The sequence below is a fragment of the Methylibium rhizosphaerae genome (assembly GCF_006386545.1).
GTDB classification, from domain to species: Bacteria; Pseudomonadota; Gammaproteobacteria; order Burkholderiales; family Burkholderiaceae_C; genus Pseudorivibacter; species Pseudorivibacter rhizosphaerae.
This window is the reverse complement of the sequence record NZ_SWAR01000034.1, coordinates 1-55030: the sequence shown is the minus strand read 5'-3', so window position 1 is coordinate 55030 and position 55030 is coordinate 1. Positions and strand designations below refer to the sequence as shown.

The 55030-nt window shown below is 69.2% G+C and carries 54 protein-coding genes (1 of these 54 cut by a window edge); 23 read left to right on the top strand and 31 right to left on the bottom strand.

The genetic code is table 11. From position 1 onward, the window contains the following. Positions 1 to 824, top strand: partial view of a patatin-like phospholipase family protein gene (locus E8D38_RS21125; RefSeq protein WP_140635278.1) — the 3' portion only. 487 nt of this gene lie to the left of the window's left edge; the window shows 824 of its 1311 coding nt (coding positions 488–1311); its start codon lies beyond the left edge, outside the window; the stop codon is at positions 822 to 824. Here E8D38_RS21125 and E8D38_RS21120 read toward each other — a convergent pair. The 3 genes from E8D38_RS21120 to E8D38_RS21110 form a co-directional block, all read right to left on the bottom strand. Further along, positions 725 to 1045 carry a ComEA family DNA-binding protein gene (locus E8D38_RS21120; RefSeq protein WP_140635276.1) on the bottom strand — a complete coding sequence of 107 codons (321 nt, stop codon included), beginning with the start codon at positions 1043 to 1045 and terminating at the stop codon, positions 725 to 727. The two genes, E8D38_RS21125 and E8D38_RS21120, sit on opposite strands and share 100 nt — an antisense overlap. A gap of 10 nt (positions 1046 to 1055) precedes the next feature. Continuing rightward, positions 1056 to 2033: a GMP reductase gene (locus tag E8D38_RS21115; RefSeq protein ID WP_140635274.1), complete on the bottom strand. Its 978-nt coding sequence runs from the start codon at positions 2031 to 2033 to the stop codon at positions 1056 to 1058. Positions 2034 to 2266: 233 nt separating this feature from the next. Next, positions 2267 to 2941 carry a hypothetical protein gene (locus tag E8D38_RS21110; protein ID WP_181179318.1) on the bottom strand — a complete coding sequence of 225 codons (675 nt, stop codon included), beginning with the start codon at positions 2939 to 2941 and terminating at the stop codon, positions 2267 to 2269. Here E8D38_RS21110 and E8D38_RS21105 point away from each other — a divergent pair. Further along, entirely contained in the window at positions 2936 to 5293 is a 2358-nt protein-coding gene (locus E8D38_RS21105; RefSeq protein WP_140635269.1) for a UvrD-helicase domain-containing protein, read from the top strand. The two genes, E8D38_RS21110 and E8D38_RS21105, sit on opposite strands and share 6 nt — an antisense overlap. Positions 5294 to 5412: 119 nt before the next feature. Continuing rightward, entirely contained in the window at positions 5413 to 7257 is a 1845-nt protein-coding gene (locus tag E8D38_RS21100; protein ID WP_140635267.1) for a PhoX family protein, read from the top strand. 112 nt (positions 7258 to 7369) lie between these two features. Here E8D38_RS21100 and E8D38_RS21095 read toward each other — a convergent pair whose 3' ends face one another. From E8D38_RS21095 to E8D38_RS21080, 4 genes are read right to left on the bottom strand one after another with little or no spacing between them, the layout of a single operon-like run. Beyond that, on the bottom strand, positions 7370 to 8119 hold the full coding sequence (locus tag E8D38_RS21095; RefSeq protein ID WP_140635265.1) for a FecR family protein: 750 nt from the start codon (positions 8117 to 8119) through the stop codon (positions 7370 to 7372). Beyond that, positions 8094 to 9017 carry a BPSS1780 family membrane protein gene (locus E8D38_RS21090; RefSeq protein ID WP_140635263.1) on the bottom strand — a complete coding sequence of 308 codons (924 nt, stop codon included), beginning with the start codon at positions 9015 to 9017 and terminating at the stop codon, positions 8094 to 8096. Before E8D38_RS21090 ends, E8D38_RS21095 begins: the two co-directional genes overlap by 26 nt. After that, positions 9014 to 9976: a homoserine kinase gene (locus E8D38_RS21085; protein ID WP_140635261.1), complete on the bottom strand. Its 963-nt coding sequence runs from the start codon at positions 9974 to 9976 to the stop codon at positions 9014 to 9016. The genes E8D38_RS21090 and E8D38_RS21085 overlap by 4 nt, the downstream gene beginning before the upstream one ends. A 12-nt stretch (positions 9977 to 9988) precedes the next feature. Continuing rightward, positions 9989 to 10324, bottom strand: a complete 336-nt coding sequence (locus tag E8D38_RS21080; protein ID WP_140635259.1) for a DUF2782 domain-containing protein — start codon at positions 10322 to 10324, stop codon at positions 9989 to 9991. 51 nt (positions 10325 to 10375) lie between these two features. On the opposite strand from E8D38_RS21080, the gene polA reads away from it, so the two are divergent. The 5 genes from polA to sixA all read left to right on the top strand — a co-directional run bounded on the left by polA (position 10376) and on the right by sixA (position 17796). Further along, positions 10376 to 13171 (top strand): DNA polymerase I, encoded by a 2796-nt coding sequence (polA, locus tag E8D38_RS21075; protein WP_140635257.1) that lies wholly within the window; start codon positions 10376 to 10378, stop codon positions 13169 to 13171. Positions 13172 to 13239: 68 nt separating this feature from the next. After that, complete coding sequence (locus E8D38_RS21070; RefSeq protein ID WP_246099594.1) at positions 13240 to 14193, top strand: UDP-2,3-diacylglucosamine diphosphatase; 954 nt, start codon at positions 13240 to 13242, stop codon at positions 14191 to 14193. Further along, positions 14190 to 15239: a glycosyltransferase family 4 protein gene (locus E8D38_RS21065; protein WP_140635255.1), complete on the top strand. Its 1050-nt coding sequence runs from the start codon at positions 14190 to 14192 to the stop codon at positions 15237 to 15239. Before E8D38_RS21070 ends, E8D38_RS21065 begins: the two co-directional genes overlap by 4 nt. A gap of 21 nt (positions 15240 to 15260) precedes the next feature. Further along, positions 15261 to 17315: a polyphosphate kinase 1 gene (ppk1, locus tag E8D38_RS21060; RefSeq protein WP_425462803.1), complete on the top strand. Its 2055-nt coding sequence runs from the start codon at positions 15261 to 15263 to the stop codon at positions 17313 to 17315. A 19-nt stretch (positions 17316 to 17334) separates the two neighbouring features. After that, positions 17335 to 17796: a phosphohistidine phosphatase SixA gene (gene sixA / locus E8D38_RS21055; protein ID WP_140635251.1), complete on the top strand. Its 462-nt coding sequence runs from the start codon at positions 17335 to 17337 to the stop codon at positions 17794 to 17796. Positions 17797 to 17812: 16 nt separating this feature from the next. Here sixA and E8D38_RS21050 read toward each other — a convergent pair whose 3' ends face one another. After that, positions 17813 to 18376 (bottom strand): hemerythrin domain-containing protein, encoded by a 564-nt coding sequence (locus E8D38_RS21050; protein WP_140635249.1) that lies wholly within the window; start codon positions 18374 to 18376, stop codon positions 17813 to 17815. Positions 18377 to 18498: 122 nt separating this feature from the next. After that, positions 18499 to 19965, bottom strand: coding sequence for a Ppx/GppA phosphatase family protein (locus E8D38_RS21045; protein WP_246099596.1), 1467 nt, complete (start codon positions 19963 to 19965; stop codon positions 18499 to 18501). A 225-nt stretch (positions 19966 to 20190) separates the two neighbouring features. On the opposite strand from E8D38_RS21045, the gene E8D38_RS21040 reads away from it, so the two are divergent. Next, entirely contained in the window at positions 20191 to 20976 is a 786-nt protein-coding gene (locus tag E8D38_RS21040; RefSeq protein ID WP_140635244.1) for a ZIP family metal transporter, read from the top strand. A gap of 24 nt (positions 20977 to 21000) precedes the next feature. On the opposite strand, the gene E8D38_RS21035 is transcribed toward E8D38_RS21040, so the two are convergent. Both E8D38_RS21035 and E8D38_RS21030 read right to left on the bottom strand, forming a co-directional pair. Further along, entirely contained in the window at positions 21001 to 21270 is a 270-nt protein-coding gene (locus E8D38_RS21035) for a hypothetical protein (RefSeq protein WP_140635242.1), read from the bottom strand. Between the two features lie 116 nt (positions 21271 to 21386). Further along, complete coding sequence (locus tag E8D38_RS21030; RefSeq protein WP_140635240.1) at positions 21387 to 22070, bottom strand: TetR/AcrR family transcriptional regulator; 684 nt, start codon at positions 22068 to 22070, stop codon at positions 21387 to 21389. A gap of 72 nt (positions 22071 to 22142) precedes the next feature. Here E8D38_RS21030 and E8D38_RS21025 point away from each other — a divergent pair, with 72 nt between their 5' ends. Then, complete coding sequence (locus E8D38_RS21025) at positions 22143 to 22502, top strand: DUF1304 domain-containing protein (protein ID WP_140635238.1); 360 nt, start codon at positions 22143 to 22145, stop codon at positions 22500 to 22502. Between the two features lie 2 nt (positions 22503 to 22504). Here the strand turns inward: E8D38_RS21025 and E8D38_RS21020 are convergent, their stop codons facing one another. From E8D38_RS21020 to E8D38_RS21010, 3 genes are all read right to left on the bottom strand, one after another. Beyond that, the gene (locus E8D38_RS21020) at positions 22505 to 23659 is read right to left on the bottom strand and encodes an alpha-hydroxy acid oxidase (protein ID WP_140635236.1); all 1155 of its coding nucleotides are present in this window, start codon (positions 23657 to 23659) and stop codon (positions 22505 to 22507) included. A 70-nt stretch (positions 23660 to 23729) separates the two neighbouring features. Next, positions 23730 to 24692 (bottom strand): LysR family transcriptional regulator, encoded by a 963-nt coding sequence (locus E8D38_RS21015; protein WP_140635234.1) that lies wholly within the window; start codon positions 24690 to 24692, stop codon positions 23730 to 23732. A 38-nt stretch (positions 24693 to 24730) separates the two neighbouring features. Beyond that, the gene (locus tag E8D38_RS21010) at positions 24731 to 25627 is read right to left on the bottom strand and encodes a LysR family transcriptional regulator (RefSeq protein ID WP_140635232.1); all 897 of its coding nucleotides are present in this window, start codon (positions 25625 to 25627) and stop codon (positions 24731 to 24733) included. 106 nt (positions 25628 to 25733) lie between these two features. Between E8D38_RS21010 and E8D38_RS21005 the strand changes: the two genes are divergently transcribed. Next, positions 25734 to 25904 carry a DUF1127 domain-containing protein gene (locus E8D38_RS21005; RefSeq protein WP_140635230.1) on the top strand — a complete coding sequence of 57 codons (171 nt, stop codon included), beginning with the start codon at positions 25734 to 25736 and terminating at the stop codon, positions 25902 to 25904. On the opposite strand, the gene E8D38_RS21000 is transcribed toward E8D38_RS21005, so the two are convergent. The 4 genes from E8D38_RS21000 to E8D38_RS20995 form a co-directional block, all read right to left on the bottom strand. After that, positions 25876 to 26514 carry a cupredoxin domain-containing protein gene (locus E8D38_RS21000; protein WP_140635228.1) on the bottom strand — a complete coding sequence of 213 codons (639 nt, stop codon included), beginning with the start codon at positions 26512 to 26514 and terminating at the stop codon, positions 25876 to 25878. The genes E8D38_RS21005 and E8D38_RS21000 overlap by 29 nt on opposite strands. Next, a complete protein-coding gene (locus E8D38_RS28400; protein ID WP_181179317.1) occupies positions 26511 to 26669 on the bottom strand; it encodes a hypothetical protein in 159 nt (52 codons plus the stop codon). Before E8D38_RS28400 ends, E8D38_RS21000 begins: the two co-directional genes overlap by 4 nt. Positions 26670 to 26793: 124 nt before the next feature. Next, positions 26794 to 26922: a hypothetical protein gene (locus E8D38_RS29375; protein ID WP_281286143.1), complete on the bottom strand. Its 129-nt coding sequence runs from the start codon at positions 26920 to 26922 to the stop codon at positions 26794 to 26796. A 120-nt stretch (positions 26923 to 27042) separates the two neighbouring features. Beyond that, positions 27043 to 27669 (bottom strand): TetR/AcrR family transcriptional regulator, encoded by a 627-nt coding sequence (locus E8D38_RS20995; protein ID WP_140635226.1) that lies wholly within the window; start codon positions 27667 to 27669, stop codon positions 27043 to 27045. Between the two features lie 87 nt (positions 27670 to 27756). Here E8D38_RS20995 and E8D38_RS20990 point away from each other — a divergent pair, with 87 nt between their 5' ends. Beyond that, the gene (locus E8D38_RS20990; RefSeq protein ID WP_140635224.1) at positions 27757 to 28113 is read left to right on the top strand and encodes a terminase; all 357 of its coding nucleotides are present in this window, start codon (positions 27757 to 27759) and stop codon (positions 28111 to 28113) included. A 10-nt stretch (positions 28114 to 28123) separates the two neighbouring features. Here the strand turns inward: E8D38_RS20990 and dinB are convergent, their stop codons facing one another. After that, positions 28124 to 29389 carry a DNA polymerase IV gene (dinB, locus tag E8D38_RS20985; RefSeq protein WP_140635222.1) on the bottom strand — a complete coding sequence of 422 codons (1266 nt, stop codon included), beginning with the start codon at positions 29387 to 29389 and terminating at the stop codon, positions 28124 to 28126. A 321-nt stretch (positions 29390 to 29710) separates the two neighbouring features. Here dinB and E8D38_RS20980 point away from each other — a divergent pair, with 321 nt between their 5' ends. The 4 genes from E8D38_RS20980 (at position 29711) to E8D38_RS20965 (ending at position 32450) form a co-directional block, all read left to right on the top strand. Next, entirely contained in the window at positions 29711 to 30085 is a 375-nt protein-coding gene (locus E8D38_RS20980) for a VOC family protein (RefSeq protein ID WP_140635220.1), read from the top strand. A 6-nt stretch (positions 30086 to 30091) separates the two neighbouring features. Beyond that, complete coding sequence (locus E8D38_RS20975) at positions 30092 to 30487, top strand: GFA family protein (protein ID WP_140635218.1); 396 nt, start codon at positions 30092 to 30094, stop codon at positions 30485 to 30487. A 94-nt stretch (positions 30488 to 30581) separates the two neighbouring features. After that, complete coding sequence (gene alaC, locus E8D38_RS20970) at positions 30582 to 31820, top strand: alanine transaminase (protein WP_140635216.1); 1239 nt, start codon at positions 30582 to 30584, stop codon at positions 31818 to 31820. 249 nt (positions 31821 to 32069) lie between these two features. Beyond that, the gene (locus E8D38_RS20965) at positions 32070 to 32450 is read left to right on the top strand and encodes a hypothetical protein (RefSeq protein WP_140635214.1); all 381 of its coding nucleotides are present in this window, start codon (positions 32070 to 32072) and stop codon (positions 32448 to 32450) included. On the opposite strand, the gene E8D38_RS20960 is transcribed toward E8D38_RS20965, so the two are convergent. From E8D38_RS20960 to argH, 3 genes are all read right to left on the bottom strand, one after another. Beyond that, complete coding sequence (locus tag E8D38_RS20960) at positions 32369 to 33406, bottom strand: formylglycine-generating enzyme family protein (protein ID WP_140635212.1); 1038 nt, start codon at positions 33404 to 33406, stop codon at positions 32369 to 32371. The genes E8D38_RS20965 and E8D38_RS20960 overlap by 82 nt on opposite strands. 10 nt (positions 33407 to 33416) lie before the next feature. After that, positions 33417 to 34343 carry an alpha/beta hydrolase gene (locus E8D38_RS20955; RefSeq protein ID WP_140635210.1) on the bottom strand — a complete coding sequence of 309 codons (927 nt, stop codon included), beginning with the start codon at positions 34341 to 34343 and terminating at the stop codon, positions 33417 to 33419. A gap of 127 nt (positions 34344 to 34470) precedes the next feature. Further along, positions 34471 to 35874 (bottom strand): argininosuccinate lyase, encoded by a 1404-nt coding sequence (gene argH / locus E8D38_RS20950; RefSeq protein WP_140635208.1) that lies wholly within the window; start codon positions 35872 to 35874, stop codon positions 34471 to 34473. Positions 35875 to 35979: 105 nt separating this feature from the next. Between argH and E8D38_RS20945 the strand changes: the two genes are divergently transcribed. Both E8D38_RS20945 and E8D38_RS20940 read left to right on the top strand, forming a co-directional pair. Then, positions 35980 to 37074, top strand: coding sequence for a sensor histidine kinase (locus tag E8D38_RS20945; protein WP_140635206.1), 1095 nt, complete (start codon positions 35980 to 35982; stop codon positions 37072 to 37074). Positions 37075 to 37102: 28 nt separating this feature from the next. Further along, entirely contained in the window at positions 37103 to 37867 is a 765-nt protein-coding gene (locus tag E8D38_RS20940) for a LytR/AlgR family response regulator transcription factor (RefSeq protein ID WP_140635204.1), read from the top strand. 44 nt (positions 37868 to 37911) lie between these two features. Here E8D38_RS20940 and E8D38_RS20935 read toward each other — a convergent pair whose 3' ends face one another. From E8D38_RS20935 to E8D38_RS20920, 4 genes are all read right to left on the bottom strand, one after another. Next, a complete protein-coding gene (locus E8D38_RS20935) occupies positions 37912 to 38346 on the bottom strand; it encodes a universal stress protein (protein WP_140635201.1) in 435 nt (144 codons plus the stop codon). 116 nt (positions 38347 to 38462) lie between these two features. Then, a complete protein-coding gene (locus E8D38_RS20930; protein WP_246099593.1) occupies positions 38463 to 39323 on the bottom strand; it encodes a sulfurtransferase in 861 nt (286 codons plus the stop codon). Then, entirely contained in the window at positions 39320 to 40213 is an 894-nt protein-coding gene (locus E8D38_RS20925) for a DMT family transporter (RefSeq protein ID WP_219851818.1), read from the bottom strand. The genes E8D38_RS20930 and E8D38_RS20925 overlap by 4 nt, the downstream gene beginning before the upstream one ends. A 122-nt stretch (positions 40214 to 40335) precedes the next feature. Next, positions 40336 to 41460, bottom strand: a complete 1125-nt coding sequence (locus tag E8D38_RS20920) for an aromatic ring-hydroxylating oxygenase subunit alpha (RefSeq protein ID WP_140635199.1) — start codon at positions 41458 to 41460, stop codon at positions 40336 to 40338. Between the two features lie 240 nt (positions 41461 to 41700). On the opposite strand from E8D38_RS20920, the gene E8D38_RS20915 reads away from it, so the two are divergent. From E8D38_RS20915 to folE2, 4 genes are all read left to right on the top strand, one after another. Next, on the top strand, positions 41701 to 41940 hold the full coding sequence (locus tag E8D38_RS20915; RefSeq protein ID WP_140635197.1) for an exodeoxyribonuclease VII small subunit: 240 nt from the start codon (positions 41701 to 41703) through the stop codon (positions 41938 to 41940). Positions 41941 to 41972: 32 nt separating this feature from the next. Then, positions 41973 to 42863, top strand: coding sequence for a polyprenyl synthetase family protein (locus tag E8D38_RS20910; RefSeq protein ID WP_140635195.1), 891 nt, complete (start codon positions 41973 to 41975; stop codon positions 42861 to 42863). Between the two features lie 5 nt (positions 42864 to 42868). Beyond that, positions 42869 to 44770, top strand: coding sequence for a 1-deoxy-D-xylulose-5-phosphate synthase (gene dxs, locus E8D38_RS20905; protein WP_140635193.1), 1902 nt, complete (start codon positions 42869 to 42871; stop codon positions 44768 to 44770). A 131-nt stretch (positions 44771 to 44901) separates the two neighbouring features. Next, positions 44902 to 45705 carry a GTP cyclohydrolase FolE2 gene (gene folE2 / locus E8D38_RS20900; RefSeq protein WP_181179315.1) on the top strand — a complete coding sequence of 268 codons (804 nt, stop codon included), beginning with the start codon at positions 44902 to 44904 and terminating at the stop codon, positions 45703 to 45705. A gap of 128 nt (positions 45706 to 45833) precedes the next feature. Here the strand turns inward: folE2 and selD are convergent, their stop codons facing one another. Beyond that, a complete protein-coding gene (selD, locus tag E8D38_RS20895) occupies positions 45834 to 46898 on the bottom strand; it encodes a selenide, water dikinase SelD (protein WP_140635191.1) in 1065 nt (354 codons plus the stop codon). Positions 46899 to 46938: 40 nt separating this feature from the next. On the opposite strand from selD, the gene senA reads away from it, so the two are divergent. Continuing rightward, positions 46939 to 48162, top strand: coding sequence for a selenoneine synthase SenA (senA, locus tag E8D38_RS20890; protein WP_140635188.1), 1224 nt, complete (start codon positions 46939 to 46941; stop codon positions 48160 to 48162). On the opposite strand, the gene E8D38_RS20885 is transcribed toward senA, so the two are convergent. The 4 genes from E8D38_RS20885 to E8D38_RS20870 all read right to left on the bottom strand — a co-directional run. Continuing rightward, positions 48143 to 50011: a sigma-54-dependent Fis family transcriptional regulator gene (locus E8D38_RS20885; RefSeq protein ID WP_246099592.1), complete on the bottom strand. Its 1869-nt coding sequence runs from the start codon at positions 50009 to 50011 to the stop codon at positions 48143 to 48145. The two genes, senA and E8D38_RS20885, sit on opposite strands and share 20 nt — an antisense overlap. A 97-nt stretch (positions 50012 to 50108) precedes the next feature. Continuing rightward, on the bottom strand, positions 50109 to 51470 hold the full coding sequence (locus E8D38_RS20880) for a UDP-glucose dehydrogenase family protein (protein ID WP_140635184.1): 1362 nt from the start codon (positions 51468 to 51470) through the stop codon (positions 50109 to 50111). An 82-nt stretch (positions 51471 to 51552) separates the two neighbouring features. Next, complete coding sequence (locus tag E8D38_RS20875) at positions 51553 to 54090, bottom strand: GspE/PulE family protein (RefSeq protein ID WP_140635182.1); 2538 nt, start codon at positions 54088 to 54090, stop codon at positions 51553 to 51555. A gap of 100 nt (positions 54091 to 54190) precedes the next feature. Continuing rightward, positions 54191 to 55030: TRAP transporter large permease (locus E8D38_RS20870; protein WP_140635180.1), on the bottom strand; the 840-nt coding region annotated here is incomplete at its 5' end.

Here is a 55030-nt window from a genome sequence, read left to right as displayed (position 1 = left end):
CGAGCTACACCTCGGGCGAACACGTGACCTTCTACGACGCGGTGCACGACATCGAGCCGTGGACGCGTTCGCAGCGCATCGCCGTGCGCGACACCATCACCACGCCGCACCTGCTGGCCTCGTCGGCCATTCCGTTCGTCTTTCCGGCGGTGGAGCTGCCGCTGCAGGGCAGCTGGGAATACTTCGGCGACGGCTCGATGCGCCAGGCCGCGCCCATCTCTCCGGCGGTGCACCTGGGGGCCGAGCGCATTCTCGTCATTGGTGCCGGTCGCCTGCAGGAGCCACCGGGGCGCCGGCCGGTGCGCAGCGAATACCCCAACGTGGCGCAGATCGCCGGGCACACGCTGTCGAACATCTTTCTCGATGCGCTGGCGGTGGACGTGGAGCGCCTGCAGCGCATCAACAACACGCTGTCGCTGCTGAGCGCCGAGGCGCGCGCCAAGACGGCACTGCGGCCGATCGACGTGCTGGTGATCGCTCCGAGCGAGCGGCTCGACGACATCGCCGCCAGGCACTTGCAGGACCTGCCGCCGGCGATCCGCGGCATGCTGCGCGCGCTGGGTGTGTCGGGCGAAGGCGCGACCGCGCGCGGCGCGGCGCTGGCCAGCTACCTGCTGTTCGAGGCGAGCTACACCCGCGAACTCATCGCGCTGGGCGAGGCCGACACCCTGGCCAGGCGCGCCGACGTCGAGAAGTTCTTCGGCTGGAAGCGGCCCGAGCGCACTCAGCGAGGTGCCGACGCGGGCGCATCGGGCGACAGCATGCCGGCGCCGCTGGACACCATGCCGGCCCCGTTGACGGTGAGCCCGGCATTCGACAACTGAGCCGCCTTCGCGGCGCGCAGCCCTTTCACGCGTGCCGCGAGGTCGGCCCAGTCCCTGAACGGCCCGTGTTGCGTGCGCTCGGCGAGGATCTGCTCCGACAGCCGGGTGCCGATGCCCTTGACCATCTCGAGCTGGGCCTGGCTGGCTTCGTTCACCTCGATGGCGAGGGCCGCACCGCAGGCCAGCAGGCCGCCCAGCACCAGGGACAGGTTTCGCAGCATCGGCGGCCCCTTACATCAGCAGATGCTCGCCGGCGTTTTCGCCGCCGAGGATCACGTAGTTGACCTTGCGCAGGTCGCCCAATGCCTTGCCGCCGGCATACGAGATCGAGCTCTGCATGTCTTCCTGCATCTCGCGCAGCGTGTCGGCCAGCCTGCCCTTCACCGGCTCCAGGATGCGCTTGCCTTCGACGTGCTTGTACTCGCCCTTGTTGAAGTCGGAGGCCGAGCCGTAGTACTCCTTGTAGAGCTTGCCGTCCACCTCGACCGTCTGGCCCGGCGACTCTTCATGGCCTGCGAACAGCGAGCCCACCATCACCATGGCCGCGCCGAAACGCACGCTCTTGGCGATGTCGCCGTGATGGCGGATGCCGCCGTCGGCAATGATGGGCTTGGTGGCCACGCGTGCACACCACTTCAGCGCGCTCAGCTGCCAGCCGCCGGTGCCGAAGCCGGTCTTGAGCCGGGTGATGCACACCTTGCCCGGGCCGATGCCCACCTTGGTGGCGTCGGCGCCCCAGTTCTCGAGGTCGATCACCGCCTCGGGCGTGCCCACGTTGCCGGCGATCACGAAGGTCGAGGGCAGCATCTTCTTGATGTGCTCGATCATCTTGCGCACGCTCTCGGCATGCCCGTGGGCGATGTCGATGGTGATGTAATCGGCGCCCACGCCCTCGGCGGCCAGGCGGTCGATCACGTCGTAGTCGGGCTTCTTGACGCCCGAGCTGATCGACACGAACAGGCCCTTGTCGCGCATGCGCTTCGCATAGGCCACGTTGTCGAGGTCGAAGCGGTGCATCACGTAGAAGTAGCCGTTGGCGGCCAGCCATTCGCTGATCGGCTCGTCGAGCACCGTCTTCATGTTGGCCGGCACCACCGGCAGCTTGAAGCTGCGGCCGCCGAATTGCACCGAGGTGTCGCACTCGCTGCGGCTTTCCACGCGGCACTTGCGCGGCAGCAGCAGGACGTTGTCGTAGTCGAAGATTTCCATGTGAGTTCCAAGGCTCCGGTTGCAGATGGGCGGGCGGCGCGTTGAGGCAGTGCGCGGCCCAATGGCTGCGAGCGCTTGACTTGGAGACCCGGCGGTCCGGCGAGGCCACGAGCGGGCGTGGTGCGGACACAAAAAACCGGGCGCCAAAATTTGGGCCCGGTGGCGCATTCTACGCCGGTCGATCTGCACGGCGGCTCGAAAAGCCCATGCAGGTTCGCACGCTTCGCTGCACCTCAGCGCTTCGGGCAGGCTTCCTGCGCCACCGCCAGCACGCGTCCGTCGGCCGCCTCGACCCAGCCGATGCCTACCAGTCGCTCGGGCTGCGCGCCTTCGCCGACCCGCAGGGCCCGCAGGTGCTGCACCGGTTTGCGCGGCGACAGCCCGTCCAGCGGCAGCGGCCCGGCCACCGAGCGCACCAGCTGCCGGGCGACGGCAGTGCCCTCCTCTCCGGCTGGGATCCGCTCCACCAGCGCCAGCCAGCCGCTGCTGCCGGCCGGCGCCGGCGCGCCGCGCACCGAAAGCTGCAAGCCGAAGTAGCCGTTCCAGGCCGGGCCGCCTTGAACCTGCAGGCGCGGCGCAGGTGCGGGCTTGTCACGCTGCTCGCTCGCCCCGGCACGCTGGGCGCGTTCGACTGCCTCCGGCAATGCGGCCAGCGACAACGGAGCCGCGTCGCCCTGCGGGCTGGGGACGATCCAGTCGAGCGCCCAGGTGCGAGCCGGCAGTGCCGCCTCGCCGGCGGCCTGCCAGCAGGTCTCGCAATCGGCCGGGACGAACCGCTGCAGCAGGAGCGTTGCGGCGGGCGGGCAGGGGGCCGGCTGGGCCTGGGCGCAGGCGGCAGCAATTGGCAGCAGCCACAGCACGTGGCGCAAGGTCGAGAACACCGCGACTCCTAGAATCCGTGGATGCATTCCGAGCATTCTGTCGAAGACGGCCACGCCGTGCCCGCGGGCCTCCTGGCCAACCTCAACCCTGAACAACTCGCCGCGGTGACGCTGCCGCGCGGCAACTCGCTCGTGCTGGCAGGTGCGGGCTCGGGCAAGACTCGGGTGCTGACCACGCGCATCGCCTGGCTGCTGCAGACCGGGCAGGTGTCGCCGGGCGGCGTGCTCGCGGTCACCTTCACCAACAAGGCTGCCAAGGAGATGCTCACCCGCCTGGGTGCGATGCTGCCGGTGAACGTGCGCGGCATGTGGATCGGCACCTTCCACGGTCTGTGCAACCGATTCCTGCGGGCGCACTGGAAGCTCGCCAACCTGCCGCAGGGCTTCCAGATCCTGGACAGCCAGGACCAGCTGTCTGCGGTGAAGCGCGTCATCAAGGCGATGAACCTCGACGAAGAGCGTTTCGTGCCCAAGCAGGTCACCTGGTTCATCGCGGGCAGCAAGGAAGACGGCCTGCGGCCGGGCGACATCGAGGTCACCGACGGCCAGACGCGCACGCTGGTGCAGATCTACCAGGCCTATGAAGACCAGTGCCAGCGCGAAGGCGTGGTCGACTTCGCCGAGCTGATGCTGCGGGTGTACGAGCTGATGCGCGACAACCAGGCGGTGCGGGAGCACTATCAGCGGCGCTTCCGGCACATCCTGGTCGACGAATTCCAGGACACCAACCGCCTGCAGTACGCCTGGCTCAAGATGTTCGCCGGCCCCGAGAGCAGCGTCATGGCGGTGGGCGACGACGACCAGAGCATCTACGCATTCCGCGGCGCGCAGGTGGGCAACATGTCGCTGTTCGAGCGCGAGTTCCGGGTCGAGCAGGTCATCAAGCTGGAGCGCAACTACCGCAGCTTCGGCAACATCCTCGACGCCGCCAACGAACTCATCAGCCGCAACAGCCGCCGCCTGGGCAAGAACCTGCGCACCGAGGCCGGCCCGGGCGAGCCGGTGCGGGTGTATGAATCGACCAGCGACTTCGCCGAGGCGCAGTGGTTCCTCGAAGAAGCGCGCCAGCTCATCCGCGACGGCTCCACGCGCAGCGAGATCGCGGTGCTCTACCGCAGCAATGCGCAGTCGCGGGTCATCGAATCGGCGCTGTTCAACGCCGGCATGCCGTATCGCGTGTACGGCGGCCTGCGCTTCTTCGAGCGGGCCGAGATCAAGCATGCGCTCGCCTACCTGCGCCTGATCGAGAACCCGAACGACGACACCAGCTTCCTGCGGGTGGTGAACTTTCCGGCGCGCGGCATCGGCGCGCGCACGCTCGAGCAGCTGCAGGACGCCGCGCGTGCAAGCGGCCGCAGCCTCCACCAGAGCGTGGGTGCCGTCACCGGCAAGGGCGGCGCCAATCTCGCCGCCTTCAACGCGCTGGTCGATGCGATGCGGCAGGCGACGCACGGCCTCACGCTGCGCGACATCATCGAGCACACGGTGCAGGCCTCCGGGCTCGCCGACTTCTACCGCACCGAAAAGGAAGGCCAGGAGCGGCTGGAGAACCTGGCCGAACTGGTGACCGCCGCCGAAGCCTTCGTCACGCAGGAAGGTTTCGGCAAGGACGCGGTCGCGCTGCCGGTCGACGAGCAAGGCCCCGGCAGCATCGCCATCGGCGAGCCGCCGGCGCCGGCCGCCGCGGCCACCACGCCCGATTCCGAAACGGGCGAGATCATGTCGCCGCTGGCCGCCTTCCTCACCCATGCGGCGCTCGAGGCCGGCGACAACCAGGCCCAGGCCGGGCAGGACGCGATCCAGCTGATGACCATCCACTCCGCCAAGGGGCTGGAGTTCGACAACGTCTTCATCACCGGGCTGGAAGAGGGCCTGTTCCCGCACGAGAACTCGCTGTCCGACGTCGACGGCCTCGAGGAGGAGCGCCGCCTCATGTACGTGGCCATCACGCGCGCGCGCAAGCGCCTGTACATGAGCTTCAGCCAGACGCGCCTGCTGCACGGGCAGACCCGCTACAACATCAAGAGCCGCTTCTTCGACGAGCTGCCCGAAGCGGCGCTCAAGTGGATCACGCCGCGCGTGCAGGGCTTCGGCTCGGGCTTCGCGCGCGACTACCAGCAGGCCTGGACTCGCGGCAGCGGGCTGGGCTCCATCGTCGGAGCCGGTCGCGTGGCGAGCGAGCCGGCCTCGGTGCAGGCCTCGCGCGAAAAGGGCACGGGCTTCCGGGCCGGCCAGAGCGTGTTCCACACCAAGTTCGGCGAAGGCGTCATCGTGACGCTCGAGGGCAGCGGCGAGGATGCCCGCGCGCAGGTGAACTTCGGCCGCCACGGCATGAAGTGGCTGGCGCTCAGCGTGGCCAAGCTGACTCCCGTCGACTGAGGGCTGCGGCTTGCGTGCCGCTTCCCGCGTCGAACTGTCACGGGACCGACACGGGTTCGTAACAGGCGCTTCCTAGCATGCGCGGCGTTCACAACGACACCCCACGCAAGGAGTACCTCATGTCGTATCTCACCGACCGCGCTCGTGCCGAGGCGGCCGCCGCCAAGGGCCGCACCGAAGTCGACCACGTGCCCGGCCAGATGTTCGAGGACGTGCTGCAGCAGGCCAGGATGCAGCGCCGCGGCCTGCTCAAGGGCACCTTCGGCGCCTCGCTCGCCGCCGCCTTCGGCAGCACCGCGCTGACGGCCTGCGGGGGCGGAGACGACGACGCTCCGGCCGCGCCTTCGGTGAGCTACAAGGTCGAGTTCGACGGCGTGGCCGCGGTGACCGGCGACAGCGTCGTGGTCCCCGAGGGCTACACCGCGGAGGTGCTGTTCAGCGCCGGCGACGCAGTGGTGGCAGGCGCCACCGCCTACACCGGCACCTTCCTGGACTCCGCCGGCACCGAGCAGATCGCCGGCGGCAACCACGACGGCATGGAGTTCTACGAACTGCAGGGCGTGGACCCGAACAAGGGCGGCCTGCTCGCCATCAACCACGAACTGCCGGACTACCAGATCCTCTTCACCGGCGGCACCTACAGCGCGGCCACGGCCACGGCCGAGCAGAAGAAGATCGCGTTGTCGGCTGTCGGCGTGTCGGTGATCGAAGTGGCTGCCGGCGCCAACGGCAAGTGGGCGGTGAAGGCCAACTCGACCTTCAACAAGCGCTACAGCGGCAACACCGTCTACAACGTCACCGGCCCGGCTGCCGCCACGGTCGGCGCCACGGTGGTGGGCATGCTCAACAACTGCTCGAGCGGCCGCACGCCCTGGGGTACCTACCTCACCTGCGAGGAAAGCACCGACAACTACATCGACCCCACCCAGGCCGAGATCGGCTACGGCTGGGTGATCGAGATCGACCCGTACGGCACCCTGACGGGCGTGCCGGCCAAGCGCACCGCGCTGGGCCGCTTCGATCATGAGAACACTGCCTACATGCTCGACGCGAACAACAACGTCGGCATCTACATGGGCGACGACGGCACGCCGGGCTGCATCTACAAGTTCGTGCCGAGCAACAAGTACAACCCGGCCGACCGCGCCGCGAATGCCAACCTGCTGGACACCGGCACGCTGTACGCCGCCAAGTTCAACGCCGACGGCACCGGCCAGTGGGTCGCGCTGGTGCAGGGCCAGAACGGCCTGGTGGCCGGCGCACAGGACCCGGGCAACTACACGCAGAGCGTGACGCCGCCCACCCCGGTGACGATCGACTTCAACACCCAGGCCGACGTGCTCATCAACACCAAGGCGGCCGCCCGCGTGGCCGGCGCCACGCTGATGGACCGTCCGGAGTGGATCAGCATCGGGCCGGACAAGCGCATCTACGTGACGCTCACCAACAACGGCGGCCGGCAGGTCACCGACACGGCCAACCCGCGCGTCACCAACTCGCACGGCCACATCATCCGCTGGACGGAAGACGGCAACACGCCCACCGCCACCACCTTCAAGTGGGAGATCTTCCTGCTGGGCGGCGACCCGCGCCTGACCGCCAGCAACCTGCGCGGCAACATCAAGGGCGACACCTTCTCGAGCCCCGACGGCATCCGCGTCGACAGCCAGGGCCGCCTGTGGGTGCAGACCGACGCCAGCGCCGGCACGTCGATCACCAACACCTTCGGCAACAACTCGATGTACTACGTGGACGCCGAGACGCGCCAGTCGACCCGCTTCCTGGTGGGACCGAACGGCTGCGAGATCACCGGCCTCACCTACACGCCGGACCTGAAGACCTTCTTCATCAACATCCAGCATCCCACGGGCACCTGGCCGTCGAATGTGCAGGGCAACACGCTGCCCCCGCGCTCGTCGACCATCGTGGTGCGCCGCACCGACGGCAAGCCGGTGGGAGCCTGAGACAACAACAACCAGAACAACGAGTGGTCAGGCAGGGGTGCAGCCCTGCCTTCTGCGGGCTGGCGGTTTGCCGGCCCTTTTTGCTTTTTGCGGCCGTGGGCTGCGGGGGCGATCAGCGCGCCGCGGGGTGGGCGCCGGCCGGACGCTCGTCCATGTAGCCGCGGCCGTCCTTCACGCCCTTGCGGCCGAGCACTTCCCAGCGCGCGCGTTCGCCAACCAGCCGCGCCAGGAACTCCAGCTCTTCGTCGGTGTGGTTCAAGGCGGCGGCCGGCGTGATGAGCCGGCCGCCCTTGGGCTCGACCTCGGCCCAGAACGACTGGTGGTAGTCGGCCTGCGACAAGACACTTTCGCCGCGCGTTTCGAGCGCCACGGTGCCGTAGCAGTTGCAGAAGTAGCTGCGGCCGTCGGGCCGCACTTCGGTGTAGACGCCGGTGCCGCGGATGCCGGCGGTGAGGGTGGGCGTGCTCACCAGCCGCTGGCCGCCACGACCCCAGGCCGAGACCACGCCGCCGGTCAAGAGGCGCAGCAGCGACACGAAGTTGAGCGAACGGCCGCGCTCGACCCGCAGCCGGGTGTTCTGCCGCAGGTGGAAGGCGGCCGCGCCGATCACGAACACGAGGGTCGAGCCCGGGCCGGTCTCGACCGTGTCGCCGCTCTGGATGCTGTCTTCGCGGCGCAGGCGCTGCCCGTTGCCGAGCACGTCGCCGGTCATCTGCACGATGTTGGACAGGCCCTGGGCCTGCACGGCTGATGCGCCGCCGGCCGCTGCGAAGGCGGCGGCGGCCCGAAGGACGTCTCGCCTGCGCGTCCACAACAGCTCCGAGTCCCGGAGTCCTTCAAGTCGGTGGGCTTGCTGGCTCATCGCGGCTCTCCTCGCCCATATCGGACGGCGGGCTGAAACTGTCGACGAAGGTGAAGTACAGCGAGGCGTAGAAGACGGTCGAGAACATGAGCGCCGCCGGCATGACCGCGAGCGGCACCAATTGCGGCTGGCCGATGAAGACGAACAGCATCGTCGTGACGGCGCCGAAGGTCAGCACCACCACGCTCCAGGCCAGCCCGAAGCCGATGAAGGCGCCCAGGTTGCGCCAGCAGGCCACCGCGCTGAAGAACAGCGACTTCGTCACCGGCACGCCGCCCCAGTGGATGAGCGCCGGTGCGTGCCAGAACACCAGCGACAGCGGCACGATCAGCGCGAGCCGCAGCAGCAGGCTGAATTGCAGCTGCGGGTCTTCGATCAGCGCGCGATCGGCGCTGCGTGGCCGGCTGGCCGCAGGCGACTGGTCGGCCGGGGTGTCGGGCGTCGCCGGCTGGGCATCGGGCGCCGAAGCGGGTGCACCCTGCGGCGTGCCCTGCTGGGCCTCCTCCCAAACAGCCTGCTGCCAGCGTTCGAGCCGGTCACCGTCGATCGCGCTGATGAGCGCCACGACCAGCACGACGGCCAGCGTGTACAGCACGCCCAGCTTGGCAAACTCCACGCGCCTGGCGCGGCCGGTTCGCAGGGGCTCGAAGAACACGTCCGGCAGCGGGGCACGTCCGCGCAAGGCGCGTTCGGTGGCAAGCACGAAACCTGCCGACACGAGCGGCAGCGATGCGAGGAACAGCACCGGTCCCAGCCAGGGCAGCACCAGCAGCAGCAGCTCGCCGAACATGAACATCATGAACAGCCCGGTGAACGCCAGCGGGTAGCGGAAGAACACCCGAAAGCCGCTGCGCACCCACAGCACGCCTTCGCGAAAGCCCGCGTGCTTGAGCTTCATTCGGCGCGCAGGTAATGCCACGGCGTGCCGACGCGCTCGCGCAGCACCCGCTCGAAATGCGTGGGGTCGTGGGGCTTGAGCATCGAGGCCTCCCGCGGCAGGTGGAAATCCCACAGCCGCGAGATCCAGAAGCGCAGCGCGCCGGCGCGCAGCAGCGCCGGCAGCAGGCGCAGTTCGTCGCCGCTCAGTGCGCGTTCGCCGTCATAGGCGGCCACGAAGGCATTCGCGCGCTCCTCGTCGAGCCGGCCGGTGTCGATGTCGATGCACCAGTCGTTCAGGCACACGGCGATGTCGAACAGGAAGGCGTCGCAGCCCGCGAAGTAGAAGTCGAAGAAGCCGGTGAGCTCATGGCCTTCGAACATGACGTTGTCGCGGAACAGGTCGGCATGGATGGGCCCCTTCGGCAGCGCCTTGTAGGCGGCCGTGCCGGCCAGCGCCTGCTGGAATGCGAGCTCCTCTTCGATCAGCGCGCGCTGCGGTGCATCGAGATAGGGGACGACCACCGGCACGGTTTCCTGCCACCACGCCAGCCCGCGCAGGTTGGGCTGCTCGCGCGGATAGTCGCGGCCGGCTTCATGCATGCGCGCCAGCATGGCTCCCACCTGCTCGCAATGCTCCACGGCGGGCGCGAGCTGGTGGCCGCCCCGCAGCTTGTCGACCACCGCTGCCGGCTTGCCCTTGAGCGTGAGCAGGATCTCGCCGGTGCCGTCGGCCTGCGGCTCGGGCACCGGGATGCCGTGCCGGGCCAGGTGCTTCATGAGGTGCAGGTAGAACGGCAGCTGCTCGTGGGTGAGCCGCTCGAACAGCGTGAGCACGTAGGCGCCGCGTTCGGTGGTGGCGAAGTAGTTGGTGTTCTCGATGCCCGAGGTGATGCCCTTGAACTCGAGCAGGCGCCCGAGCTGCAGGCTCGTCATCAGCTTGGCGGCTTCGTCGAAGCCGACTTCGGTAAAGACCGCCATGGTGCCGGCGGCCTAGAACGTGAGGATGTGCCAGACGCGCTGGCCGGCCACGCCGCGGCTGCCGCTCTGGCTCAGGTCGCGCGAGCCTTCCGCCGGCAGCACCTCGTAGGGAACCGTGGTGCCAACCTTGGGCGTGACGGTGATGCGCCGCACCTCGCCGCGGATCCTGACTTCCTCGACCCGCGAACCTTCGTCCTCGATCTTCGTGTGCTGCACGGCGGGCTCGTTGGGCAGCGTCGCCGCGGGGCTGGCCGCGGCCGGCTGCTGGGCCCAGGCGGGCAGCAGCGCCGCAGCCCCGGACAAAGCCAGGCCGCCGACGATCTGGAGGGCGAAAGTGCGTGGGCTCATGGAAAACGATTGTAGGCGCGGGCTTACACCTCGGCGGGCACAATCCGGCGGATGAATACTCCTGCTGAATCGACCCTGCTGCTGGTGGATGGTTCCAGCTACCTGTACCGGGCCTTCCATGCGATGCCTGACCTGCGCAACGCGGCCAACGAGCCCACCGGTGCCATCTACGGGATCATCAACATGCTGCGCAAGCTGCGCGAGCAGTTCCCGGCCCAGCATGCGGCTTGCGTGTTCGATGCCAAGGGCAAGACATTCCGCGACGACTGGTACCCCGAATACAAGGCGAATCGGGCCCCCATGCCGGAGGCGCTCGCGCAGCAGATCGAGCCGATCCACAAGGTGGTGCGCCTGCTCGGCTGGCCGGTGCTCGAGGTGCCGGGCATCGAGGCGGACGACGTCATCGGCACGCTGTCATGCCTGGCCTCGGCGGCCGGCCAGCGGGTCATCATCTCCACCGGCGACAAGGACATGGCGCAGCTGGTGAACGAGCAGGTGGTGCTCATCAACACGATGAGCAACGAGTCGCTCGACATCAACGGCGTGAAGGAGAAGTTCGGCGTGCCGCCGGAGCGCATCGTCGACTACCTCACGCTGGTGGGCGATGCGGTCGACAACGTGCCGGGGGTGGACAAGGTCGGCCCCAAGACGGCGGTGAAGCTGCTCACCGAACACGGCTCGCTCGAAGGCGTGATGGCCGCGGCGGCCGGCGTGAAGGGAGCGGTGGGAGAGAACCTGCGGCGCGCGCTCGACTGGCTGCCCACTACGCGCAGGCTGGTGACCATCAAGTCGGACTGCGACATGGCCGAGCACATTCCCGGTTTCCCCAAGCTCGACGACCTGGGCTGGCGCGAGGCCGACCGCCCGGCGCTGCTGGACTTCTACACGCAGTACGGTTTTCGCACCTGGAAGAAGGAGATGGAGGACGCGCTCGGAGGCGCTTCCTCGCCCGCGCCTGCCGCCGCTGCGCCCGCGCCGAACCGGCCGGCCCAGGAGTCGCTGTTCGACGATGCGCCCACCCATGTGCCGCCGGCGATCGCGAACAAGCACTACGACACGGTGCTCACGCAGGAAGCGTTCGACGCCTGGCTCGAAAAGCTGCAGGCGGCGGAGCTGGTGGCGCTGGACACCGAAACCGATTCGCTCGACCCGATGCGCGCCCGCATCATCGGGCTGTCGTTCAGCACGCAGACCGGTACCGGCTGCTACATCCCGCTCGCGCACACCTACCCGGATGCGCCGGCGCAACTGCCGCTGGACGACGTGCTGGCCCGGCTCAAGCCGTGGCTCGAGGACGCCTCCCGCCACAAGGTGGGCCAGCACATCAAGTACGACGCGCACGTGTTCGCCAACCACGGCATCACCGTGCGCGGCTACAGGCACGACACCATGCTGCAGAGCTACGTGCTCGAGGCCCACCGGCCGCACGGCCTCGAGAGCCTGGCGCAGCGCCATGTGGGCCGCAGCGGCCTGAGCTACGAAGAGGTGTGCGGCAAGGGCGTCAACCAGATCCCGTTCGCGCAGGTCACGGTGGAATGCGCCACGCAGTATTCCGGCGAGGACAGCGACATGACGCTGGACGTGCACCGTGCGCTGTGGCCTCAGCTCGAGGCGCAGGCCGGCCTGCGGTACGTGTACGAGCAGATCGAGATGCCGATCTCGGAACGGCTGCTGCGCATCGAGCGCAATGGCGTGCTGATCGATGCCGCGCTGCTGCAGCGGCAGAGCCAGGAGCTGGCGCAGCGGATGATGGCCCTCGAGCGCGAGGCGCACGAGCTGGCGGGCCAGCCCTTCAACCTGGGCAGCCCCAAGCAGATCGGCGAGATCCTGTTCGGCAAGCTGCAGCTGCCGGTGGTCAAGAAGACGGCCAGCGGCACGCCTTCCACCGACGAAGAGGTGCTCGAGAAGCTGGCGGCGGACTTTCCGCTGCCGGCCAAGATCCTCGAGCACCGCAGCCTGTCGAAGCTGAAGGGCACCTACACCGACAAGCTGCCGCTGATGGTGAACCCCCAGACCGGGCGCGTGCACACCAGCTACGGCCAGGCGGTGGCGGTGACGGGGCGCCTCTCGAGCAACGACCCCAACCTGCAGAACATCCCGATCCGCACGCCGGAGGGCCGGCGCGTGCGTGAAGCCTTCATCGCGCCGCCGGGCCGCGTGATCGCATCGGCCGACTATTCCCAGATCGAGCTGCGCATCATGGCGCACATCTCCGGGGATCCCGGCCTGCTGCGCGCCTTCAGCGAAGGCATGGACGTTCACCGCGCCACCGCGAGCGAAGTGTTCGGCACGCCTCCCGACGAGGTGAGCGCCGAGCAGCGGCGCTATGCGAAGACCATCAACTTCGGCCTGATCTACGGCATGGGCGCCTTCGGGCTGGCCTCGAGCCTGGGCATCGAGACCAAGGCGGCCCGCGACTACATCGAGCGCTACTTCGCGCGCTTCGCCGGCGTGAAGCGCTACATGGACGAGACCCGCGTTGCGGCCAAGGACAAGGGCTATGTCGAGACGCTGTTCGGCCGGCGCATCTACCTGCCCGAGATCAACAGCCCCAACGGCCCGCGCCGCAGCGGCGCCGAGCGGCAGGCGATCAACGCGCCGATGCAGGGCACGGCGGCCGACCTCATCAAGCTCGCGATGATCGCGGTGCAGGAGGCGCTCGACGCCGCGGGCAGGCAGTCGCTGATCGTGATGCAGGTGCACGACGAACTGGTGTTCGAGGTGCCGGAGTCCGAGATCGACTGGATCAGGACCGAGGTGCCCAAGGTGATGGCTTCGGTGGCGCAGCTGAATGTGCCGCTGGTGGCCGAGATCGGGTTCGGTCCGAACTGGGACGAGGCGCACTGAGGGCCTGTCACCAAAGCTTCATCCGCCGGACGCTGCGGCGTCATGCTGCAGCGCAACGATGCGGGTCCATGCGATGGACTCCTTCGATCGTGAAGCGGGCATGGAGCGGCTGGGCCGGCCACGGCGCGGCAGCTCTGCAGGCTCCCGGCGTGGCGTGGCCGGTCACTGACGAGGCGGCGTCCGACGACAGGCCCGAGTCCGGAGGCCAACGCTATCGCAGCGTGTGGATCTCCGACGTGCACCTCGGCACGCCCGGCTGCCAGGCGCATGCGCTGCTCGACTTCCTGAAGCATGTCGAGAGCGAACACCTCTTCCTGGTGGGCGACATCATCGACGGCTGGCAGCTGCGCCGCAGCTGGTACTGGCCGCAGGCCCACAACGACGTGGTGCAGAAGCTGCTGCGCAAGGCCCGCAAGGGCACGCGGGTGGTGTTCATCCCCGGCAACCACGACGAGTTCGCGCGCAAGTACCTCGACCACAACTTCGGCGGCATCGAGGTGGCCGAGGACTGGATCCACGAGACGGCCGACGGCCGCAAGCTGTGGATCACCCACGGCGACCTGTTCGACGGCGTGATCCAGTGCGCCAAGTGGCTGGCCTATGTGGGCGACTCGCTGTACGAGTTCACCCTCAAGCTCAATCGGCACTTCAATTCGCTGCGCGCCCGGCTCGGGCTGCCGTACTGGTCGCTGTCGAAATACCTGAAGCTCAAGGTCAAGCGTGCGGTCAGCTTCATCGGCGACTTCGAGATGGCGGTCGCACGCGAGGCGCGCAAGCGCGGCGTGCAGGGGGTGGTGTGCGGCCACATCCACCATGCCGAACTGCGCGACATCGACGGCGTGCTCTACGCCAACGACGGTGACTGGGTCGAAAGCCTCACCGCGCTGGTGGAGCACCAGGACGGCCGGCTGGAGATCCTCGACTGGAGCGACCGTGCTTCGGCCGCGCGGCGCCGCAAGGCCGGCCTCGAAGAGGAGCCGGCGCCGCAACGGCTGGCGGCGATGGCGGAGCATTCCCGATGAAGATCGCGCTGGTCACCGATGCCTGGAAACCGCAGGTCAACGGTGTCGTGACCACCCTGGTCGAACTGGTCGGCGGCCTGCAGCAGCGCGGCCACGAGGTCGAGGTGATCGAGCCGTCCGGCTTCCGCCGCTTCCCGTGCCCCGGCTACCGGGAGATCGAGCTGGCCTGGCGGCCGGGGCGTGAAGTCGCCCGCCGCCTGACCGCCTTTGCGCCCGAGGCGATCCACATCGCCACCGAAGGTCCGCTGGGCGGCGCGGCGCGCAGCTTCTGCCTGAAGCAGGGACTGGCCTTCACGACCGCCTTCCACACCCGCTTTCCGTACATCCTGTCGAAGGCGCTGCACATTCCGGAGTCGTGGGGCTATGCCTGGTTCCGGCGTTTCCATGCGCCGTCGTCGGGTGTCATGGTGCCGACCGACGGCATGCTGAGGCAGCTTCAGGCCCAGCGGTTCTCCCGGCTTCGGGCCTGGTCTCACGGGGTGGACCTGGGCCTGTTCCAGCCCGTCCCGGGGGCCGACCTGGGCCTGCCTCGCCCGGTGTTCCTGTACGTGGGCCGTGTGTCCTACGAAAAGAACCTCGAGGCCTTCCTGCAGCTCGACCTGCCCGGCAGCAAGGTGGTGTACGGCGTCGGGCCGCTGCTGCCCGACCTGCAGCGCAGGTTTCCCCAGGTGGTGTGGCGGGGGGTGGTGCCGCGCGCCGAGCTGCCGTCCATCTACAGCGCCGCCGACGTCTTCACCTTCCCCAGCCACTCCGAGACCTTCGGCCTCGTGATGCTGGAAGCCATGGCCTGCGGCACCCCGGTGGCCGCGTTCCCCGTCGACGGGCCGCTCGACGTGGTGGGCAGGAGCGACGGCGGCGTGCTCCACGACGACCTCCGCGTCGCCTCGCTCAAGGCGCTGGAAGTCCCTCGGGACCGGGCACGAGCCAGGGCCGAGTGTTTCGACTGGAGCAGCGTCTGTGAGCAGTTCCTGGGCCATCTGGTGCCAACCCGGCGGCTATTGCAGGCACCCGAGCGCTGTCACGAATCTGTCGCCGAACCGTCATAAACTGAATTCATGGATGCCGAAGTGAAAGCACCGGCGACGACCGGCCTGACCTTGCTCAACCGTGAGCGGGCGATCCTGGAATTCAACCGCCGGGTGCTCGCGCAGGCTCGTCGCGAAGACGTGCCGTTGCTGGAGCGGCTGCGCTACATCTGCATCGTGTCGTCCAACCTCGACGAGTTCTTCGAGGTTCGGTTTGCCGACTACCTGGAGGCCTCGCGCCTGCCCACTTCGGCCATCACGACCCGTGAGCTGGCTGAAGTGGCCGCCGCGGCCCACCAGCTCATCGACGACCAGTACGCCACCTTCAACGACGAGGTGATGCCGGCGCTCAAGCGCGAGGGCATCTGCATCGTCAACCATGCCGAACGCGACGAAGCCCAACGCCGCTGGGTCGACCAGTTCTTCCAGAAGCAGGTGCGCCCGTTGCTGGTGCCGGTGGGGCTCGATCCTGCTCATCCGTTTCCGCTGGTGGCCAACAAGTCGCTGAACTTCATCGCCAAGCTGGGCGGGCGAGACGCGTTCGGGCGCGACAACTCGATCGCCATCGTGAAGGTTCCGCGCGTGCTGCCGCGCGTGATCCGCCTGCCCGAAAAGCTGGTGGAGCCCGGCACGCAGGCCTTCGTGCTGCTGTCCAGTGTGATCCGCGCCCACCTCGAAGAGCTGTTTCCCGGCCGCAGCGTCGAAGCCTTTTCGCAGTTCCGCGTCACGCGCGACTCCGACCTCGACGTCGACGAAGAGGACGTGACCAACCTTCGCCAGGCGCTGCGCTCGTCGTTGTCGACCCGGCATTTCGGCCAGGCCATCCGCCTGGAAGTGGTGAACACCTGCCCGAGCGAGCTGAGCGAGTTCCTGCTGCAGCAGTTCGGCTTGCCGCAGGCGGCCTTGTACCGCGTGAACGGGCCGGTCAACCTGGTGCGGCTCAACCAGCTGATCGACCAGGCCGAGGCGCCGCAGCTGCGCTTCACGCCGTACGAGCCGGCCTGGCCGCAGAGCCTGCCGCGGGAGGGCATGTCGATGTTCGAGCGGCTGCGCCGCGGCGATGTGCTGCTGCACCACCCGTTCGAAAGCTTCGACCCCGTGGTGCAGCTGCTGCGTGAAGCGGTGGCCGACCCCGAGGTGCTGGCCATCAAGCAGACCATCTACCGCACCGGCAGCGAGTCGGTGCTGATGGACCTGCTGCTCGAGGCCGCCCGCCGCGGCAAGGAAGTCATGGCGGTGGTGGAGCTGAAGGCGCGCTTCGACGAAGAGGCCAACATCAACTGGGCCGAGCGGCTCGAAGCGGTGGGCGCACAGGTGGTGTACGGCATCGTCGGCCTGAAGACGCATGCCAAGCTGCTGCTCATCACGCGGCGCGAAGAAGGCCGCCTGCGCCGGTACGTGCACCTGTCCACCGGCAACTACAACCCCAAGACGGCGCTGTTCTATACCGACGTGGGCTACCTCAGCGCCGATCCCGAGCTCACGGCCGATGCCGACACGGTGTTCCAGCAGCTGGCCAGCCTCACCAGGCACCGGGCGCCGCGGCAGCTGCTGCTGGCGCCGTTCAGCCTGCACCGCCAGATGTGCACTCTCATCGAACGGGTGGAGCAGGCGGCCAATGCCGGCAAGCCGGCACGGATAGTGGCCAAGCTGAATGCGCTGACCGACGAGGTGCTCATCAAGGCGCTGGTGGCGGCGGCACAGGCCGGCGCCAACGTCGACCTCATCGTGCGCGGGGCCTGCATGCTGCCGCCTTCGGTGAAGGGTCTCACGGAGCGTGTGCGGGTGCGCTCGGTGATCGGCCGCTTCCTCGAGCATTCGCGCATCATGTACTTCCGCTGGGGTGCCGGCGAGGACGACGAAGCGCTGTACCTGTCGAGCGCCGACTGGATGAGCCGCAACATGTTCCGCCGCATCGAGATCGCGTGGCCGGTGCGCGATGCGGCGTTGCGGCAGCGGGTCATCGACGAATGCCTCGTGCCCTATCTGCACGACGGCCGCGACGCCTGGCTGCAGCAGTCCGACGGCAGCTACCTGCGTGTGGGCACACAAGGAGTGAGCGCCCAGCATGCGTTGATGACGCGCTTCAGCCGCTGAAGGAAGAAGGAGCCCGGTCGTGGATCTGATCCTGTGGCGCCATGCAGAAGCCCACGTGATCCGCGAAGGGCAGAACGACCTGGAGCGTGCACTAACCACCAAGGGCGAGCGCCAGGCCCAGCGCATGGCCGAATGGCTGAACCAGCGCCTGGCCGAATCGACCCGCATCCTGGTGAGCCCGGCGCTGCGCGCGCAGCAGACTGCGCAGGCGCTGGAGCGGCCCTTCAAGACCGTTGCCGCGCTGGCGCCCGACGGCGGCGTGGAGGCGCTGCTGAAGGCGGTGCGCTGGCCCGACGCGACCGAGCCGGTGCTCGTGGTGGGCCACCAGCCGACCCTCGGGCTGACCGCGGGCCGGGTGATGACGGGCAGCGAGATCTACTGGCCCATCAAGAAGAGCGCCGTCTGGTGGCTGCGTCACCGCCTGCGCGGTGACGCGCCGCAGGTCGTGCTGCAGGCCGTACAGGGACCGGACCTGCTGTAGCAGGCAAGCGCGCCGCTCAGTGGCGTGACTGCGAGGCGGCGCGCCGGACGCTGCTTCCCGCCACCTTCTGCTGCCGCGAGGCCAGGGCGGCATCGCCTTCCAGCATCTCGCCGTACTCGCCCATCAGCTGCTGCTTGCGTTCGGCCAGCTGCTCGCCCAGGGCGTCGAGATCGAGGTCGGTCTTCTTCACCTTCGGGAACAGCTCGTCCTGCTCTTCCTTCACGTGGTGCCGCACGTATTCGCCAAGCACCTTCACCTTGGCGTCGTACAGCGGCTCGTCGGGCTGCATGCTCGAGATCTGCGCGATGAGCTCCTTGGCGCTGGCGTGCTCGACCTCGGCCTCGTCGAGCAGGTCCTGATCGTCCATCGCCTCGCGAGCGGCGGTGTAGAAGATCTCTTCCTCGATCTGCGCATGCACCGTGAGCTCGGTGCAGATCTGCTGCGCCAGTGCGCTCTTCTCTTCGGCGCTGCCTTCTTCGGCCAGCTTGTCGTACTGCTTGAACAGCTTGTCGACCTGCGCGTGGTCGGCCTTCAGCAGGGCGATGGCGTCCTGCGACGCGGGGTTCTTGCTCTGGGCCATGTGCGACTCCTGTGGGTGTTGGGGGCAGCATTCGCTGCCACACAAGATTCGCGCGCGCTTCATGGCGCCGCTACAGGCGCAATGCCCGCGCAGTCGTCGGCATCTGCCTACAGGGTTTGCGCTCAGCGCGCCTGCAGCGCAAGCCGCAACGCGCCGCTGCGGCTCCAGGTCTCGACTTCCTCGTTGAGCAGGTGCAGGGTGCGCGGGTGGGTCTCCGCCCAGGAGGCCTGCAGGCGCAGCAGCGCACTGCGATTCGAGCGGTCGAGTCTTGCCACGCCGGCCGGCACATCGCTGCGCGCATGGCACAGGATGCTGGCCAGGCGCAGGCACATCACTTGCCAGACCAGCGCGTCCTGGGTGAATGCTGCCTCCAGCTTGCGCAGTCCGCCGCGCTGACCCAGCACCAGCTCGCCCAGGCGACGCTGCTGGCTCTGCGAAAAGCCGGGCGCATCCACATGGGCCAGCAGGTAGGCGCTGTGCCGGTGGTGGTCGTGGTGCGACACCATCATGCCGATCTCATGCAGCGCCGCGGCCCAGCCCAGCTCGCGCACCGATTCGAGATCGGCCTCCGGCCAGGCGTCGGCATACAGCTGCAGGGCCAGCGCCTGCACCCGTTCGGCCTGGGTTTCGTCGACACCGAAACGGCGCTGCAGCTCGCGCACCGACGCGTCGCGCATGTCCTTGTGGCGGGCGCTGCGGGCTGCGTCGAGGCGTTCGTCGAGGTCGAAGATCACGCCTTGCCGCAAGGCGCCGCGCGTCGCCTGCAGATGGTCGATGCCGAAGTGGACCGCGAGGGTGTACAGGATGGACAGCCCGCCGCCGAGCACCGCACGCCGCTCGGGCTTGAGGCCCGGCAGCAGGATGTCGTCCTGGTGGCCGGCCGCGAGGCATTGCTCCATGCACCAGCGCAACCCCTCGGGCGTGATGCTGCCGTCCTTGCTGATGCCGTTGGTCACCAGCAGCTGCGCCACCGCACCCACGGTGCCGGACGAACCGAGCGCCTCGGTCCAGTGCTCGCGGGCGAACAACTCGAGGGCTTCCTCGAGTTCGGCGCCGGCCGCCACCTGCGCCGACCGGAACGCGGCCTCGGTGAAGCGGCCGTCGCCGAAGTACTTGAGCGACAGGCTCACGCTGCCGACCTGGAAGGATTCGGCGCGGGTCGGATGCCGGCCGTGGCCCAGGATCATCTCGGTGGAACGCCCGCCGATGTCCACCACCAGGCGGGGTTTGTCGGACGGCTGCAGCCGCGCCACTCCTGCGTAGATGAGACGGGCCTCCTCGCGGCCGGAGATCACCTCGATCGGGTAGCCGAGTACCGTGCGCGCCTGCAGCAGGAAGGCGTCGCGGTTCCTGGCCTCGCGCAGCGTCTGGGTGGCCACTGCGCGCACCTGGTGCGGTGCGAAGCCCTTCAGGCGTTGCGCGAAGCGGTCCAGGCAGGCGAGGCCGCGGCGCACGGCCTCGGGAGTGAGGAAGCCGTTCTCGTCGAGCCCGCCGCCCAGGCGCACGGTTTCCTTGAGGTAGTCGATGCGCTTGTAGCGACCGCCACGGGGCAGTTCGGCGATCTCGAGGCGAAAGCTGTTGGAGCCCATGTCGATGGCGGCCAGGAGGCCGGGCCAGCGCGAGGGGGCTTCGAGGGAGGTGGCCGCGCGCAGCGGATCGACCGTGGATTCCATGCGCGGATTGTCGGTGCATTTCATGTCCGAACCGCCGGCGGAGCTCGCGCTTGACACGGTTGATAACATCGACGGTGCAGCAGCCGTGCCTCCTGGCAACCAACAGAGGCGCGGTTTTTTCTTTGGCCCGGGACTCTTTCGATGACCCTGCTCTACATCGTGCTGGCCACGTTCGCCGGCGGCGTGCTTTCGGTCGTGATCGCGGCAAGCCTCACGGTCACCGTGCTCAGCAAGCTGGTGCAGCACCTGGTCAGCCTGTCGGCCGGCGTGCTGCTGGGCACCGCGCTGCTCAACGTGCTGCCTGAGGCGTTCGAGAGCGGCAAGGCCGACACGCATGCCCTGTTCGTCACGCTGCTGGCCGGGCTGCTGTTCTTCTTCCTGCTGGAAAAGGCCGAGCTCTACCGCCACAGCCACCACCACGAAGGCGACGACCCGCACCATCACCACCACCACGGCTTCGACGCCGAGCAGGCCGGCCGGGGCGGCTGGAGCGTGCTGCTGGGCGACAGCATCCACAACTTCTGCGACGGCGTGATCATCGCCGCCGCCTTCCTCACCGACGTACACCTCGGCGTGGCCACCGCGGTGGCGGTCATCGCGCACGAGATTCCGCAGGAGGTGGGCGACTACATCGTCCTTGTCAACGCCGGCTTCACCCGTGCCAAGGCGCTGGTGTGGAACGCGCTGTCAGGCCTGGCCGGCGTGCTGGGCGGTGTGCTGGGCTACTTCATCGTGGGCCCGTGGGAATCGCTTTTCCCCTACCTGCTGGTCATCGCCGCCAGCAGCTTCATCTACGTCGCGGTGGCCGACCTCATTCCGCAGCTGCAGCGGCGGCTGTCCGTCAAGGAGACTGCGGTGCAGATCGCGTGGCTGGCCGCCGGCCTGCTGGCCATCACGCTGGTGGCCACGGGCGGCCACGGCCACTGACGGCCCGCGCGCCGCACTCGCGCTTCAACTGGACAAGGCGCCCAGCCAGTCACACCGCAGCCGGGCGCTGCGGTGCAGGCGCACCCGCAGCCAGCGGTAGAACTCCGGCGCCAGGTAGCCCAGCAGGCACAGCGGCACCAGGGCCGCCTGGTCCAGCAGCAGGGCGGGCGCCAGGCCCACCCAGCCCAGCAGCCACAGCGTCAGCACGCCGTCGAAGACCTGGTATTCGAGCGGGTGGTCGCGCCGGTGCGACACGTGCCAACGCTTGAGATCGCGAAGCTGGTTGAGGGTCATGACGCTCTCCTGCCGCCCATGGACTGCCTTGGCAGCCCTGACGCGCAGTGTAAGTTTGGAGTCAGCGAAATGCACCCCCCGAACGGGGCAGCCTGGCTTTTTTGCGTTGACGGACGTCAAGGCTTCCCGGCACGCCGGCTGTGGCCTTCGAGCACGGCCAGCGCGAGCTCGGTGGCTGCGGGTGCCAGCTGCGGCAGGTGGCGGGCGCCGCGCCGGCGCAGGCATTCGCGCACCATCTCTTCCAGGCCGCCGGTCAGGCCCAGCAGCGGCTCGTCGGCAATCGGCCCGAGCTCCGGTTCGCTGCGTTGGCGCAGCGCCCAGAGCGCACGCCATTGCGCCACCCATTGCGACAGGACCCAGGCGCGCTGGTCCAGCCCCTGGCGGCCCGCGCCCAGCGCCTCGATCGAAAAGGCCCAGGCCGCGTCCGGCTGGCTGGCCAGCGCCCGCAGGTAGGCCTCGATCGCCACGCGGGTGCGGGCGCGCCAGTCGTCCTCGGGCACATTGCGCATGGCCTCGCGGATGGCGCCGAGCAGGCTCTGCATGCCTTCGACGTAGGCGGCCATGAAGCAGTCCTCGATGTTGGGGAACTGCTCGTAGAAGGTGCGGCGCGAAACGCCGGCGATGGCGATGACATCGGCCACCGTGGCCGCCGCATAGCCTTTCTGTGCCACCGCCTGCGCCACGGCACCCAGCATGCGGGTGCGTTGCGAGGTGGCCACCGCTTCCTGGGTGAGCGGATGACGCCCGCCGCGAGGCAGCTTCAGCGGTGCAGATGAACGTGGGGCTCTGGTTGCCGGCATGATTCAAAAACGATAGCATACCGGACGGAAACAACAATGTTTCTCAAATGGCCGTGGCCGGGGGGTTCTGCAATGACGCTTGTTGCCTGTGTGCTGGTGGCGCTGGTCGCGCTGCTGCACGTCTACATCATGGTGCTGGAGATGGTGATGTGGGAGCGGCCTCTGGGCCGTCGCGCCTTCGGCCTGACCGAGGAGTTCGCCCGCGCGACCAGGACGCTGGCCGGCAACCAGGGCCTCTACAACGGCTTCCTGGCCGCGGGCCTGGTGTGGGGCCTCATCCTCGGCCTGCCCGCCGGCCGCGGCGTGATGCTGTTCTTCCTGGGCTGCGTGATCGTGGCCGGCGTGTACGGCGCGGCCACGGCGTCGCGCAAGATCCTCTTCGTGCAGGCGCTGCCGGGCGCAGTGGCGCTGGCGGCGTTGCTGCTCGCCTGAACTCAGGCCGTCGGATAGGTGCCCGGCAGCAGGATGCTCCTGTCGACCTTGCGGATGTCGGTGTGGCCGCAGAAGGCCATCGTGAGGTCGAGTTCCTTCTGGATGATCTCCAGGCATCTCGTGACGCCGGCTTCGCCCATGGCACCCAGCCCGTAGAGGAAGCTGCGGCCGATGAGCGTGCCGCGCGCGCCGAGCGCAACGGCCTTGAGCACGTCCTGCCCCGAGCGGATGCCGCCGTCCATCCAGACCTCGATGCGGTGGCCCACCGCTTCGACGATGGCCGGCAGCGCCGCGATGGAGGAGGGCGCCCCGTCGAGCTGCCGGCCCCCGTGGTTGGACACGATCAGCGCATCGGCGCCGCTGTCGGCAGCGAGGCGGGCATCGTCGACGTCCATGATCCCCTTGAGGATCAGCTTGCCGTCCCAGCGCTTCTTGATCCACTCCACGTCGGCCCACGACAGGCGCGGATCGAACTGCTCGGCCGTCCATGAGCTGAGCGAGGAGAGGTCGCCCACGCCTTGCGCATGGCCGACGATGTTGCCGAAGCTGCGGCGCTTCGTGCCCAGCATGCCGAGGCACCAGCGCGGCTTGGTCATCAGGTCGAGGATGTTGACCAGTGTCGGCTTCGGCGGCGCCGACAGGCCGTTCTTCAGGTCCTTGTGGCGCTGCCCCAGGATCTGCAGGTCGAGCGTGAGCATCAGCGCCGAGCAGCGCGCCGCCTTGGCGCGGTCGATCAGGCGCAGGATGAAGTCGCGGTCGCGCATCACGTAGAGCTGGAACCAGAACGGCGCCGTCGTGTGGGCGGCCACGTCCTCGATCGAGCAGATGCTCATGGTCGACAGCGTGAAGGGGATGCCGAACTTCTCGGCAGCCCGGGCCGCGAGGATCTCGCCGTCGGCGTGCTGCATGCCGGTCAGGCCGGTGGGCGCGATGGCCACCGGCATGGCCGCGGCCTGGCCCACGAGCGTGGTCTGCGTGGTGCGGCCTTCCATGTTGCACGCCACCTTCTGGCGCAGCAGGATCTTGCGGAAGTCGCTTTCGTTCGCGCGGTAGGTGCTTTCGGTCCAGGAGCCGCTGTCGGCGTAGTCGTAGAACATGCGCGGCACGCGCTTCCTGGCCAGCACGCGCAGGTCTTCGATGTTGGTGATGACGCTCATGGGGGTTGTCTCGTCTCGCTCTTGCTTTTGCTCAGCTATCGGTCGCGGCTGGATGCTCGCGCAAGCCGACTCAGTCGTCGCGGAATTTTTCTCCGGCGACACCGGAAATCGCCGCCAGCCCGGCCTGCGCGACGCTGTGGCAGGCCTGCTGCAGCCAGGCCGCAAATTCGGCCGCCGCCCCTTGGGCCGAGAACGGCATCAGGAAATACAGGTTGACCGGCGTGGCCAGCACCCGCTGGGCGGGCTCGAACAACGGCACCAGCGCACCGCTCAGCAGCCAGTCGCGCGCCAGGCTGGGCCGCGCCAGTGCCACGCCCTGGCCGCTGACCGCGGACTCGAGCGTGAGCCCCAGGTCCACCAGCTTGGGGCCGCGCGACGGCTCCGGCCACGCCAGACCGGCGGCCTCGAACCACCGCACCCACGGCTCCAGCGGCGTGCGCAGCAGCGGCGCGTGTTCCAGGTCCGCAGGGCTGCGCATGGCCGGCAGCCGGCTGAGGAGCAAAGGCGCAGCCACCGGCAGCACCACGTCGTGCATGAGCACGGTGCCATCATCGGCGGACGCATCGCCATTGCGCACCTCGATGTCGGTCTCGGCTCCCGAGGCGGCGCTCACGAAGGGGATGCTCAGCATCACCTCGAGCTCGACATGCGGATGCACCTGCGTGAAGCCTGCCAGTTGCGGCACCAGCACCTGGCGGGCGAAGGTGGGAGGCGTGGTGATGCGCAGGCGCTGCTGCCGCTGCACCGCGCGCCGGTGCAGCGGCACCTGTGCGAGCAGGCCGAGCGCGGCGCTCACCGAGGCGAGATATTCCTTGCCCTCGGCGGTGAGTGCCAGCACCTTGCCGCTGCGCACCAGCAGCGGCGTGCCCAGCAGTTCCTCGAGCGTGGCCAGGCGCTTGCCCACCGCGCTGGCGCTCACATGCAGCTCGTCAGCGGCGCGCTCGAAGCTGCCGAGCCTGGCGACGGCTTCGAAGGCGCGCAGCCCGTCGATCGAAGGCAGGCGCAGGTCGGCAGGCGGCGGAAGAGGGCTCATGCGGGGCACTCTAGCAGCGCCGTTGCGGGGCGCCAGCCTCAGCGCTGGCGCAGGCTTTCCAGCACGCCCAGCACGATCTCCAGCGGCGGTTCGCGTGCGGCGGCGGTGCGGCGCAGCGCCACGCCGAGCCGGCGCCGCAGCGCCGGGCGCAGCGGCCGGATCTGCACCTGCGCCTGCAGCTGGGCCGCATCGGCGCTGGGCTCCAGCGGCAGGACCGAGGCACCGTAGCCCGCCATCACCAGCTTCTTGATGACCTCGTCGTAGTTCAGCTCGATGCGGGCTTTGGGCGCATAGCCGGCCTTGGCGAACCATGCGGCGGTGAGGCGCGACATGTTGGTGCTGCTGTCGTTGAGCACCAGCGGGCGCTGGGCCAGCCATTGCGGCGTGACGGTGGCCGGGGCTTCCCAGCGCGGCGGCAGGTAGGCGGCCATCGGGTCACTGCGCCAGGGGCGGATCTCCAGCCCGACCTCGGAGGCGAGCGGCAGTGAAACGATGCCGATGTCCAGGCTGCCCTCACGCAGCCGCTGCGCCGCCTGCAGCGAGCCGGTGATGCCGAGCTCCACGTCGATGCCGGGGTGGTGCTGGGACAGCCAGTCGAGCGCGGCCGGCAGCAGGTGGGTGACGACGACGGTGGAGGCGCCCAGGCGCACGCGCCCCACCAGCCCCTGCGCATGGCGCTTCACCAGGTCGGCCGCTTCCTGCGCGTCATGCAGCAGCGCTCGGGCACGCTCCACCAGTGCGGTGCCGGCGGCCGTGGGCCTGACGCGCCGATCCGAGCGGTCGAGCAGCCGCGCGCCCAACCGCGACTCCAGTTCGCTGATGTGCAGGCTCACCGTGGGCTGCGACAGGTGCAGCGTCCTCGCGGCGTTCGAGAACGAACCGAGGTCCGCGATGGCGACCAGGGTGCGCAGCTGGTCCAGGTTCAGCGATCTCATCAGGCTTCCTGATGGAATGGTTCAGAAGATGCAACTTCTCAGATGGTACGCCGTGACGCACCATGCAGGCATCGAAACCGACCGCTCCTGCGCCACGGAGGCCAAGATGAAGCTGATCGACCTGTTGCTGAGCTGGCGCCGCCGCCGTCAGGACCGTGAGCTGCTGCGTGGCATGACCGACCGGGAGCTGTGCGACCTGGGTATCGGCCGCGGCGAGATCCCGGCGCTGCTGCAGGAGGGCAGGCCCCTCAGTAGACGCGGCGCTTGCGCGGCGTGAAGTTGAGCTGGCCGTTCAAGGTGGTGGCAGCGCCGCCCAGTGTCACGCGTTGTGCCGCCTGGTCGGCGAACTGCTCCGGGTGCCACGGCACCACGTCGGCCGGCCCGTCCGGCAGGCCCTCGAGCGTGGCCTTCCCCTGGGCGTCGGTCCGCGCGAACCAGGGCGTGTCGCTCACCAGCACATAGCCTCGCATCGACGAGTGCAGGTGGCAGGCCAGCGCATAGCGCCCGGTCTTCTCGAGGCCGGGTTCCAGCGCCTTCTGGGCCTGCGGCGCGATGCGCACCTCGAAGTCCTGGGCACCTGCGGGCGCCGTGCCGCGGATGTGATGGTCGAACCCGTCGCGGTTCGAGAAGCGCAGGGGCGTCCCGGGCACGACGATGGTGAGGAAGGGCTTGAACTGCATCTTCTCCTGGTCGACCACCACGCTGGCCGGCAGCGCGGGCTTCAAGGTCGAGGCGATGAGCGGGCGCACCAGCACGGCCACGTCGGGCGCCGGCTGGCCGTCCTTGTCGAGCACCGTGATCGTCAGGGAGGCCGCCTGCGCGGCCCCGGCGGCGGCCAGCATGGCCAGTATGGCCAGAAGGCCGGCGCCGGATCGAATGGCTTTCATGGCGCGGGCTCCTTCAGGCAGCTCGACCATGGCGTGAGCAGCAGCTTGCCGCCCTGGGCATGGGCGGCAGGGCCGGCAAGCACTGCGCAGGCCGCAGCGGCGAAGGCGGGTAGGGCGGCAGCAGGGCTGCGACCGCCGGTTCGCGTTGAAGACATACAGGCGCTCCGTGGTGGGGACGCCTGTAGCTACGCTGGAGGACACCGGCCGGATGCAGCCGGTGTGTGAAGTGCGTCACGCGAGGCCACGGCTCGGGGCCGTGGCTCGTGTGCGAGGGGCGCGTCAGGCGAGCTGGCGCGCCACTGCAGCCGCCAGCGCGACGCTGGCAGCCATGAGAACGATGACCCAGTTGGGCAGCGACGCGGCGGGAACGCGGCGAACGCGCGGTTGGTGACGTTGCTTGTCAGTCATGTAAGCCTCCTGCAACCGACCTGGGCCTGCATCGTTGCGTTTCACACGGATGGGGCGGACACGAAGGTCGGTGCAGCGTTACAAGCGGGTTTCGTGCCAGCAGGAGGCCGGGGCAACCCCTCAAACCGGTGGGCGCCAGGCCGGTGCCAGGGCGGCCAGCGTGTCGCGAGTCATACGCCGCCAGGCGTCCGGTCGAGCGCGGGCCGGCGCCATGCGGCCGTCGATCAGCAGCAGGGCAAGACCGTGCACCGCGGCCCAGGCAAGCGCGGCGTGCGGGTCGCTGCTGTCCCGGGCGGGCTCGGTGCCGCGTGCGGCTGCCACCGCATTGGCGAGCTCGGCCCAGGCGGCCTGGGCTGCATCGCTGAGCAGCGGCATGTCCATGTCGGTCTGACCACTGCGGAACATGAGCTGGTAGCGCGCCGGGTGCTCGAGCGCGAACGCCACATACGCCTCGCCTTGTGCCTGCAGCCGGGCCACCGGGTCAGCCACCGTCCTGGCTGCTGCTTGCAGGCGCTGGGCCAGCGCCTCGAAGCCGCGCGCAGCGTAGGCCGTGAGCAGGCCCCGCGTGTCGCCGAAGTGGTGGGCCGGGGCGGCGTGCGACACGCCGGCGCGCCGTGCGCATTCGCGCAGGCTGAAGCGCTCGGGGCCGGCCTCGGCGAGCAGGTCTGCGGCGGCCTGCAGCAATGCCTCGGCGAGGTCGCCATGGTGGTAGGGCCGGGGGGCGGCCTTTGCTGTGGAGCGGGGCATTCGGAGTGCTTTATCTTGACAATGGAAAGATAAGGGCCTAGATTGGCGCCTGTCAAGTCCGATGCCCCCACTTCGAGAAGCACTGCCATGACGATCCGCAAAGACCTGCTCCGCTGGCAATACGCCGACTACGGCAACAAGCACCGCAGCCGCATCAACCTGTGGCTGCACATCGCGACGGTGCCTCTGTTCTGGGGCGGCGCCGCAGCGCTGACGGCTGCCGCACTGGGGTGGGGCGGCATGTCGATGTGGCTGCTGGGACTGGGCGGGTTGCTCGGAGCCTTCATCGCTCAGGCGGCGGGGCACAAGACCGAACCTGAGGCGCCCGAGCCCTTTCTGGGGGCAGGCGACTTCTTCTCGCGCTTCGTGGTCGAGCAGTTCGTGACCTTTCCGCGCTTCGTGGTTTCGGGCGGCTGGCGGCGGGGCCTGGGCCGGCGCCCATGACGGCCAGCCTTCAGATGAACAACCCGGGCGTGTAGGGCGCCTGCGGCTCCTCGGCACGCGGCGTGTCGTCGGCGAGAGCGGGCGAGGCACCCTTCTTCTTGCGCTTGCTTCGCTGCGCGGCCTCGAGCGCTGCGGCCGCATCGGCTGTCTTCAGCAGGGAGCCCATGCGCACGCCCAGCAGCCGCAGCCGCTTTTCGAGCGGCACGCGCTTGAGGCACTCGCCCGCCGCCCGGCGAATGGCCGCGAAGTCGCTGGTCCACACCTCAAGGGTGTGGTCGCGCGTAACGGTCTTGAAGTCGTCGTACCGCAGCTTGATGCCGATGGTGCGCCCCACGTAGCCCTTGCGCTGCAGGTCTTCGGCCAGGTGCTGGCACAACTGCGTGAAGATGGACGACAGCGCGGCGCGGTCACGCACTGCATGCAGGTCGCGCTCGAAGGTGGTTTCGTGGCTCATCGACACCGGCTCGCTGTGCGTGACCACCGGCCGGTCGTCGATGCCTCGCGCTGCGCGGTGCAGCCAGATGCCGTAGCTCTTGCCGAACTGCTCGACCAGCCAGGCGGGCTCGCACCGCGCCAGCTCGCCGACGGTGGTGATGCCCAGCTGCTGCAGCCGCGCGCCTGCCTTGGGGCCGATGCCGTTGATGCGGCGTACCGGCAGGGGCCAGATGCGGGTGGGGAGTTCGTCCGCGGCCAGCACGGTGAGGCCGTCGGGCTTGTCGAGCTCGGAGGCGATCTTCGACAGCAGCTTGTTGGGCGTGATGCCGATCGAGCAGGTGAGGCCGGTGGCCCGCCGCACGCTGTTCTTGATCTCCTGCGCCACCGCGCGCGCGCCGCCGAGCGGGTCGTGGCCCACGGTGTCTTGCGCGCCCGGCACGTCGGTGAGGTCGATGTAGATCTCGTCGATGCCGCGGTCTTCGATCACGGGGGCAACTTCTGCCACGGCCGCCTTGAACAGGCGCGAGTAGCGGCGATAGGCGTCGAAGTCGGTGGGCAGCAGCACCGCATCGGGTGCGCGCAGCGCTGCCTTCATGAGCCCCATGCCGGAGTGCACCCCGAAGTCGCGCGCGGCATAGGTGGCGGTGGTGACGACACCGCGGCCGGTGTAGTCGCGCAGGCGCGCGAAGCGACGGGTGCCGTCGGCCAGCTCTTCAGGCTGGTGCCGTCGCCCGCCGCCGATGACCACGGGCTGGTTCTGCAGCTCCGGATAGCGCAACAACTCGACGGACGCATAGAAGGCGTCCATGTCGAGGTGGGCGATCAGGCGGCGGCTTTGCATGCGGCTCGGGTGGACTTGTCTGCTGCGTCCGCAACGGTTGCCGGACGAGCAGCAGGCTGGCTAAGATGTCATGCCGGGCTGTATTTTCATACAGTACCTGGCGCAAAGCCAGCACTTCGTCGTGGCTCGCTTGAAAGGTCGCCTTGGTCGCAAGGCGCTCGTTGTCTATCATGCGCGCCGCGGCAAGCATCGACTGGCGCAACACACACGACACCGTCCTGGCTTCTGCTGCCCTGGCGTTGATCGTGGTCAGCGGCTTGCACACCTGGTCCATGCTGTCTTCGTGAGGGGTTGGGGCACACGCTTCAGGAGAGCACATCCATGTTCGATCACGTGAAGTTCGGAGTCAGCGACTACGCCGCGAGCAGGGCGTTCTTCCTCAAGGTGCTCGAGCCGCTCGGCGTGACCGTCGTCTCCGAGGGGGAGCCCTCCTACGGCGTCGAACTCAGTGCGGATGGCAAGTCCTCGTTGTGTCTTTGCCAGACCGAGGAAAGGCCAGCGCACCTGCACATCGCGTTCGTTGCCGAAACCCGCGGGCAGGTCGATGCCTTCCATCGCGCCGGCCTGGCAGCCGGCGGCAAGGACAACGGTGCGCCCGGCTTGCGCCCGCACTACCACGCGAACTACTACGCCGCCTTCGTCATCGGCCCCGATGGACACAACATCGAGGCGGTGTGCCACAAGCCCGACGCGTGAACCGACATGACCATACGTCTTGCCGCTTGCAGCTGCGGCCAGCTCACAGCACGGGTCACCGGCGAGCCGCTGCGGGTGTCCATCTGCCACTGCCTCGCCTGCCAACGGCGCACCGGCAGCGTCTTCGGCCAGCAGGCCAGGTTCCGTCGACAAGACGTTTCGCCTTCGGGCACCTCGTCGTTGTACGTGCGGGTCGGTGACGAAGGCTCGAAGGTCAAGTTCCACTTCTGCCCGCAGTGCGGATCAACCGTCTACTACGAGCTCGAAGGGTTGCCGGACCACCTGGCCATCCCCGTCGGCGCGTTCGCCGATCCGAGTTTTCCGGCGCCGCGTGTGTCGGTGTACGAGGAGCGAATGCACGGCTGGGTGGTCCCGCCTGCGGACGCCGAGCACATTCCCTGAGTGTGCCGTTGCGGCACGGGTGCGGTAGCATGCCCGGCGCCGCGCAAAGCGGCAACGTCGCTCGGACGGTTCCGGGCGCTTACGTGAGCACCACATGACCGCTTCATCCCAGGGCAAGCGCCGCTTCGCCCGCATCGATCGCCTGCCTCCCTACGTCTTCAACATCACGGCCGAATTGCGGCTGGCTGCCCGGCGACGCGGCGAAGACATCATCGACATGAGCATGGGCAACCCCGACGGCGCCACGCCCGCGCACATCGTGGCCAAGCTGGCCGAGGCGGCGCAGCGGCCCGACACGCACGGCTACTCGGCCTCCAAGGGCATCCCGCGGCTGCGGCGCGCCATCTCGCATTGGTACAAGAGCCGCTACGACGTCGACATCGACCCGGACACCGAAGCCATCGTCACCATCGGCTCGAAGGAAGGGCTGGCCCACCTGATGCTGGCCACGCTCGACCGCGGCGACACGGTGCTGGTGCCCGACCCGAGCTACCCGATCCACATCTACGGCGCGGTGATCGCCGGCGCAGACATCCGCTCGGTGCCGGTGTCGCCCGAGGTGGACTTCTTCGCCGAGCTCGAAAAGGCCATCCGCGGCAGCTACCCCAAGCCGAAGATGATGGTGTTCGGCTTCCCGTCCAACCCGACGGCCCAATGCGTGGAGCTCGAATTCTTCGAGCGGGTGGTGGCGCTGGCGCGCAAGCACGAGATCCTGGTGGTGCACGACCTCGCCTATGCCGACATCGTGTTCGACGGCTGGAAGGCCCCGTCGATCATGCAGGTGCCCGGCGCCAAGGACGTGGCGGTCGAGTTCTTCACCCTCAGCAAGAGCTACAACATGGCCGGCTGGCGGGTGGGCTTCATGGTGGGCAACGCCGACCTCGTGGCGGCGCTGGCGCGCATCAAGAGCTATCACGACTACGGCAGCTTCACGCCGGTGCAGGTGGCGGCCATCGCCGCGCTCGAGGGCGACCAGCAGTGCGTGAAGGACATCGCCGAGCGCTACCAGAGCCGGCGCGACGTGCTGGTGAAGGGCCTGAACGAAGCCGGCTGGCCGGTCGAGACGCCCAAGGCCTCGATGTACATCTGGGCCCGCATTCCGCAGCCTTACCGGGCGCTCGGCTCGCTGGAGTTCTCGAAGCAGCTGCTGGCCAAGGCCAAGGTCTCGGTCTCGCCTGGCATCGGCTTCGGCGACCAGGGCGACGAGCATGTGCGTTTCGCGCTGATCGAAAACGAGTCGCGCATCCGGCAGGCTGTGCGCGGCATCAAGGCGATGTTCCGCGCCGACGGCGTGGGCGCGCCCAGGGTCGCTGCCGACAAGAGCGCCGCCTGAGGGTGCCGGCAAAGCGCCAACTTCGTCACGGCTTCTGCGGGGCCGTGTTCGCGGCTTGGCGCAAACCCTTCCCTCAGGGTTTCATCTCGATACGATAGACACCACAAATGACAAGGCACGCCCTGCGCATGAACCGCGGGGCCTGCGCAGCGAGGGGCGTTCGACCCCTCCATCGCGCCGGCGGCCAAGACACGCGTGCCCTGGTTCTTTGCTGCGTGTGGCTGGGAGGCCACGGAACAGGAGCCTTATATGCACGTCATCACCGTGTCCCGCTCGCTGAGCGACCGCAATGCAGAACCCCGTGTGGTGCTCGGCACCGACGCGGCACAACGCGCCTTCGTCGGGGTGAGCCGCGGCGAACCGCCGGAGCTGCGCGCCTTCGTGTTCGTGCAGGTCGACCGTGTCACCGCGGCCGAGCTGGAGCGCGGCGCCGTGGACCTGCGCACGCTGATGGACGAGCGCTGCTGCGGCCTGGTGGTGCGCGCCTGCGGCGACGGACTGCCTGGCGAAGTGATGACCGGCGTGGTGGTGAACCTGGGCGCCGGTGGTTATCGCCCGGCGCCGCCAGCCGTGCCCGCAGCGGTGGCCGTGCCCGTCTCGCGAACGAGCCGCATCCCCACCAGCGTGTAGCGCGTCTGCGGCGAGTTCCAGTTTCGGAACGACGCCCGGGCGTACAACGCCCAGGTGTGCCAGGAGCCGCCGCGCCGCACCCGCACCGAGCCGTCGTCCGGGCCCTGCGGGTCGTCCTTCGGCGATCGTGCGTAGTAGTGCTCGCCGTACCAGTCGGCCACCCATTCCCAGGCGTTGCCGTGCATGTCGTAAAGGCCGAACGCGTTCGGCGCGAAGCTGCCCACCGGGGCGGTGAAGGCGAAGCCGTCGTGGCCGGGCAGCGCGAGCGCCTGCCATTGCGGCCAGTTCACCGCGGCGTCGGCATCGAAGGTGTTGCCTGACTTGAGCAGCGACAGGGGATCGTTGCCGCCTTGGTAGCGCGTGCCGGTGCCGCCGCGGCAGGCGTACTCCCATTCGGCTTCGGTGGGCAGCCGGTGGACCACGCCTTCGGTGGCGCTCAGCCAGCGCGCCAGCGCCACGGCGTCGTTCCAGGTCACGTTGACCACCGGGTGGTCATCGCCCTGCGCGAAGCCGGGGGCGCTCCACGAATACTTCGGGTCGCGGCCTTCGAAGGCATCGCCCCGTGCCGACGCGGCAGGGTCGTATCGCCGGTTGTAGCCATAGCCGCCGGTACCGTCGGTGATGGACTCCGGCGTGTAGCCCGAGGCAGCCAGGAAACGCCGGAACTGCCCGACCGTTACCTCGTGCTGCCCCATGTAGAAGGGGCGCGTGATGCGCACCTTGTGCGCCGGCGCTTCGTCGCCGAGCGACTCGAGGCGGCGGCGCTCGTACTGCGTGTAGTCGCGCGCCAGGCTCTCGGGCGACTCGTCGCTGCCCATCACGAACTCGCCGGCAGGCACCAGCACGAACTTCATGCCGAGCGAGTTCTCGACCTGGCGGGGCGGTTCACCCGCCTGCGCGGCGAGACCGAGCAGCGGCAGGGTCCAGGCCAGCGCAGCGTGCAGCAACGGTTGCATGCGCGGCAGGTTAACGGGTGGCCACCATCGCACCGGGTGGCGCCGCGTGCGGATTGGCGTTCGGTGTCGCGTGAACGAAACGCACCACGTCGTCGAGCACCGGGGCGATCCAGCGCAGCGGCCGAGCGAACGCGCCCACAAGGGTGGCGTGGCTCGCGCCGTCGTACCACTTCAGCGTGACGGGTGCGCCCGACGCCTGCAGCAGGCCCGCCATCTGCGCCGTGTTGCGTTGCGGATCGACCAGCTCGTCCAACGGCGCGGCGCCGAGGAAGGCGGGCAGTCGTGATTGCGCGGCATGCTGCAGCGGCTGCGATTCGGCCGGTGTGTCGGGGTGGTGGAACACCGGCTGCACCGTGGCGCTCCGGATGGGCAGGAAGTCGTAGGGGCCGGCCAGGCCGATCCAGCCGGCCAGCTGCCGCGGCGAAAGATCCTGCCCCGCGAGCCAGCGCGGATCGAGCGCCAGCATTGCGGCGTTGTAGGCGCCGGCGCTGTGGCCCATCACGAACACGCGCGTCGCATCCACCTTCCAGTGGCTGGCGCGGCGCATCGCCTGGGCGAGGGCCATCGCGGCGTCGTTCAGGAACTGCGGGTAGCTCACCTGCGGGTACAGCCGGTAGTCGGCCACCACGGTGACGATGCCCCGGGATGCGAGCGCTTCGCCGACATACCGGTAGTCGGCCTTGCGGCCCTGCGTCCAGGAGCCGCCGTAGAAGAACACCACCATCGGAAAGCCGGCGTCGGGAGCCGCAGTGCCGGCGTCCGGCTGGTAGAGGTCGAAGCGCTGGCGCGGGTCGGTGCCGTAGAAGATGTCGGGCGTGAGGACGTGGCTGCCTTGCGGCACCAGCACGCTCAGGGCGCGCGACGGTGCAGAGGCGGCCAGCGCCAGCAGCACGCAAAGCGCCACCAGGGCGGCGAGAACGAGGCGGGGCAGGGACATGGGCGGAACTACGCAGCGGACACCGCAACGGATGCAGGCTGCGCCGCATTACACCGGCCGGCGTGCCGAAGCGCAGCCCCGCGACTGCGTGGAAGTGCGTCGCGGGGCCGGCCCCAGGGAGGGGGGCTCAGGCGGCGCCGAGCCGCGCCCGGTGCCGGGCGATCTGCTGCCGCACCTGCACCGGCGCGGTGCCGCCCAGCACGGCTCGGGCGTTGAGCGAGCCGCGCAGCGTGAGCACGTCGAACACGTCGGCGCCGACGGCGGCATGGAAGCCCTGGAGCGTGGCCAGCGGCAGCTCCGCAAGGTCGACGCCTTGCTGCAACGCCTGCTTGACCGCGTGGGCCACCACCTCGTGCGCGTCGCGGAACGGCAGGCCCTTCTTCACCAGGTAGTCGGCCAGGTCGGTCGCGGTGGCATAGCCCTTGAGCGCCGCGCGCTCCATCGCCTCGGCCTTCACCGTGATGCCGCCCACCATCTCGCCCATGATGCGCAGGGTGTCGCGCAGGGTGTCCACCGTGTCGAACAGCGGCTCCTTGTCTTCCTGGTTGTCCTTGTTGTAGGTGAGCGGCTGGCCCTTCATCAGCGTGATGAGCCCCATCAGGTGGCCCACCACGCGGCCGCTCTTGCCGCGCGCGAGCTCGGCCACGTCGGGGTTGCGCTTCTGCGGCATGATCGACGAGCCGGTGCAGTAGCGGTCGGCCAGGTCGATGAAGCCGAAGTTCTGGCTCATCCACAGCACGATCTCCTCGGCCAGCCGCGAGACGTGCACCATGGTGATCGAGGCGAACGCGGCGAATTCCATCGCGAAGTCGCGGTCGCTCACCGCATCGAGGCTGTTCTGGCACACGCCTTCGAAGCCCAGAGTGCGCGCCACGCGCTCGCGGTCCAGCGGGTAGCTGGTGCCGGCCAGCGCTGCGGCGCCCAGCGGCAGCTGGTTCACGCGCTTGCGCACGTCGGCCAGGCGCTCGGCGTCGCGCTTGAACATCTCCACGTAGGCGAGCAGGTGGTGCGCAAAGCTCACCGGCTGCGCCACCTGCATGTGGGTGAAGCCGGGCAGGATGGTCTCGACGTTGCGCTCCGCCACGTCGACGAGGGCTGCCTGCATCTGGGTGAACAGCGGTGCCAGCGCGTCGATCTCCGCGCGCAGCCACAGCCGCACGTCGGTGGCGACCTGGTCGTTGCGCGAGCGGCCGGTATGAAGGCGCTTGCCGGCGTCGCCCACCAGCTGCGTGAGGCGGGCCTCGATGTTGAGGTGCACGTCCTCCAGGTCGAGCTTCCATTCGAAGCTGCCGGATTCGATCTCCTGCGTGATGGTGGCCATGCCGCGCTGGATGGCGGCATGGTCGTCGGCGCTGATGATGCCCTGCGCCGCCAGCATCTCGGCATGCGCCAGGCTGCCCTGGATGTCGGCACGCCACAGTCGCTTGTCGAAATCGACGCTGGCGGTGTAGCGCTTGACGAGCTCGCTCATCGGCTCGGAAAACAGGGCGGACCAGGCTTGCGCCTTCTTGTCGAGTTGGTTGCTGCTCATGATGGCTGGACGGGCGGCGCAGGTGCCGAGAACAAGCGGTCACCATACCGCTTGCGGCGCCCGGTGGGGGTTGGAGACAATGGATTGTAGGTAGCCCCACACCCCATGCCCGAGCAGACCGCTTCCTCCACGCTGGACCCTCACACCCGCCCGGGCGATCTGCGCGGCAGCACGGCTTTCGGCAACACCATCCTCGATGCGCTGCCGGCGGCCGGCCCGCTCGGGCCCGGCTCGCCTTTCGACGTGTGCCACGTCGGCGTGGTGCTGCGTGCGGTGCTGTTCGTGCACGGCGTGGTGGCCATCGGCGTGGCGTTCGTGAGCGGCGACCTCGTCGACTGGTTCATCGGCGTGGCCACCGCGTCGGCCGTCGCACTGCCTGCGGTGCTGCTGTGGCTGGTGGTGGCCTGCGTGGGCAAGACGCGTCTGACCAGGTTGTCCGAAAGCTGGCAATGGGTCGCCGCAGTGGCGCTGGGCGCCTTCTGCGGCTTGTATGGCTGGTGGCAGCTGCAGCTGTCCGGCGTGATGCCCCTGGACGAGTGGCGCTGGATCGCGCCGCTGCTGGCGGGGGCCGCCATCTCGGCGGCCATCTTCCACTGGCTGCGCCTGCGGGCTCGGGGTGCATTGCCTGCGGCCACCGCCGCGAGGCTGGCCGAACTGCAGTCGCGCATCCGGCCGCACTTCCTGTTCAACACGCTCAACACGGCCATCGCCCTGGTGCGGCTGGACCCCGGGCGCGCGGAAACAGTCCTGGAAGACCTGTCGGAGCTGTTCCGTGTGGCACTCACCCATGGCGATGCACCGGTCACGCTCGGCGAGGAGGTCGAGCTGGCGCAGCGCTACCTGGCCATCGAGCAGATCCGCTTCGGCGACCGGCTGAAGGTGCAATGGGAGCTCGACGAAGGGGCTGACGATGCGAAACTGCCGCCTCTGCTGCTGCAGCCGCTGGTCGAGAACGCCGTCAAGCACGGCATCGAGCCAGCCCCGGCAGGCGGTGTCATCCGCGTGCGCAGCCGCGTGAAGCGAGGCCATGCCGTCGTGTCGGTGACCAATACGCTGCCCGCTGTGCCCGGCCTGCCCGGCCATGGCATCGCGCTGCGCAACGTGCGCGAGCGGCTGCGCCTCATGCACGACGTGGCCGCGCAGTTCGAGGCCGGCGTTCAGGGCGACACCTATCGCGTTCAGATCGTCGTACCGCTGTAGAACAATCAACCAGGGAGGAGCAGGTTCGATGCTGCGTGTGCTGATCGTTGACGATGAGGACCTGGCGCGTTCGCGCCTGAAGCTGCTGGTGGCCGACTGCGTGGATCCGCCGGCCCAGGTGGTGGCCGAGGCCCCCAACGCCTCCCAGGCGCTGGCCTGGCTGGCGATGCACAGTGCCGACGTGCTGCTGCTCGACGTGCAGATGCCCGGCCTGGTCGGCACGGAGCTGGCAGCGCGACTGAAGCTCCAGGCCAACCCGCCGGCCGTCGTGTTCGTCACCGCGCATGCCGAACATGCGCTCAAGGCCTTCGAGCTCGACGCGGTGGACTACCTGACCAAGCCGGTGCGGCGCGAGCGCCTGCAGGCGGCGCTTGCGCGCGTGGCGCAGCGCCGTGCCAAGGCGACGCCCGTGCCGGCGGCCGGAGGCGACGAGCCGATGCTGGTGGTCAGCGACCGCGGCCGCATCGTGCGCGTGCCGGTGCACGAGGTGCTGTATCTCAAGGCGGAGCTCAAGTACGTGACGCTGCGAACCGCCGTGCACACCTATGTGCTCGACGATGCGCTCACCGACCTGGAGCATCGACTGGGGGCGGACTTCCTGCGCGTGCACCGCAATGCCCTGGTGGCGCGCCGCGCCGTACGAGCACTCGAGCGCCGGCCCCTCGAAACGCCCGGCGAGGACGAAGCGGCCGAAGGCTGGGCGGTGCGGGTGAGTCCCACCGACGAATGGCTGGCGGTGTCGCGCCGGCAAGTCGCAGCCGTGCGAGAGGCGCTCGTGGGTAGTGATCAGTGACCTGTCACTGGTCACTGATCACCAGTCACTGCTGAAAGGAAAGGCTATCGAACCACCAGCACCGGAATGGTGGTGTGCGTGAGCACCTTCTGGGTTTCGCTGCCGAGCAGCAGGGCGCTCATGCCGCGGCGGCCGTGCGAGGCCATCACGATGAGGTCGCAGCCCTGGGTCTTGGCATGTTCGATGATGGCTTCCCAGGGGTGCAGGGCTTCCACCGTGTGCGCGTCGCAGGCCAGGCCCGCCTCGGCGCATGCACTTTTCACCGCGTCGACGTGGCGCGCGGCGATCTGCTGCTGGGTGTCGTAGAACTCCTGCGGCGGCACGGGCTGCATCTCGGAAATGGCGCTGTAGGGGAAGGGCTCCTTCACGGCCAGCGTGCTGACCTTCGCGCCCAGCGTCCGGGCCAGGGACACGGTGGCCGAGACGGCTTTCGCGGTGATCTCGGAGCCATCGGTGGGAACGAGAATGTGGCGGTACATGCTCACCTCCATCAGCGGACACGCGGGAGTGCGGTCCTTCGATGATGCTCCGGCACTCGCCGTTTGTGCAGCTTGATCTTTGTCAGCGATTCCACCGAGCGGCCGTCGGCCCAGGACTACCCCTTGGCCACCGGACGCGCCGGATCGGCGCACCACTCGCTCCATGAGCCGGGGTAGAGCGCCGCGCCGGTGAGCCCGGCGGCTTCCATCGCCAGCAGGTTGTGGCAGGCGGTGGCGCCCGAGCCGCACTGGTGCACCGCCTCGGCCGGCGGGCGGCCTGCCAGCAGCAGCGCGAACTCCTCGCGCAGGCGCTCGGCCGGCTTGAAGCGGCCGTTGCTGCCGAGGTTGAGGATGAAGGGGCGGTTCAGGGCGCCAGGGATGTGGCCGGCCACAGGGTCGAGCGGCTCGATGTCGCCGCGGAAGCGTTCGGGCGCCCGGGCGTCGACGAGCCGCACCTTGCCGAGCTGCTGCTGCAGCGTGCCGGCATCGACCATGGCCACCAGCGGCTCGCGCGCCGGGTAGGGCGGCGCGCCGCGCGGCACGACGGTGGCGGACTCGAGCGGCAGGCTTGCTTCGGCCCAGGCGTTCGCCGCGCCGTCGAGCACTGCCACGAGCGGGTGGCCCAGCCATCGCAGCATCCACCAGACGCGTGCGGCAAACATGCCGCCCTGGCGGTCGTAGACCACCACCGGCGTCACCGGAGTGATGCCCAGGCGGCCGGCCGTGGCGGCGAAGGTCTCGCGGTCGGGCAGCGGGTGGCGGCCGTTGCGGCCGGTCTTGGGAGCGCTCAGGTCGCGGTCGAGATGCACGTACAGCGCCCCCGGCAGGTGTCCCTGCGCGTAGGCGCGTTCACCCGCGGCCGGATCGGTGAGGTCGAAGGTGGCGTCCAGCAGCACCAGCGGCGTGCCGGCGGCCTTCAGGCCGTGCAGCGTTGCGGCGTCGATCAGCGGGGTGGGGAAATGAGGCATCGCGGTCATGATTCCAGCGTCGAGTTGGGAGCGTCCTTGGGCGCCACGGCCAGGCGCAGGCGCGCGGCGCCAATGCCTGCCGCCACCACCAGCACCATGCCCCCCAGCGCCATCCAGGTGAGCGGGTCGTCGAACAGCAGCACACCATACAGGCAGGAGAACGCGATGCCCAGATACTGCATGCTCGCGTTGACCAGGGTCTTGCCGATGGCATAGGCGCGTGTCATGAGCAGTTGCGCCACGGTGGCCGACACGCCCACCGCCAGCAGCAGCGCCACCCCGTAGAGGCTGTGGGCATGCAGCCCGCCGGTGGCCAGCGTAACCAGCGCGCCGGCCGCCACGCCCCCCAGCGAGAAATAGAACACCACCCGGTACTCGGGTTCGCCGACGCGGCCCAGGGCGGTGATCTGGAGGTAGGCCATGGCCGACAGCATGCCCGACAGGAGACCCATCAAGCCGTGCCAGAGCTGGTCGCGCTCGATGGTGGGCCGCAGGATCAGCGCCACGCCGACGAAGCCGACCAGCACGGTGCCGATGAGCCTCGCATCCACCCGCGAGCCGCCCAGCATGACGGCGCCGCCGATGAGGAACAGCGCCATCCACACCGACGACATGTAGTTCAGCGTCATCGCGGTGGCCAGCGGCAGGTTGCCGATGGCGTAGAACCACAGGCACAGCGCGCTCACGCCGGTGAGGCTGCGCCAGAAGTGCATGCCCGGCACGCTGGTGGCGAGGCTGCCGCCGCGCACGCGCGCCAGCGTGGCGATCATCGCCGCACCCACCAGGCCCCGGTACATCACGATCTCGCCCGCACCGTAGAGCGCAGAGGCCAGCTTGACGCACACCCCCATGCTGGCGAACAGGAAGGTGGCCAGGAGCATCAGCAGGGGTGCGGACATGTGGAGAGCAGGTTCCTATCCGGTGCAGCAGCACCATTGAGGCGCAGCGAGCCAGTGGACGCCGCGGATCCGGCTTTGCCGGTCCGCCGGCGTCGCCCCCTCGAGGGGGAGCGCCGAAGGCGCTACAGGGGGGGGCCCATGACCTTGCGGTACCACTCATGGAAGTGCTGCATGCCGTCTTCCATCGGGCTCTGGTACGGGCCGACCTCGTTGTCGCCGCGCTCCATCAGGGCACGCCGACCGGCGTCCATGCGCAGGGCGATCTCGTCGTCCTCGACGCAGGTCTCCATGTAGGCAGCCTGCTGCGCTTCGACGAACTCGCGCTCGAACGCATGGATCTCCTCGGGGTAGAAGAACTCCACCACGTTGAGCGTCTTCTGCGGGCCGCGCGGATGCAGCGTGGACACCACCAGCACGTGCGGATACCACTCGACCATCACCGTCGGGTAGTAGGTGAGCCAGATGGCGCCCTGCAAGGGTGCCGTGCCGCCGCGGAAGTTCATCAGTGCGTCATGCCACTTCCGGTAGACCTCGGAGCCTGGACGGCCCAGCGCCTGGCCGCCGGCATTGGCCACGCCCACCGTCTGCACCGAGTAGTTGCGCCCCATCTCCCAGCGCAGGTCTTCGCAGGTCACGAAGTTGCCGAGGCCGGGGTGGAACGGGCCGACGTGGTAGTCCTCCAGGTAGACCTCGATGAAGGTCTTCCAGTTGTAGTCGCACTCGTGCAGGTGGGCACGGTCGAACACGTAGCCGCTGAAGTCGAGTTCGGCATGCGGGCCCAGGCCGGCCAGCTCGGCGCCGATGTCACGGCCGTTGTCTTCGAACAGCAGGCCGTTCCAGTTGCGCAGCTTGTAGTTGTTCAGGTGCAGGCACGGGTCGTCGGCGAAGTGCGGCGCGCCCACCAGCTGGCCTTCGAGGTCGTAGGTCCAGCGGTGCAACGGGCAGACGATGTTGGCCTTCGTGTTGCCGCGTCCCTTGAGCATGACGGCCTGCCGGTGGCGGCACACGTTGGAGATGAGCTGCACGCCGTTGGGCGTGCGCACCAGCGAACGGCCTTCGCCTTCGTGCGACAGCGTGTGATAGTCGCCGACCTCGGGCACCGAGAGTTCGTGCCCCAGGTAGCGAGGACCGCCATGGAAGATGAGTTCGAGCTCCCGCCGGTAAAGATCGTCATCGAAATAGCTCGAAACGGGCAGCTGCGTGCGGCTGCGTTCGAGGGCTTCCAGCGTGATGCTCAGGTCGGACATGATCCCCAGGATCTCCAAAAACCGATGTCAAACCCCCACCCGGCCGAGCCTGCGTTCTGGGCACGGCAATTGGGTGAGACGGGACGCCACAGGCGAACCGGCGATTGTACCCACGCGGGTGCGGTGGGCCAGAAGGTCGCTCCGGTGCCAGGCCGGTTGGAGTGTTATCCCCAAAAGGAGGGCGTGCGGCACTACGTCGGGGCATGGCCGCTGACTACAATCGCGCTTTCACAAAACGAAATGTCGAACAGCTCTCTTTCCGCCTCGGCGGCCGAACCGGCGACCTATGAGGACGCCCTGGCCGAACTGGAACGCCTGGTTGCGGCAATGGAGGCAGGCCAGCTGCCGCTGGACCAGCTGCTGCACAGCTACAAGCGTGGCGCCGAGCTGCTGAACTTCTGCCGCGGGCGGCTGGAAGCCGTCGAGCAGCAGGTCAAGGTGCTGGAAGACGGCCAGCTCAGGCCCTGGACCGAGGTCTAGGCCCTGTCGACGCGACGACGCTTACCTAGCCGATGAAACGCGACGCTTTCGAATCCTGGGCCCGCAGCGAGCTCGATGCGGTGGAGGCCGCGCTCGATGCCTTCGTGCCCGCGCAGACGCCCGCCGGGCTCGGCGAGGTGATGCGCTATGGCGTGCTCGACGGCGGCAAGCGCCTGCGCCCGCTGCTCGTGCTCGCCGCGGCCCAGGCGGTCCATGGCCAGCGCGAGGCCGCCATGCGCGCCGCCTGCGCGGTGGAGCTCATCCACGCCTATTCGCTGGTGCACGACGACATGCCCTGCATGGACAACGACGTGCTGCGGCGAGGCAAGCCCACGGTGCACGTGCAGTACGGCGAGGCCCGCGCCATGCTGGCCGGCGACGCGATGCAGGCGCTGGCCTTCGAGGTGCTCACGCCCGAGGGCGGCCTGGTGCCGCCGCAGCTGCAGGCCCGCCTGTGCGGGCTGCTGGCCCGTGCCGCCGGCCATGCCGGCATGGCCGGCGGCCAGGCGGTCGACCTCGCCAGCGTGGGCCAGCCCCTGTCGGAGCAGGCGCTGCGCGACATGCATCGCCGCAAGACCGGCGCGCTGCTGCAGGCCAGCGTGCTGATGGGCGCCGCTTGCGGCGACACCACGCCGGCCGCATGGGAGGCGCTGTCCGACTACGGCGCTGTGCTCGGGCTGGCCTTCCAGGTGGTGGACGACATCCTCGACGTCACCCAGGCCTCCGAAACGCTGGGCAAGACCGCCGGCAAGGATGCCGACAACAACAAGCCGACCTACGTGTCCCTCATGGGCCTGGAGCGGGCCTCCCGTTACGCCGGAGAGCTGCGCGAACAGGCCCAGGCGGCCCTGGTGCGCAGCGGCCTGGTCGACGTGGTGTGGCTGAGCCTGCTGGCCGACAAGGTCGTCGACCGCCAATCCTGAACGCGATGATGAACCACCCTCTGCTCTCCACGATCGACAGCCCGGCCGACCTCAAGCGCCTGGGCCGCGCCGAGCTCCAGCAACTGGCCTCGGAGCTGCGCGACTACGTGCTGCAGAGCGTCTCCAAGACCGGCGGCCACCTGTCGTCGAACCTCGGGACGGTGGAGCTCACCATCGCGCTGCACTACGTCTTCGACACCCCGCATGACCGGCTGGTGTGGGACGTGGGCCACCAGACCTATCCGCACAAGGTGCTGACCGGCCGGCGCGACCGGCTGAGCACACTGCGCCAGCTCGGCGGCATCAGCGGCTTTCCGCGCCGCGACGAAAGCGAGTACGACACCTTCGGCACCGCCCACTCGTCGACCTCGATCTCCGCCGCGCTGGGCATGGCCACGGCCGCGCAGCTCAAGGGCGAGAACCGCCACACGGTGGCCATCATCGGCGACGGCGCCATGACGGCCGGGATGGCCTTCGAGGCGCTCAACAACGGCGGCATGCCGCATGCGGGCAGGGTGCCCAACATGCTGGTGGTGCTCAACGACAACGACATGTCGATTTCGCCGCCGGTGGGGGCACTCAACAAGTACCTCGCCCGGCTCATGAGCGGCCGCTTCTACGGCGCCGCGCGCGAAGGCGCCAAGGCCGTGCTCAAGAACGCGCCGCCGCTGTTCGAGCTGGCGCGCCGCTTCGAGGAGCATGCCAAGGGCATGGTGGTGCCCGGCACCATCTTCGAGGAGTTCGGCTTCCACTACGTGGGCCCGATCGACGGCCACGACCTCGATGCGCTGATCCCCACGCTGGAGAACCTGCGCGACAAGCCGGGTGCGCAGTTCCTGCACGTGGTCACGAAAAAGGGCTACGGCTACAAGCTGGCCGAGGCCGACCCGATCAACTACCACGGCCCCGGCAAGTTCGACCCGGCGGTGGGCCTGCAGAAGCCGGCCACGCCGCCCAAGCCCACCTTCACCCAGGTGTTCGGCCAGTGGCTGTGCGACATGGCCGAAGCCGACAAGCGGCTGGTCGCCATCACACCGGCCATGCGTGAAGGCTCCGGCATGGTCGAGTTCGAGAAGCGCTTCCCGGAGCGCTACCACGACGTGGGCATCGCCGAGCAGCATGCGGTCACCTTCGCGGCCGGCCTTGCCTGCGAGGGGCTCAAGCCGGTGGTGGCGATCTACTCCACCTTCCTGCAGCGTGCGTATGACCAGCTGATCCACGACGTGGCCATCCAGAAACTGCCGGTCGTGTTCGCGCTCGACCGCGCCGGCATCGTGGGCGCCGACGGCGCCACCCACACCGGCGCCTACGACGTTGCCTACCTGCGCTGCATCCCGCACACCAGCATCCTGGCGCCCGCCGATGAAAACGAGTGCCGCCAGGCCCTCACCACCGCATTCCGGCAGGACCATCCGGTGGCGGTGCGCTACCCGCGCGGCAGCGGCGCGGGCGTGGCGGTGCAACCCGAACTCACCGAGCTGCCCTGGGGCCGCGGCGAGGTGCGCCGCCATGGCAAGCGGGTGGCGATCCTGGCCTTCGGCACGGTGCTGTATCCGGCGCTGCAGGCAGCCGAGCGCCTCGACGCGACGGTGGCCAACATGCGATTCGTGAAGCCGCTCGATGTCGAGCTCGTGAAGGAGCTGGCCCGCAGCCACGAAGCCATCGTGACGGTCGAGGAAGGCTGCACCATGGGCGGCGCCGGCAGCGCGGTGGCCGAAGCCCTGCATGCCGCCGGCATCACCACCCCGATGCTGATGCTCGGGCTGCCCGACGAATTCGTGGAGCACGGCGACCCGGCCAGGATCCTGGCGCTGTGCGGGCTCGATGCCGCGGGCATCGAGCAGTCGGTGCTCAAGCGCTTCGGCGGCAAGCTCGCGCTGGTGCGCCCGGCCGCCGTCAACGGTTAACCCAGCTATCGCCCCGAATTTCCCATAGCCCCCGCGCGAGACGGGGGCAGGCGAACGATGCGATCCTTGGCGCCCTGGCGGAGCGACGCGGCCCGAGGCCCCTGGCCCCAAGGTGCCGCCCAACATTGCGTATGAACGACCTGACCCATCCCCTGACGCCGGTCCTGCAGATCCCGGACACCCAGAGCGAGCGCGACGAACGCCACCTCGCCATCCAGCGTGTGGGCGTGCGCGACCTGCGCTATCCGCTGCAGCTGCGCGTGGGCGAAACCGTGTCACCCACCGTGGCCACCTGGTCGCTCGACGTGGCGCTGCCGGCCGAGCAGAAGGGCACGCACATGTCGCGCTTCGTGGCCTGGCTCGACGGCCTGAACAAGCCGCTGGACGCCGGCGCGCTGCGCGAGGAGCTGGCGGCCATGCTCGAGCGGCTGCACGCGAGCGAAGGCCGCATCGAGGCGCGCTTCCCGTTTTTCATCCGCAAGCTGGCGCCGGTGTCCGGCGTTGCCAGCCTGATGGACTACCAGGGCGCCTGGATCGCCGAGCGCCGCGCCGGCGAGACCCGCATCTGGGCCGAGGTGGTGGTGCCGGTGAAGAGCCTGTGCCCCTGCTCGAAGGAAATCTCCGACTACGGTGCGCACAACCAGCGCTCGAACGTCACCATCCGCGTGGAGCTCAAGCAGGCCATCGGCTGGGACGAACTGGTGCGCTTCGCCGAAGAAAGCGCGTCGAGCGAGATCTGGGGCCTGCTCAAGCGGCCCGACGAGAAGTGGATCACCGAGCGCGCCTACGAGAACCCGAAGTTCGTCGAGGACCTGGTGCGGGACGTGGCGTTGCGCCTGAATGCGGACCCGCGCGTGGGGCGCTATCGCGCGACGGTCGAGAACTTCGAGTCGATACACAACCACTCGGCATTCGCCATCATCGAGAGGGAATGACGGCCCCTCGTCCGGCGAGTACGCCGGCCGATCCCCCGGGGGGATGCGGGCCGGCTTGGGAGCGGCCCGGCGCGGCGGCCCAAAGCGATGACACTCAAGGCGACCGCCGTGCCGTCACCAGGCTGCGTCTAGATGACTTCGAGGCCGGCCGATCCCTCCAGCACCTCTCCGATCACCGCCGCCCGCTCGAACCCGTCGCGGCGAAACGCCGCCAGCACCTCGTCCACCGCCTCGGGCGCACACGACACCAGCAGCCCGCCGCTGGTCTGCGGATCGGTCAGCAGCGCACGCTCCACGTCTGCAAAGCCCTGCGGCAGGTTGACCTCGGCGCCGTAGCTCGCCCAGTTGCGGCCCGAGGCGCCGGTCACCAGGCCCTGCGCTGCCAGTTCACGCACGCCTTCGAGCACCGGCACCGCCGACCAGTCGATCCGCACCGTGCAGGCCGCGCCGCGCGCCAGCTCCAGCGCGTGGCCGGCCAGGCCGAAGCCGGTCACGTCGGTCAGTGCATGCACGCCGGGCAGCTCGGCCAGCGCAATGCCCGGCGTGTTGAGCCGCGTGGTCGTGTCGATCATCTGCCGGTAGCCCTCGGCCCCGAGCTTTTCCTTCTTCAGGGCGGCTGACAGCACGCCCACGCCCAGCGGCTTGCCCAGCACCAGCCGGTCGCCGGGTTCCGCATCGGCATTGCGCTTCACCCGCGACGGGTGCACCAGGCCCAGGGCCACCAGCCCGTAGATCGGCTCGACCGAGTCGATGCTGTGTCCGCCGGCGATCGGGATGCCGGCCGCGCGGCACACGCTTTCGCCGCCGGCCAGCACGCGGGCGATGGTCTCGTGCGGCAGCACGTTGATCGGCATGCCCACCAGCGCCAGCGCCATGATCGGCCGCCCGCCCATCGCATAGACGTCGGAGATGGCATTGGTGGCGGCGATGCGCCCGAAATCGAACGGGTCGTCGACGATGGGCATGAAGAAGTCGGTCGTGGCGATGAGCGCCTGCTCGTCGTTGAGCCGGTAGACCGCCGCATCGTCGGCCGTCTCGATGCCCACCAGCAGTTCGGGCGGCATGGGCAGTCGGGCGGTGTCCTTCAGGATCTGCGACAGCACGCCGGGTGCGATCTTGCAGCCGCAGCCGCCGCCGTGCGACAGAGAGGTCAGCCGGGGAGGAAGGGCCGGGGAGGTAGGGGCGCTGTTCATGCTGGTGTTGCGATGGGGTGCGCGATGCACAATGCGCGGGATGTTTGCCCTCGACACCGCTGCAGCCGTTGACACGCCGGCCATACGCACGGCAGGGCGCGAGCTGTTGTCGCTGGCCTTGATGGACGCGCGCAATCATACGTTGCGCCTGTTCGCGGCCTACGAAGCGGCGCTGGCGGAGCGCGGCTTCGTGGTGCCCAAGCGGCCCGAGCTGGAGCCGCCGCTGTGGCTGCTGGGCCACCTGGGCTGGTTCCAGGAGTTCTGGATCGCGCGCAACGTGGAGCGCCATCGCGGCGCTGCCTGCGATCCCTCGCGGCCCAAGCTCGCCTCCATCGAGTCCTCGGCCGACCGCTGGTACGACCCGCGTTCGGCGCTGCCCATCCGGCGCTGGGACCTCGACCTGCCCGACCTCGAGGCGACCCGCCACTACCTGGTCGACACGCTCGAGACCACGCTCGACCTGCTGGCCGGCACCGAGGACGGCGATGACACCCTCTACTTCTACCGGCTCGCCGTGCTCTATGAAGACGGCGTCGGCGAGGCGCTTGTGCGCATGGCCCAGACGCTCGGCTTCGCGGTGCCGGTGCCGCCGGCGCCGCAGGCGGTGCCGCTGCGCGACGCCCTGAGCGTGCCGGCGCGGCGCTGGCAGCTCGGCACCGGGCCCGGCGGCTTCGCCTTCGACCATGAGCAGCCGGCCCACGAGGTGGCCGTGCCGGAGTTCGAGATCGATGCGCAGCCGGTGTGCTGGGCGCAATATGCCGAGTTCGTCGAGGACGGCGGCTACGACGAGCGCCGCTGGTGGACCGGCGAGGGCTGGGACTGGATAGAGGCCGAGGCGCGGCGCTGCCCCCGCCATGTGGAGCAGCTGCGCCAGGGCGTGATGGCGCACCGTTTCGGCCGGCTGGCGCGCGTGCCGCTCGAGCAGCCGGTGCTGCATGTGAGCGCCCACGAGGCACAGGCCTGGTGCCGCTGGGCCGGGCGACGCCTGCCGACCGAGGTGGAATGGGAGCTCGCCGCCAGCACGCTGGCCAGCCGCGGTTTCCGATGGGGCGAGGTGTGGGAATGGACGGCCACGCCCTACCGGGCCTACGCGGGTTTCGCCGTGGCGCCCTGGCGCCTGCAGGCGCCGCAGTTCGGCACGCACCAGGCGTTGCGTGGCGCCTCCTTCGCGACACGCGGGCGGCTCAAGCACCCGCGCCACCGCGCCAGTGCGCCCCTGGTGCGCGACGACCTGTTCTGCGGCTTCAGGTCCTGCGCGGCCTAGCGGTGCCCCGCAGCTTGCGGTAGATGGTGTTGCGGCTCACGCCCAGGCGGCGTGCTGCTTCCGACACGTTGCCCTGCGCCTGTTCGAGCGCTGCATGCACGCTGGCCATCTCGACGTCATGCAAGGTGGCCGCCGCCCCTGTGCGCAGCGCCTGCTGCGGCGCTGGTTCCGCCTCTTGCAGCAGAGAAGGCGGCAGGTGTTCGGGCAGCAGCACGGGCGCATCACCGGCCAGCTGCACCGCCACCTGCAGCGCATGGACAAGCTGGTGCAGGTTGCCCGGCCAGGCCAGCCGCTTCAGCACGTCCTGCAACGCGGGGCTGATCGCCGGCGCCCGACTTTCGCCGCACACCCTGGCGAGGACTGCGCCGGCCAGGGCGACGATGTCGGTGCGCCGGCGCAGCGGCGGCAGCTGCAGGGCAAGGCCTTCGACCCGGAACAGCAAGTCGTCGCGGAACCGGCCTTCGCGCACCAGCGCATGCAGATCACAGCGGGTGGTGGCGAACACCGCCCGGCCGGGGTCCGACGCGATGCCGTGGACCACCCGCCCCTGCAACGGCAGCGGCAACGCCTCGATGTCGTCGAGCAGCAGGCTGCCGCCTTCGGTGCGCGACAGCGCCGCCTGCAACACGGCCTCGAGCTGCCCGGGCGGCAGGGCGGCGCAGCGCAGCACCTGCCAGGGCTGGCTCCGGCGGCGCGAGGCATGGTGCACCGCATGGGCCAGCCACTCCTTGCCGGTACCGGTCTCGCCGCAGAAGAGCAGGGGCACCGCCGTGCTGTCGAGCAGCAGCTTGAGCTGGTGCACGACGGTGTGCATGCGGGCATCGCCGGTGTCGAAGTCGTCGAGGCCGAGCGGCGCGGGGCCGGCCGGCGCCAGGCTGGCCGCTGCCGGCGGCGGCGCTGCCGGCAACGCCGCTTCGCGCTGCGCAGGCCGGCCGTAGTGGCTCTGCACATGCAGCACCGTGCCGCCCGGCCGGGTGATGGTCATCGGCACCGGCAGGGGCCGGCGGGCCAAGTCGATCGCCTCGCCCACCGAAACGCCGAACAGCGCCTGGATGGGGTGCATGCGCAGTGCCAGCGCCGACAGCTGCAGCAGCTCCTGGGCGCTGCGGTTGGCCCCCAGGCAGCGGCCGTCGTCGCCCACCGCGACGATGCCTTCCATCAGCGTGCCCAGGTATTCGGGCCGGGTGTGGAAGTGCAGGCGCAGCACGTGGCGAAAGTCGTCGGCCAGCCAGTGGTTCTCGATCATGCGGGCCGACATCTTGACCAGCCCCATGGTGTGGCGGTGGTAGGAGCGGTGGTCGCCGGTCACGTCGAGCACGCCCAGCACATGGCCGCGCGGATCGACGATGGGCGTGGCCGAGCAGGTGAGGAAGTGGTTGGCATGCAGGTAGTGCTCGTCGGCATGCACGAGGGTGGGCAGCTCGTCGACCAGCGCGGTGCCGATCGCGTTGGTGCCCTTCGACGGCTCCGACCAGTTCACGCCGGGCGCCAGCGCCACCTTCGCTGCCCGCTCGAGGAAGTCGTCGTCGCCCACCGCATGCAGGATGGTGCCGCGCGCATCGGTGAGCACCACCATGCTCTGCGTGTTGACGATCTGCTCGAGCAGCAGGTCCATCACCGGCGCCGCGTGGGTGAACAGCCGCTGGTTGCGCTCGCGCGCCGTCGCCAGGTCGGCGCGCGGCAGCCGGGCGAGGTCGAGCGACTCGATGCGGCTCAGGCCCTGGGTGGTGCAGCGCAGGTGCGACGCTTCGATGCGCTGCAGGTGGGCAGGATCGCGCGGCAGCATGGACGCCGCCAGCGGCGCGACCAGATCGCCGCGCCGGGCTGCTACGGAATGTCTCGGACTCATGGCCATGTGCTGCCTTGTGCCGTGGACGATCCGGCCATGCTAGGCCAATCGCTGCGGCAGCGCAGGGTGGTTGACCCTAGCAGCCTGCCGGGAGCGCCTACGCCGCCCTCAGCAGCTCGCAGGCGCCCGGTGCCACGCCAGGGCGCCCGATGCAGTGGTATTCGAAGCCGAGGCTGCGCATCAGTTCCGGTTCGTAGAGGTTGCGGCCGTCGAACACCAGCGGTTGCTGCAGCGCCGCGCGGATGCCGTCGAAGTCCGGCGTGCGGAATTCCTTCCATTCGGTGACGATCACCAGCGCCTGCGCGCCGTGCAGTGCGGCATGGGCCGACTCGCAGAAGGCGAGCCGCGGCGTGCCGTCGAGCACGCGTTGTGCCTCCTTCATGGCCACCGGGTCATAGGTCTGCACACGGGCGCCGCGACGGGCCAGCTCGGCGATCAGCGTGCGGCTGGGGGCCTCGCGCATGTCGTCGGTGTTGGGCTTGAAGGCCAGGCCCCACACCGCGAAGGTCAGGCCGCCCAGGTCCGGGCCCAGCCGCTCGACGATCTTGTCGGCCAGCACCAGCCGCTGCCGGGCATTGATGGCCTCCACCTCGCGCAGCAGCGAGAGCGGGGCACCGGCCTCGCGGGCGGTGGCCATCAGGGCCTGCAGGTCCTTGGGGAAACACGAGCCGCCCCAGCCGCAGCCGGCATACAGGAAGTGCGAGCCGATGCGCGGGTCGGAGCCGATGCCCAGGCGCACCGCCTCGATGTCCGCACCCAGCCGCTCGGCCAGGTGCGACAGCTCGTTCATGAAGCTGATGCGCGTGGCCAGCATCGCGTTGGCGGCGTACTTGGTGAACTCCGCGCTGCGCAGGTCCATCATCAGCATGCGGTCGCGGTTGCGCACGAAGGGCGCATACAGCGCGCGCATCAGCAGCAGCGCGCGCTCGTCGTCGCCGCCCACCACGACGCGGTCGGGCCGCATGAAGTCGGACACGGCGGCGCCTTCCTTCAGGAACTCCGGGTTGGAGACCACCGCGAAATCCACCTGCAGGCCCCGGCGCTGCAGTTCTGCGCGCACCACCGAGCGCACCTGGTCGCCGGTGCCCACCGGCACGGTGCTCTTGTCGATCACGACCTTGTAGTCGGTCATGTGCCGGCCGATCTGGGCCGCCGCCGCCAGCACCTGGCCCAGGTCGGCCGAGCCGTCCTCGCAGGGCGGCGTGCCCACCGCGATGAACTGCAGGGTTCCGTGGCCCACCGCATGTTCCACACCAGTGGTGAACTGCAGCCGCCCGCCGGCCATGTTGCGCGACACGATCTCCTGCAGGCCGGGCTCGTGGATCGGCAGTCCGCCGCCTTGCAGCAGGGCCACGCGCCGGGGATCCACGTCGAGGCACACCACATGGTTGCCCATCTCGGACAGGCAGGCGCCCGTCACCAGCCCCACGTAGCCTGCGCCGAAGACGGTGATCTTCATGGCCCGCCAAGGTAAGGGCGGGCCATGAAGGCGGCATGACAGCGCCGCGAACGCCGCGTGACGCCGCGTGACGCCGCACAGGCTACACGTTGCTGGTCGCCCGCACCTCTTCGATGCTCGTCACGCCCATCAGCACCTTCTCGATGCCGTCCTGCCGCAGCGTGCGCATGCCTTCGCGCAGGGCCGTCTGCTGCAGCTCCTCGGCGCGTGCGCCGGTCTGGATGAGGCGCCGCAGCTCGCGGCTGATGGCCATCAGCTCATGCAGGCCGGCGCGACCCTTGTGGCCGGTGTGGCCGCACTTCTCGCAGCCCGGCCCGTGGAAGTGCATCAGCCTGCCGTCGCGGCCGAAGCGCTCGAGCCATTCCTTCATCACCGCGTCGCGCGAGAAGCGCGCGTCGCCGGGGGGGCACACATGCAGCCAGTCGGCCATCAGTTCGTCGACCTCGTCGGTCGTGGCCTCGCGGGCGACAGTGCAGTGGCTGCACAGCCGGCGCACCAGGCGCTGCGCGAGCACCACCAGCAGCGAGTCGGCGAAGTTGAAGGGGTCCATGCCCATGTCGAGCAGGCGTGTCACCGTCTCGGGCGCGCTGTTGGTGTGCAGCGTCGAAAGCACCAGGTGGCCGGTGAGCGAGGCTTCGATGCCCATGCTGGCGGTTTCCTGGTCGCGCATCTCGCCGACCATGATCACGTCCGGGTCGGCGCGCAGGAAGGCTCGCAGCGCCTTGGCGAAGGTCCAGTCGATCTTGGCGTTCACCTGCACTTGGCGCAGCCCCGGCTGGGTGATTTCCACCGGGTCTTCGGCCGTCCAGATCTTGCGTTCGGGCACGTTGATGTGGCTGAGCGCCGAATGCAGCGTGGTGGTCTTGCCCGAGCCGGTGGGGCCGACACACAGCACCATGCCGTAGGGCCGCTCCATCGCCTGCTTCAGGTTCGCGAGGTTGTAGGGCGACAGGCCCAGCTTGTCCATCGGCAGCGGCTTGGCCGAGGCCAGGATGCGCATCACCACGTCTTCCAGGCCGTTGGCGGTGGGAATGGTGGCCACCCGCAGCTCGATCTTGTGCTGCGGCGAGATCTTGGCGAAGTTGATCTTGCCGTCCTGCGGCTTGCGACGCTCGGAGATGTCGAGGTCGGCCATGATCTTGACCCGCGCGATGGCGGCGCTGCGGTAGTTGTGCGGCAGCTCGAGGTGGGGGCGCAGGATGCCGTCCTTGCGGAAGCGGATCTTCATCTTGTCGCGGCCCGGGTAGCTCTCGATGTGGATGTCCGAGACGCCCTGGGTGTGGGCCTCGATGATCATCTGGTTGATGAGCCGCACCAGCGAGTTGTCGCTCTGCTCGATCTGCCGGTCTTCCTCGAGCTGGACCGAGTTGGCCTCGTTTTCCTTCTCGAGCGAGGCCACCAGCTCGTTGCTGTCCACCGGGGTGAACTCGATGGGCGCGGCGAGGTTGAGGTTGAAGCGGCCCGAGACGTCGGCGCCGATCTTCTCGTAGGCGCCGCGCACCGCCTCGTCGATGCTGCCGTGCCTGGCGAGCACCGGCACGATCTTCATCTGCGAGGCGAACTCCAGCTCGTCGATGGTGACCCGCGCGCCCGGGTCTTCCATGGCCACCACCAGCGAGCCGTCGCGCACGAGCAGCGGCAGCACCTTCAGGCGGGCGGCCATGGCATACACCACCTTGCGCAGGGCCTCCGGCTCGATGGGGAAGTGCTTCAGGTCCACCACCGGGTAGCCCATCTTGCGCGCGAGCGCGGCCTGCAGGTCGTTGCGCGACACCAGCTTGAGCCGCACCAGCAGCTCGCCCAGTGGCACGCTGCGGTCGCGCTTCTGCTCGGCCAGCGCATCGTCGAGCTGCGCCTGGGTGATGAGCTCCATCGCGATCAGCGCTTCGCCGATGCGCACCATCGGCATCCTGCTCTGCTGCTCGATGGCGGCCAGCAGCTGCTCGGGCGAGACCACGTGCCTGGTGACCAGGATGTCGCCCAGCTTCTGGCTGCGCAGCTGCTGCTGCATGTCCACCGCCTGCTCCACCTGCTCGGGCGTCGCGGCCTGCGCCTGCACCAGCATTTCGCCGATGCGCGGGCCCAGCTCGAACGAGGTGTAGTTCTCGCGCGGCACGAACATGCGCTGGATGCGGCCGCTGAGGCCGTCGTCGGCCGGCGGAAACAGGAACAGGCCGAAATCGGCTTCGACATGGCCGATGGTCTGGCCGGCCAGCTCGCCGCCGCCCGCCAGCAGCACCCGGAAGGTCGAGACCGGCCGATGGCCCAGCATGTCGGCATGCGGGTCGCCACCCCTGGGCCCGCCGCCGGGCTCCAGCGGCTCGGTGATGGTGATCTGCCGGAACTGCGAGAAACGCAGCGGCAGCGTGGTGCGGGCCGGCGGCACCTGCACATGGGCCACGCCTTCGTCGGGCACGAAGAAGATGAGCCGCCCGCGGGTGAGCTTGCCGTTCAGGCCTTCGATCTCGCAGGCTTCGGCCATGCGCTGCTCCTGGGCGGCCGGGTAGCTGGCGAAGGGCGGCGTGGGCCAGCGGTAGCTGGCGTGCCGGGCCTTCTCGGGCTCGGCGCCTTCCGGCTTGCGGAAGGTCCACATCAGGGGCTGCGGCGAAAGGTCGGACATGGGCTGGCTCGGGCAGGGCGGACGGTCGGTCGTCCACCTTGCATGCTAGGCAGGCCGGGGCGGCACGAAGGCCTGAATAGCGCCGCTTTGCGGCGCCTTCTCAGCGCTCGCGGCCCATCACCGCGTCGGGCAGCCAGGTCACGATGCCCGGGAACAGCGTGATGAGCGCGATGCAGACCACCAGGCACAGGAAGAAGGGGACGGCGGCACGGGCAATGGTGTTGCTGTCCTTGCCGGTCATGTTCTGCAGCACGAACAGATTGAAGCCCACCGGCGGCGTGACCTCGGCGATCTCGACCAGCAGCACGATGAAGATGCCGAACCAGATGAGGTCGAAGCCCGCCTTCTGGATCATCGGCAGCACCACCGCCGAGGTGAGCACGATCATGCTGATGCCGTCGAGCGCGGTGCCGAGCACGAGGTACACCAGCACCAGTGCGGCGATCAGCGCATAGGGGCTCAGCTGCAGGCTGTCGACCCACTCGGCCAGCTCGCGCGGGATGCCGGTGAAGGCCATGGTCTTGGTGAGGAAGGCCGCCCCCGCGAGGATGAACATGATCATGCAGCTCACCCGGGTTGCGCTCTGCAGGCCTTCCCAGAAGTTGCGCCAGGTGAGGTTGCGGCTGGCGGCCGCGATGAGCAGCGAGCCGAGCACGCCATAGGCGGCGCATTCGGTGGCGGTGGCCCAGCCGGCCACCAGCACCCACACGATGAACACGATCAGCAGGCCGCAGGGAATGAGGCTGCCCGAGCGGCGCAGCTTCTCGGCCAGGCTGGTGGGTGCCTCGGCAGGCGGCACGCGCTGCGGATTCGCGAGGCTCCACCAGGCGATGTAGCCGGAGAACAGCAGCATCAGCAGGAGGCCGGGCAGGAAGCCGGCCAGGAAGATGCGGATGATCGACGCATCGGCCGCCACCGCATACACCACCATCGTGATCGA

Bases quoted from the DNA above. Each gene is read 5' to 3' on its own strand.
- E8D38_RS21035 (WP_140635242.1), bottom strand. From the start codon at position 21,270: ATGACCCTCAACCAGCTTCGCGATCTCAAGCGTTGGCACGTGTCGCAC.
- argH (WP_140635208.1), bottom strand. From the start codon at position 35,874: ATGAGCAGCAACCAACTCGACAAGAAGGCGCAAGCCTGGTCCGCCCTG.
- E8D38_RS20915 (WP_140635197.1), top strand. From the start codon at position 41,701: ATGTCGAACAGCTCTCTTTCCGCCTCGGCGGCCGAACCGGCGACCTAT.
- E8D38_RS21010 (WP_140635232.1), bottom strand. From the start codon at position 25,627: ATGAGATCGCTGAACCTGGACCAGCTGCGCACCCTGGTCGCCATCGCG.
- senA (WP_140635188.1), top strand. From the start codon at position 46,939: ATGTTTGCCCTCGACACCGCTGCAGCCGTTGACACGCCGGCCATACGC.
- E8D38_RS21015 (WP_140635234.1), bottom strand. From the start codon at position 24,692: ATGAGCCCTCTTCCGCCGCCTGCCGACCTGCGCCTGCCTTCGATCGAC.
- selD (WP_140635191.1), bottom strand. From the start codon at position 46,898: ATGAACAGCGCCCCTACCTCCCCGGCCCTTCCTCCCCGGCTGACCTCT.
- E8D38_RS20960 (WP_140635212.1), bottom strand. From the start codon at position 33,406: ATGCAACCGTTGCTGCACGCTGCGCTGGCCTGGACCCTGCCGCTGCTC.
- E8D38_RS20940 (WP_140635204.1), top strand. From the start codon at position 37,103: ATGCTGCGTGTGCTGATCGTTGACGATGAGGACCTGGCGCGTTCGCGC.
- E8D38_RS21115 (WP_140635274.1), bottom strand. From the start codon at position 2,033: ATGGAAATCTTCGACTACGACAACGTCCTGCTGCTGCCGCGCAAGTGC.
- E8D38_RS20910 (WP_140635195.1), top strand. From the start codon at position 41,973: ATGAAACGCGACGCTTTCGAATCCTGGGCCCGCAGCGAGCTCGATGCG.
- E8D38_RS21020 (WP_140635236.1), bottom strand. From the start codon at position 23,659: ATGAGCGTCATCACCAACATCGAAGACCTGCGCGTGCTGGCCAGGAAG.
- E8D38_RS21120 (WP_140635276.1), bottom strand. From the start codon at position 1,045: ATGCTGCGAAACCTGTCCCTGGTGCTGGGCGGCCTGCTGGCCTGCGGT.
- E8D38_RS21080 (WP_140635259.1), bottom strand. From the start codon at position 10,324: ATGAGCCCACGCACTTTCGCCCTCCAGATCGTCGGCGGCCTGGCTTTG.
- E8D38_RS21105 (WP_140635269.1), top strand. From the start codon at position 2,936: ATGCATTCCGAGCATTCTGTCGAAGACGGCCACGCCGTGCCCGCGGGC.
- E8D38_RS20925 (WP_219851818.1), bottom strand. From the start codon at position 40,213: ATGTCCGCACCCCTGCTGATGCTCCTGGCCACCTTCCTGTTCGCCAGC.
- E8D38_RS21025 (WP_140635238.1), top strand. From the start codon at position 22,143: ATGACGCTTGTTGCCTGTGTGCTGGTGGCGCTGGTCGCGCTGCTGCAC.
- alaC (WP_140635216.1), top strand. From the start codon at position 30,582: ATGACCGCTTCATCCCAGGGCAAGCGCCGCTTCGCCCGCATCGATCGC.
- E8D38_RS20965 (WP_140635214.1), top strand. From the start codon at position 32,070: ATGCACGTCATCACCGTGTCCCGCTCGCTGAGCGACCGCAATGCAGAA.
- E8D38_RS20990 (WP_140635224.1), top strand. From the start codon at position 27,757: ATGACGATCCGCAAAGACCTGCTCCGCTGGCAATACGCCGACTACGGC.
- dxs (WP_140635193.1), top strand. From the start codon at position 42,869: ATGATGAACCACCCTCTGCTCTCCACGATCGACAGCCCGGCCGACCTC.
- E8D38_RS29375 (WP_281286143.1), bottom strand. From the start codon at position 26,922: ATGACTGACAAGCAACGTCACCAACCGCGCGTTCGCCGCGTTCCCGCC.
- E8D38_RS20935 (WP_140635201.1), bottom strand. From the start codon at position 38,346: ATGTACCGCCACATTCTCGTTCCCACCGATGGCTCCGAGATCACCGCG.
- E8D38_RS20885 (WP_246099592.1), bottom strand. From the start codon at position 50,011: ATGAGTCCGAGACATTCCGTAGCAGCCCGGCGCGGCGATCTGGTCGCG.
- E8D38_RS20955 (WP_140635210.1), bottom strand. From the start codon at position 34,343: ATGTCCCTGCCCCGCCTCGTTCTCGCCGCCCTGGTGGCGCTTTGCGTG.
- E8D38_RS21050 (WP_140635249.1), bottom strand. From the start codon at position 18,376: ATGGCCCAGAGCAAGAACCCCGCGTCGCAGGACGCCATCGCCCTGCTG.
- E8D38_RS20875 (WP_140635182.1), bottom strand. From the start codon at position 54,090: ATGTCCGACCTTTCGCCGCAGCCCCTGATGTGGACCTTCCGCAAGCCG.
- E8D38_RS21065 (WP_140635255.1), top strand. From the start codon at position 14,190: ATGAAGATCGCGCTGGTCACCGATGCCTGGAAACCGCAGGTCAACGGT.
- folE2 (WP_181179315.1), top strand. From the start codon at position 44,902: ATGAACGACCTGACCCATCCCCTGACGCCGGTCCTGCAGATCCCGGAC.
- E8D38_RS21045 (WP_246099596.1), bottom strand. From the start codon at position 19,965: ATGGGCTCCAACAGCTTTCGCCTCGAGATCGCCGAACTGCCCCGTGGC.
- E8D38_RS21040 (WP_140635244.1), top strand. From the start codon at position 20,191: ATGACCCTGCTCTACATCGTGCTGGCCACGTTCGCCGGCGGCGTGCTT.
- E8D38_RS21100 (WP_140635267.1), top strand. From the start codon at position 5,413: ATGTCGTATCTCACCGACCGCGCTCGTGCCGAGGCGGCCGCCGCCAAG.
- E8D38_RS21095 (WP_140635265.1), bottom strand. From the start codon at position 8,119: ATGAGCCAGCAAGCCCACCGACTTGAAGGACTCCGGGACTCGGAGCTG.
- E8D38_RS20930 (WP_246099593.1), bottom strand. From the start codon at position 39,323: ATGACCGCGATGCCTCATTTCCCCACCCCGCTGATCGACGCCGCAACG.
- E8D38_RS21005 (WP_140635230.1), top strand. From the start codon at position 25,734: ATGAAGCTGATCGACCTGTTGCTGAGCTGGCGCCGCCGCCGTCAGGAC.
- dinB (WP_140635222.1), bottom strand. From the start codon at position 29,389: ATGCAAAGCCGCCGCCTGATCGCCCACCTCGACATGGACGCCTTCTAT.
- E8D38_RS20980 (WP_140635220.1), top strand. From the start codon at position 29,711: ATGTTCGATCACGTGAAGTTCGGAGTCAGCGACTACGCCGCGAGCAGG.
- polA (WP_140635257.1), top strand. From the start codon at position 10,376: ATGAATACTCCTGCTGAATCGACCCTGCTGCTGGTGGATGGTTCCAGC.
- E8D38_RS21110 (WP_181179318.1), bottom strand. From the start codon at position 2,941: ATGCATCCACGGATTCTAGGAGTCGCGGTGTTCTCGACCTTGCGCCAC.
- E8D38_RS20995 (WP_140635226.1), bottom strand. From the start codon at position 27,669: ATGCCCCGCTCCACAGCAAAGGCCGCCCCCCGGCCCTACCACCATGGC.
- E8D38_RS20920 (WP_140635199.1), bottom strand. From the start codon at position 41,460: ATGTCCGACCTGAGCATCACGCTGGAAGCCCTCGAACGCAGCCGCACG.
- E8D38_RS21030 (WP_140635240.1), bottom strand. From the start codon at position 22,070: ATGCCGGCAACCAGAGCCCCACGTTCATCTGCACCGCTGAAGCTGCCT.
- E8D38_RS21000 (WP_140635228.1), bottom strand. From the start codon at position 26,514: ATGAAAGCCATTCGATCCGGCGCCGGCCTTCTGGCCATACTGGCCATG.
- E8D38_RS20975 (WP_140635218.1), top strand. From the start codon at position 30,092: ATGACCATACGTCTTGCCGCTTGCAGCTGCGGCCAGCTCACAGCACGG.
- E8D38_RS20945 (WP_140635206.1), top strand. From the start codon at position 35,980: ATGCCCGAGCAGACCGCTTCCTCCACGCTGGACCCTCACACCCGCCCG.
- E8D38_RS21085 (WP_140635261.1), bottom strand. From the start codon at position 9,976: ATGGCGGTCTTTACCGAAGTCGGCTTCGACGAAGCCGCCAAGCTGATG.
- E8D38_RS21070 (WP_246099594.1), top strand. From the start codon at position 13,240: ATGCGATGGACTCCTTCGATCGTGAAGCGGGCATGGAGCGGCTGGGCC.
- E8D38_RS21090 (WP_140635263.1), bottom strand. From the start codon at position 9,017: ATGAAGCTCAAGCACGCGGGCTTTCGCGAAGGCGTGCTGTGGGTGCGC.
- E8D38_RS28400 (WP_181179317.1), bottom strand. From the start codon at position 26,669: ATGTCTTCAACGCGAACCGGCGGTCGCAGCCCTGCTGCCGCCCTACCC.
- E8D38_RS20880 (WP_140635184.1), bottom strand. From the start codon at position 51,470: ATGAAGATCACCGTCTTCGGCGCAGGCTACGTGGGGCTGGTGACGGGC.